Consider the following 55,057-nt stretch of genomic DNA (forward strand, 5'->3'; position numbering starts at 1 on the left):
CACCCAACGGGACGACGCCGTCGACGCCTTCGTCCTCAGCTGCCGTGCCGTGTGCCCGAACGCGATGCCTTCCCGTACCTGACGGCGATCAGAGGTTCGGGGAGGGCGTGCTTGTCCAGGGTCTCGTACGACATGGATGCGCCCGGCCGACGCTGCGACGCTGGCACAGCCGAGAAAGCTGTTGACCAGGGAGCCCGTAGTGATCGATGTGACCGTACCCGACCTGACCGGACGGCTCGCGGTGGTGACCGGCGCGAGCGACGGCATCGGCCTGGCGCTGGCCGGGAAGCTGGCCCGGGCGGGGGCCGAGGTGGTCCTAGCGGTACGGAATCCGGACAAGGGCGCCGCGTCCGCCGAGAAGATCCGGGCGGAAGTGCCGGGTGCCGCGGTCTCCGTCCGCGTCCTCGACCTCGCGTCGCTGGCGTCGGTCGCCGCCTTCGCGGCGCAGCTGAACGAAGTGGGGCGGCCGGTCGACATCCTGGTCAACAACGCCGGCGTGATGGCACCGGCCACGCGCCACACGACGGCGGACGGCTACGAGCTTCAGCTCGGTACGAACCACCTGGGTCACTTCGCGCTCACCGGCCGGATCCTCCCCCTGCTGCGCGCAGGCCGGGCCCGGATCACCACCATCACCAGCAGCGCCGCCCGCTCGGGCAGGATCAACTGGGACGATCTCCAGAGCGAGCGGAAGTATTCGCCGGTGGGCGCCTACGGCCAGTCCAAGCTCGCCAACCTGCTGTTCGCCCTCGAACTGGACCGGCGCGGCGAGGCCGGGGAGTGGGGCATCACCAGCAACGCCGCTCATCCCGGCACCACCGTGACGAACCTGTACGCGTCCGGCCCCAACCTGGGCCGCAGCCGTCCGTCGCCGTACGAGGCCATCATGACCCGGCTGGCCCGCCTCGGCGTCCTCGTCCACGGGGTCGAGCAGGGGGTGCTTCCGGCGGTGTACGCGGCGACCGGGCACGGCGCCCGGCGCGGACGTTTCTACGGCCCCGACGGCTTCGGGCAGTTCACAGGCCGCCCGACCGAGCTGAGCGTCTACAAGGCGGCCCGGTCCGAAGAAGCGGCTGCCCGGCTCTGGGACGTGTCGGAGCGGCTGACCCGGGTCACCTTCGACGCGACCTGACGTGCTCGGCGCCCGCGCGCCGTCGAGGATACTTGCACCATGGACAGGGCCCGACTCGCGACGTTCCTCCGCACCCGGCGCGACACACTGCAACCGGAGGACGTGGGACTGCCCCGGGGGCGGCGCCGGCGGACGGCCGGGCTGCGCCGCGAGGAGGTGGCCGCGCTGTGCGCCGTGTCGGCCGACTACTACAGCCGGCTGGAACAGGAACGAGGACCGCATCCGTCCGAACAGATGCTCACGTCGATCTCCCGAGGCCTGCACCTCTCCGCCGAGGAGCGGGACCATCTGTTCCGGCTCGGCGGCTACGCGACCCCGCGCCGGGCCGGTGGCGGCGACCGTATCGAACCGGGCACTCTGCGCATCCTCGACCGGCTGGCGGACACTCCCGCCCAGGTGGTGACCCTTCTCGGGGAAACGCTCCGGCAGACCGGCCCGGCGGTCGCCCTGCTGGGGGACGAGACGCGCCACACGGGGTTGGCCCGCAGCCTGCACTACCGCTGGTTCACCGACCCGGGGGCCCGGGCAATCCATCCCGAGGACGATCACCCGGCGCACAGCCGCGTCCTCGCGTCGCACCTGCACGCGACCTACGCCAGGGACGGCAAGGGCTCGCGCGCCGCGGTCATCGTCGACGCGCTGCTGCTCGCCAGCACGGAGTTCGCCTCGCTGTGGCGGGAGCATCCGGTGCTGGAGCCGTACTGCGCTCCCAAGCGCATCCTGCATCCGGAGCTCGGGCTGCTGGAACTCCACTGCCAGACCCTGGTGGACCCCGACCAGTCCCAGGCGCTCCAGGTCTATACCGCCGCACCCGGCTCGGAGAGCGACGAGAAGCTGCGCTCGCTGGGCCGATGAGCCGATGAGCCGTCGGGGGTGTCCAGAGCGTCCTGAGTGTCCTCGGCGTCCTCGCGCCCTTGGTGCCCCGAGGTGTACGGCATGACGGCGCCCGCGCCTCAGTCCGCGCGGCCCGTCGCCGCGACCGTCACACCCAGGCCGATCATCGCGAATCCGCCCGCGCCCCCCACCATCGAGAGCCTGCGGTCCGAGCGGGCGAACCAGTCGCGGGCCGCCGAGGCGCCCAGTCCCCAGAGGGTGTCCGTGATCAGGCCGATGGTGATCGGTACCAGCCCCAGCACCAGCATCTGCGCCGGCACCTGGCCGGCCGAGTGGTCCACGAACTGCGGCAGTACGGCCGCGAAGAACACCACGCCCTTCGGGTTGGTGATCCCGACGACAAACCCGTCCGCGACGGTACGCAGATCCCCGTGCGCGGGGCCGACAGGCGCGGACATGGCGGAGGCGCGCATCGACTTCCGGTGCCGGAAGGCCTGAACGCCCAGGATCACGAGGTACGCGGCACCGGCCAGCTTCACGACCAGGAACACCGTCACCGAGCGTTCCACGAGCGCGCCGATCCCCAGCGCGACCGCCACGACCAGGGCGTACGAGCCCATGACGTTACCGAGGACGCTCGCCAGCGCCGCCCGTCGGCCGAGGGCCAGCGCCCGTCCGATCACGAAGAGCACGCTCGGTCCCGGGATCACGATCACCAGCAGGGACATCGCGGCGAAGGCGAGAAAGCGGTCGGTCGACACCATGTCGGGCACCCCCTTGGGCCGACATTCAACCACCCCGCGACCGGGGCGGCCCGGCCCAGGTCAGGGCCCGGCGACCGTCTCGACGCGTCCCGTGGCGACGTCGTACACGAGGCCCGAGACGCGCGCGCTCCCGAGGCGTTCGTCGGCGCGCAGCACCGACACGTCCCGGGCGACCGCGCCGTACGGGTCGTCCACCAGCGTCGTGGCGAGATGGTCCTCGGCGACGTCGAAGTAGGGCGCGAGCAACTCGGGACGATCATCGATCTTCGTGATGCCGCACTGGGTGTGTTGCAGGACGATCAGGTCCCAGTCGCCGGTGATGTCGTCGCCGACCGCCTGTGCGACGTTGCGGAGCATGAACAGCTCATCGAGCGTACGAGGGGTCACGCGTCCGCCGACGTTGCGGATCGCCATGATCTCCCCCGGAGCCGCACCGAGCACCACGGCCGGGTCGACGCGGGCGTCGACGCAGCCGATGACGATGGTCGCGAGTGTGGGCCTCATGCGCAGGCTCGCGTCGTACCCGGATTCGGCGAACTTCTTGTTCCGGCTGGTAAGGGTCTCCACAGTGCCCACGAGGCGCTCCTCAGAGATCTTGAAAGATTCGGATTCCGGCTCCGCGCGCTTCACGCTAACTCCGGGACGGCGTCGTTGCCCGTCGTGGCCGCGCGAGCAGGGCGGGGCCGACTCTCCAGGTCCGCCCGGCGGGGCCGGCCGAGGTCCGGGTGCCGGTCCTGGGGAGGGGCTTACGGCTGTTTGCTCTCCGGTACTTCGGTTGCCCGGTGCGGTGAACGAGCTTACGTTCGCAAGGACGAGTTGATCCCGGTGAATAGTGTCCGGCCGAGCGGCGGCACGCATTCTGAGCTCACTGGAAGGCTTGAAACATGGTCCACGTGAATTCTTCGAAGAAGCTGGACGTCAACGTATTCAATTCACCGCGCAGGCCCGCCGTAGGCGACCGCCCCTTTGAAATGGGGCCGCCGTTCGGGTGGGATCCGACGACGGCGACGCTCATCTACGGTGAGCGTGACGCCGTGCTGGTGGACGCGCTCACGACGGAGGCGGAGGGTGAGGCCCTGGCGCACTGGATCGGTCTGCACGGCAAGAACCTCACGACGGTGTACGTCACTCACGGTCATCCCGATCACTTCTTCGGGCTGCCGCCCGTGCTCGCCCGTTTTCCGGAGGCCCGGGTGATCGCCACGCCGGGCACGATGGAGGTGATCGCGAAGACGCCGCCGGAGCTGATCGAGTTCGGGCGGAAGATGTGGCCCGGTCTGCCCGAGACCATCGTCCTGCCCGAGGTGTACGAGTCGGACACCTTCGCCCTGGAGGGTGAGGAGATCCGCATCATCGAGCAGGGGCGTACCGACGGACTGCACAGCACGTCGCTGCACGTGCCTTCCATCGGCCTGGTGGTAGGTGGTGATGTGCTCTACAACCAGTGCCACATGTTCGTCGGCGAGACGACGCCGGCGAGCCGGGAGAACTGGATCGCGGCGCTCGACCGGCTGGCGGCGCTCGATCCGAAGATCGCGATCGCCGGTCACAAGAAGACCGGTGCCCCCGACACCGCCGAGTGCATCGAGGACTCGAAGCGCTATCTGCGTGACTTCGGCCGTCTCCAGGAGTCCGGCATCTCCGAGCGGGAGCTGTTCGAGGAGATGGACAGGCTCTATCCGCACTGGGACAGCCACCAGTCCTGGCTGATGTTCGGCCTGCCCCTCAAGACCATCCCCGAGGGGGCCGAGTGATGCTCGCGGACCAGGTCCTCGGCGCGTGGCGGCTGGTGTCGTTCACCGCCGAATACACCGAACGCCCGGGGATCATCCATCCCCTCGGCCAGGATGCCGTCGGCATCATCATGTACACCACAGACGGCTACATGTCGGCCCAGATCATGCGGCCGGGCCGCCAGGACTACGACCTGCTCGACAGTGACGGCGGTGATCTCGAACAAGCGGCGGCCGCCGCGACCGGATACCTCGCCTACAGCGGCAGGTACACCGTGGACGAGTCGGCCCAGCAGCTCCATCACCATGTCGAGGTCTCGCTCCTGCCCGCCTGGCTCGACACCCTCCAGATCCGCGAGGCCACCCTCGACGACGATCGACTGACCCTGGCCGCCGACGACCCCTTCCCCGGCGGCGCGGTGCACTCCGTCCTGGTCTGGGAACGGCCCGCTTCCCACCGCCTCTGAGGCGGAGGGGGTGCCGGGGGCGGCGCGGGGGGGTCTGGATTGGTATATCCAAAGCAGAGGTGCTAGCTTGGATGTACCAATTCAGATAGCGAGGCAGGGATTCCCATGACAGCGATCGCCGATTCCGTGGTACTGGTGACGGGTGCGAACGGGGGGATGGGCGGGGAGTTCGTCCGCCAGGCCCTCGCCCGTGGAGCGCGCAAGGTCTACGCCACCGCCAGGAAGCCGAAGATCTGGGACGACGAGCGTGTGGTGCCGCTGGTCCTGGACGTCACCGACTCCGTGTCGGTCGCCGCCGCGGCCGAGGCCGCCGGCGACACCACCATCGTGGTGAACAACGCCGCGATCACGAACACCGACCCGCTGCTCAGCATCGGGTTCGACGACGTGCGGGCGCTGTACGAGACGAACGTGTTCGGTCCGCTCGCTGTCGCGCAGGCGTTCGCGCCGATCCTCAAGTCCCATGGCGGCGGCGCGCTCATCGACATCCACTCGGCCCTCAGCTGGCTGTCCACACCGTCGATCTACCCCTCGACCAAGTCCGCGTTCTGGTCGGTGACCAACGGTCTGCGCCTGGAGCTGGACTCGCAGAAGACCCAGGTGCTGGGCGCCTTCATGGCCTTCATGGACACCCCGCTCATCGCCGAGCTCGACGTACCGAAGTCGGCCCCCGCCGACATGGTCGCGGTCGTCCTTGACGCCCTTGAGGCCGGCGCGCTCGAAGTGATCGCGGACGACATCAGCCATGACGTCAAGCGCAAGCTCTCCGGCCCGCTCGAAGACCTCTATCCCCAACTCACCGCCGAGCACTGAACCACGCACCGGCCGGCCCCACGGCTGCGTCGGGCGCGGACGACTCGGCCTGAATCGCCGCGGAACGCGGTCCGAGGTCGCCGACCGGCTTTCAGTGCGTCAGGTTTAGAATGGGAATCATGAGCACCTTGGATCTCCCTCTGAACAGGTACTGCCCGATTGCTCACAGCCTCGAAGTACTGGGTCTGAAATGGAATCTGCTCATTCTCCGGGAGGCGTTGTACGGGCGCACGCGTTATGCGGAGTTCAAGGAGATCGGGGTGCCCACGGATATTCTCATCGCACGTCTCGCCTCGCTCGTCGAAGCGGGTCTCATGGAACGCCGGCCCTATCGCGAGCCCGGAAAGCGCACGCGTGACGAGTATCTTCTGACGGCCGCCGGCCGCGACGTACTTCCGATCCTGGCCGCGCTCGCGGGCTGGGGCAATGAGCACGAACGCGTGAGCAGCGAACCCGCGGTGCTGTTCGTGGACGAAGCCACGAAGGAGCCGGTGACCCTCGCGTTTGTCGACGCGAGCGGTGCCACCGTGGACCCCGAGCGGGTGCGGATGACCTACGGCCCCGGCGCCACGCCGCCGGAGGACTGAGAACTCCCCAAGAACGTTGGAGCATCCATGACTTCGAAGATTGTCCTGATCACCGGGGCGAGTAGCGGGATCGGTGCTGCCACGGCGCGCCGGCTGGCCGCTGACGGGCACCGTGTCGTGCTGGGCGCGCGTCGGGTGGACCGCCTCGAAGCCCTCGTCGGAGAGCTGGCGGAGGCGGGGTACGAGGCGGAACGGACCGCCCTGGACGTCACCCGTCCCGACAGTGTCAAAGCCTTTGTCGACGGTGCGTTCGAGCGGCACGGCCGGATCGACGTCCTGGTCAACAACGCCGGGATCATGCCGCTGTCCCCGCTGTCCGCCCTGCGGGTGGACGAGTGGAACCGGATGATCGACGTCAACGTGAAGGGCCTCCTCCACGGCGTCGCCGCGGCCCTGCCCCTCATGAAGGCCCAAGGGTCCGGGCACATCGTCAACCTGACGTCGGCTCTGGCCCACTACGTGGCCCCCGCCACGGCCGTCTACAGCGCGACCAAGTACGCGATGCGCGCGATCTCCGACGGCCTGCGCAAGGAGAACGACGACATCAGAGTGACCGAGATCAGCCCGGCCTTCGCCGACACCGAGCTGCTCCAGGGCGGAGACCCCGGCACCATGGCATGGGTCGAGTCGATGGCCGGCAACTTCAACCTCCCCCCGTCCATCACGGCGGACGCCATCGCCTACGCCATCGCCCAGCCCGACGACGTCGACGTCAGCGAAATCATCATCCGCGCCCGCAACCAGCTCGCCTGACCGGGATTTCCGGCGGGCCAGTTCCCCTGGGCGCGGCCGGGGTCCGTACCACTCGTCCGTACCACTCGTCCGGGCGAACGCGATCCGGGATCCGCCGAGGTCACCGCCGTGCCGGGCGTGATCACGTGTCAGGCCGGAGGTGGGTCTTGACCATACTGGGCCGCCGTAGAGCCGGTACGGGCCGGTGAGCCGGTGTAGGGGGAACGATGCCCGAGATGGAACTGGTCGCCCAGGCCTTGGCGGCGGGGGCGACGGCCGGAGTGACCCAGACGGTCCAGCGGGCCGCGGGGGACGCGTGGGACGGACTGGTCTCCCTGGTACGCCGCGAGCGGCGCGCCGGCGACGACGAGGAGCCGCCTGGTACGGACGCGGGCGAGCCCCCTCGCGACGACCGGGCGGGCAAGTACGTTCTTGTCGCGCACGAGGTCAAGGGCGCCGTGATGGGCGACCACGCCCGCCAGGACAACCACTTCCACTGAGCCGGTGACCATGAAGCCCTCCGGCGACGAACCCGAAGAGCGCGATGAGCGTGACGCCTGCGAAGAGCACAAAGACCGTGACGCCCGCGAAGACCGTGACGCCCGCGAAGACCGCGGCGCCCGCGATGAACTGGGCGCCCGCGCAAACCGTGACGCCCGGTACGCCGTTCACCTGAACGGCGCCAAGGGTGTCGTGATCGGGGACGGCGCCGTCCAGCGCAACGGCTTCTCGCGGAAGGTGACGGGCATCGTGCTGGCGGCGCTGGCAGCCGTACTTCTCAGCGGCAACGAGACCCCGGAGGGCTCGGCCGGTCCGGTACGGTCCGGCCCGACCGCGCTCCCGGGCGCTTCGGCCTCGCCGCCCACGACAAGTCCCGCGCCGGCCCCTTCGCCGAGCATCTCGCCGACCGTCCCACCGGCACCGGTGGTCCGGCCGCCCAGGCCCTCGCCACCGGTCCGCCTCCCGAGTCCACCCGCCCCGCCCACCCGGTCCGCGGCTCCCACGCCGAAGCCGTCACCGACGAGGACCTGCCCATCGCGGCGGCAGTACCGGGTGAACAACAAGGCCCAGATCTGGGACGCCGAGGGAACGCGCCTCGGCGATGTCGCGTCGGGGACCCTGTTCTTCCGGCAGGAGACCGCGAGCTATCCCTCGCCCGTCCACGACCGCTACTACGGCACCGTGGACGAGGTCATCTCCGGAAGCGACACCGGCTATGTCCTGAGAAAGAAACTCGACTACGTCGGCGTCGTCGAGATCTGCGACTGAGCAGTCGTTGCCGCCGGCACCCCAGTCGCGGATCTCGACGGCCGGCGCCATGCTCCGCGCCGGCTCACATGCCGGTGACGGCGCGGGCCGTGAGGCCGATTCCCACCAGGAGTACGAGAGCCGAGGTGGCGGCCGGACCGACGCGCGCGAGTGCCTTCAGCCGGGCGGAGGCCCGCCGGGCGGTACGGGTGGCGAGGCGGTCGCGCAGGTGTACGAGGAGGAGACCGGCCAGGGTGAGGGTGGCGGCCATGCCGAGGCCGTAGCCGACGACGAGGAGGACGCCGAAGGCGGTCCGGCCGAGCGCCACCGCGCCGAGGAGGACGACCAGGGCCGACGGGCTGGGGACGAGACCGCCCGCGATGCCCACGCCGACCAGGGTCCAGCGCCTTCCCCGGGCCGGAGCGGGGGAGTGAGGGGGGTGCGGGGGCGTGGTGGCGGGTGTGGCGGGTGTGGCGGGTTTGGTCAGGAGCACCGTGCCGCCGTCCGCCGCTGCCGTGGCGGGGGCGAGGTCCGTGTCGGGCGCGCGGCGCGCGTGCGGCACATCGGGCGGTGGGGTGTGGCTGTGGCCGTGCTCTCCATGGTGAGGGTGGTGATGGTGATGGCTTTCACCGTGGTGGTGCCCGTGGTGATGCCCCTGTCCTTCGCCCCGGACGGCTGCGCGCAGCAGTCGGCACCCGATGGCGGTGACGAGGAGCCCGCTCGCCAGGCCCAGCCACGCGAGGACCGCTTCCCCGGCGAGATGGGTGGCGAGCGGGAGGGCGAGGCCGAGGGCGAGGACGCCCGCGGTGTGGGTGAGGGTCACGGTGGCGCCGACCGTGACGGCGTCGCGACGGGTGCCGCGACGCCCGGCCAGATAGGCGGCCATGATCGTCTTCCCGTGGCCGGGCATCGCCGCGTGCGACGCGCCGAGGACCACGGCGAGGAGCAGGGCGAGCAGGCCGACGGGAAGGGTGAGTTCACGGCTGCCGAGGAGAGCGTCGAAGCGTTCGGAGAGCTTGTTGAGCAGACCGGTGACCACACCCGCTCCGGGTACGCCGGACGGCACGATCCGGTCGGCGGGCCCGGCCGCTGGCCCCTGCGCCCGCCCCGGGGCCGTCCGCAGTTCGGCGCCGCGCTGGTCGAGCGGCGCGGCGAGGGGATCCTGCGGATAGTGGCGGAGCCGGTCGGTGGACGACACCGCGGGGACGGTGGAGTCGGTGAGGGTGACGCCCTCCCCGTCGGCGGTGATCTCGCGCCAGCCGATGCGCCGGGTGTCGTAACGGGTGACCACGCGGACCTCGGCGGGCGAGGTGAGGGGCGCGTCGGCGTGGAGCCGGCAGGTGAGCCGGCTGGTCCCGAGCCCCGCCTCTCCCGTACGGAAGGTCAGCCCGCCGGCGCCCCGGTTCCACCGGACGCGCGCACCGCCGACGTCGGCGGCCAGTCGCCCGGCGAGCGCGGCGCACGCCTCGTCCGCGTACGCTCCCCGCTCGTCGGCGCCGAGGGACCCGTCGTGGTCCCGGTCGACCCGCGGGCGCTCCTGCGCGGTCGCGATCTCGGCGCGGTCGACCACGATCTCCGCGTCGACCGCGTGCGGGCGCAGGGTGAGGTGGGTGGCGTAGTTGACGGTGAAGTTGCCCAGGGGGTGCGCGGCCGCGGGTGGCGCGGCGCCGAGGAGGGCGAGCGGGGTGAGCAGAGCGGCGATGAGCGGGGCGGCGATGGGCGGGGCGGCGGCCCGAAGCCGGCGGATGCGGAAATGGATGCGGGGATTCATGGGGTGCCGCCGAGTCGCCGGACCGCGCTGCGCGCCTCGGGCGCGTACAGCGGATGGAAGGAGGGGTCGAGGGCCAGCGCCCGCCGCAGATCGCGCCGGGCGGCGGCCGCGTCACCGAGGGCCTGGTGGATGGCGCCGCGGTGGTACAGGAAGAGCGCGCTGCGGGTGCCCGGCGCGAGAGCCTTGTCGGCGTGTACGAGGGCCCGCTCGTCGCGCCCTGCGCGGTGCAGCGCCCAGGCGTACGCGTCGTGTACGGCGATGAACGGCCGCTCTCGTACGGCGGCTTCGGCCATGGTCACGGCCCGCCGGGGATCACCGTGGTCGGCTTCGAAGAGGATCGCGTCGGTGTCCGCGGGCGCCCCGCCCGCCCGGCGGAGTGTTTCCTGGGCGCGCAGGACCGCGTACTGCCCCTCGGCCTCCTCCCGGTGGCCGAGGGACTGCTGGAGTTCGCCGAATTCCAGGAGGTACTGCGGCAGCGGCGCCGCCGCGACGGCCGCGGTGTGGTCGGCGACCGCCCGCTCGAACTCCCCCCGGGCCGCGTGGGCCTTGGCGCGGGCCGCCAGCAGACCGGGGTCCCGGGGGACGTCGGCCAGCCCGGCGTCCGCCTGGCGCAGCGCGGTCGCGGGGTCGCCGCTCTCCTGGGCGAGGGAGGCCAGGTGGGTGTGGGCGAAGGCGCGTTCGCCCGGGGTGCCCGCCGCCCGCAGCGCGCGTTCCATGAGGGCCTTGGCCCGCCCGGTGTCGCCGCGCAGCTCGAACGTGTACGAGGCGCGGGCCAGCGAGGAGCTGTCCGGGCGCAGGTCGGCCATCTTCTGTACGGCCTCCTCCGCGTCCTCGTACCGGCCGAGTTGGGTGAGGGCGTCGGCCAGGACTCCGTAGGAGGCGGGGGTCGTGGGGCTGGTCGCGACCGCCTCGCGGGCCCAGGTCAGGGCGTCACGGAAGTGGTGGCGGGCCGCGGCGAGGGCGCCCATGCCGATCTCGGCGTGGAGGTTCTCGGCGGGCCGCAGGGTGAGCGAGCGGCGCAGGGCCGTCTCGGCCTGGGCGTACGCGGCCTGGTCGGCGGTGGTCCTGGCCTGCTGCACCAGCGCCATGCCGAGGTCCGCCCAGCTGACCGGATCCTTCGGCAGGCGCCGTACCCGCTCGCGCATCGCCTCGATGCCCCGCGCCTGGCCGGCGGCGGGCGAAGCGGTGGCTGGAGTGTCCGGTCTGCCGGAGCCCGCGGGGGAGAGGCCGACGGCGCCGACGGTGAACAGGACCGCGCCCAGGGCGAGGGTGACGGCGGTGTTGCGCAGGTGTCTGCGCCGGCGGAGCGCGGGGGCGGGTGGGTCTTTGGGCCGGTGCACAGGAGTCTCCCCGGTGAGAGGCGGATGGGGCCCCCGGCGGGCACGGAGGACCGACCTCCGTGCCCGCCGGGAGCGGTGGGTCAGCTGGACCGGCGGCCGAGGCCGGAGCCGCGTCGGCGGTCACGGCGGAGGCGGAGGCCGCCCGCACCGAGGAGCAGCGCGCCGAGGCCGCCGAAGGCCGCGGCGCCCTTCATCGAGGTCCTCTCGGGCGCGTCCGGCCCGCTGTTCACGGACTTGGTGTGCGGAAGGGCCAGGTACGGGAACGACGTGCCGAAGGGCACCTCGTTGGTGTCGACCTGGTCGCCGTCCGCGAGCGCCGGCACGAGCTGCCCGGTCTGCGCGGCGCCTTCGACGGCCTGGAGCGAGATGTCGATGGCGTCGTCGGTGAGGCGGCGGCCGTTGGGGAAGCCCGCCAGGTCACCGGCGAGGACGCCGTACCGCTGGGGGTCGGCGGTCGGCGGCACGGTCATGTTCAGGCGCAGCTCCTCCGCCGGGACGATCTGCTTCGGCGGCGCGTCCTTGTTCAGGCGGTGGGAGTTGAGGTCGGCCTTGATGGGCCCGCACGCCTTGCAGATACCCGTCAGGTAGATCTCGAACAGGTCCTTGCGCGGGGTGGCCGGGGCCGGGATGCCGTACACCTGCTGGATCAGCTTGGGCAGGATCGGGTCGAGGACCTTGTCGACGACCGGCTGGACGGTACGGTCCTGGTCCGGGTTGAGCGTGTTGAAGGCGTCCTTGTACTTGAGCGGTACGACCACCTCGTTGACCAGCGGGTTGCCCAGCCGCGAGACCTGCTTCCACGGGGCGGGGCGCGGGGTGCGCGAGTCGGAGACCTGCACGCCCTGGCGGTCGGTCGTCGACCACACGCCGACGACCGGGTTGCGGCCCGGGTTCCCCTTCAGCGCGAGCTGCGCCTTGGGGATCTGAAGGGCGACGGAGTTGACGTTGTAGCCGGCGAGGGTGTCCTGGCCGCGCTCGCTGAGGTTGCCGCCGTACAGGAGGTCGAAGACCCGCAGGTCGGCGAAGAACGAGTCGTCCGCCTGGCCGGCGAAGGTCTTGCCGCCGCCGGGTACGTTGCGGATCGCCTGGCGGCGCAGGGCGGCGTAGTCCGGCATGGAGGCGGGCCCCACGCGGGAGGGGGCGGCCGGTACGTCGGAGAGCAGGACCTTGCTCTTGCTCCCGTGGGAGACCACCAGGTCGTACACCTGACGGAAGTTGAGGTCCGGGTCGTTCAGCGAGGTGACCGGGCCGGTGTTGTAGAGGAACTGGCCGGCCGCGTCGCGGACCTTGTTGTGGAAGCGCCAGGTGTACGTGATGTCGGAGACGCCGTCACCGGTGTTGTCGATCTTGATGTTGTAGCGGAGGTCCTCGCCGAAGGCGTAGAAGTTCGGTCCGCCGTTGGGCTCCTCGAACGGGATCCAGTTCGCCAGGAGGGTGACCGAGTCGGGGCGGTCCTGGCTGGTGAACGCGTACACGTCGGTGTTGTCCGCGCGCGGGTCGCCCGCGATGAGCGGCGCCTCGCGGTGGCTGGAGGCGGCGCTGACGCCCGGCGCCAGGGTGAGGGCGCCGAGGCCGGTCGCGAGGGCGCCGGCGCCCAGGACGAGGAGGGACTGGTCGAGCACACGCCGTGAACGGGGGCGTGCCGATCTGGAGGTCAAGACGGTTCCTCTCGAATGCGGATTCCCGGCTCTTCGCGCACACCGCGCGATCGGGCAGGGAGGTCCGGGGAGTGGGCACGGGGCCGGACGCGCGTCCGGGGGCACCAGCGGTGGCCCCGGCCGTGGGGTCGGCCCACGCTTCCTCTTCGTCAGGTCCCGGGGGGCGGGTTGGTCTCCACCGGCACGTTCCCTCGAAGGGGTGGGCCTCTGTGCTGCATTCGGACGAGGGTTCCGGGTGACGCCAGGATTCCGCGTGCACAACGGCGCGGCCCGCACCGGGAGGTGAGTCCGGTGCGGGCCGCGGAGATCGGGGCGGGGGTGCGGGTGGGGAATTCCAGTCAGCGGGTCAGGAACTCCAGTGTGTCGATCACGCGGTTCGAGAAGCCCCACTCGTTGTCGTACCAGGCGACGACCTTGATGTGGCGGCCTTCGACGCGGGTCAGTGCCGAGTCGAAGATCGCGGAGGCCGGATTGCCCGTGATGTCGGACGACACCAGCGGGTCCTCCGAGTACTCCAGCAGGCCCGCGAGCGATCCGCGCGCGGCGGCGCGGTACGCCTCCAGTACCTCGTCGCGCGTCACGTCGCGGGCGACGGTCGTGTTGAGTTCGACGATCGAGCCGACCGGAACCGGTACGCGGATCGAGTCGCCCGACAGCTTGCCGTCCAGGTTGGGCAGGACGCGGCCGATCGCCTTCGCGGCGCCCGTGGTGGTCGGCACGATGTTGACGGCGGCGGCGCGGGCGCGGCGGGGATCGCGGTGCGGGCCGTCCTGGAGGTTCTGCTCCTGGGTGTACGCGTGCACCGTGGTCATGAAGCCGTGCTCGATGCCAGCCAGTTCGTCCAGTACGGCCGCCAGCGGCGCGAGCGCGTTGGTCGTGCACGAGGCGTTCGAGATGATCGTGTGCGCCGCCGGGTCGTACGCGTCGTTGTTGACCCCGTACGCGAGCGTCACGTCCGCGCCGTCCGACGGCGCGCTGACCAGCACCTTCTTCGCGCCCGCTTCGAGGTGCGCGCGGGCTGCCCTCGCGGAGGTGAAGCGGCCGGTCGATTCGAGGACGATCTCGACGCCCAGGTCGGCCCAGGGCAGCTGGGACGGGTCGCGCTCGGCGAGCACGGTGATGCGGTGGCTGCCGACGACAAGAGTGTTCCCCTCGACGGTCACCGGGCGGCCGAGTCGGCCGGACGTCGAGTCGAAGGCGAGCAACCGGGCCAGGGCGGCGGGCTCCGTGAGGTCGTTGACGGCGACGACCTCGAGGGCGGTGTCCCGTTCGAGCAGCGCGCGCAGCGCGTTGCGTCCGATGCGGCCGAATCCATTGATGGCGATACGAGTCATGAGTGGTGTCCCTTCGGTTCACCCGAAGTCTCGCGCGCGGGTCCGGCCGACGGCAGCGGCGCGAGTGCCATGGTTCAAAAGGATCACGCCACTGGGTCAGCGCCGCCGGGGGCAGTGCCGTTGCGGCGGTGACACTCGGTCATGACCCCCGGTCAGTGGCGGTCTGCTACTCGCCCTTGGTGAAGGTGCGACGGTATTCGCTCGGTGTGGTGTCGAGGATGCGCTGGAAGTGCAGCCGCAGATTGGCCCCTGTCCCGAGACCGACGTCGGCGGCGATCTGCTCGACGCCGCGCTCGGAGCGTTCGAGCAGCTCACGGGCCAGGTCGATGCGGGCGCGCATGACCCACTGCATGGGGGTGTACCCCGTGTCCTCGGCGAAGCGCCGCGAGAACGTGCGCGGGGACACCGCCGCGTGCCGGGCGAGCACGTCGAGGGTGAGCGGCTCGTCCAGCCGGTGCAGCGCCCATTCCCGGGTGGCGGCGAACCGCTCGCCGAGCGATTCGGGCACGGTGCGCCGTACGTACTGCGCCTGACCGCCGCTGCGGTACGGGGCCGCCACCAGACGCCGGGCGGCGTGGTTCGACGCGGACACCCCGAGGTCGCGGCGCAGGATGTGCAGGCACAGGTCGATGCCCGACGCGGCGCCCGCCGACGTCAGGACACTGCCCTCGTCCACGAAGAGGACGTTCTCGTCGACCCGGACCGAGGGGTGCCTCGCCGCGAGCGCCCGCGTGTAGTGCCAGTGCGTGGTGGCGCGCCGGCCGTCGAGCAGGCCCGTCGCGGCGAGGGCGAAGGCGCCCGTCGAGATGGCGGCGAGCCGGGCGCCGCGGTCGTGGGCGGCGATCAGCGCGTCGAGAACGGTCCGCGGGGGGTCGTCGCGGCCGGGGAAGCGGTAGCCGGGGATGAAGACGATGTCGGCCCAGGCCAGCGCCTCGGGCCCATGGTCGACCCAGTACGACAGCCCGTCCCCGCCGGCCACGAGCCCGGGCGCCGCGCCGCACACCCGTACCTCGTACGGCATGCTCGCGCGGGTCGTGAACACCTGCGCGGGAATGCCGACGTCGAGCGGCTTCGCGCCTTCGAGTACGAGGACGGCGACGCGTTGCGGGGAGGGGGCGGTCACGGGGGCAAGGGTACGACGGGGGTGCCGGCCGGCTCCGGGGTCGGGGAGTCGGCGGCCTCAGGACGTGAGGTCGGCGGTCCTCAGGACGTGAGGTCGGCTCTGATCCGCTCCGCCGCGTGGGCGGCGTCCGTGCCCATGCCGTACAGGATGCCGGACGCCCGGTGGGTCATCCACGGGAACCCCACCACGTGGACACCGGGGAGGGGGGTGACGCCCCGCCGGTGCTTCGGGACGCCGGTGGGGTCGAGCAGTTCGTCCGGGAGCCACGCCGTGTCCGGGCGCATGCCCGTGCACCACAGAATGGTCGAGACGCCCTCGTCCAACGGGTCGATCTCCGTGGGGGCGTCCGGAAGGGCGTCGAGGGGCAGCTCGGCGGGGTCGGCGTCCACGGGGCCCGCCTCCGCCGGGCGGCCCTGGAGGTACTGGTCGACCTGGGTGCGGAAGCGTTCCGCGAAGGCGTCCGCGCCCCGCATGTGGTCGGCGAGGTCGTCGGCGAAGCGGAGACGGCCGCCGTGGACGCCGGTGAGGCGGCCGAGCAGGACGACGCCGTCCCTGGCCAGCTGCTGGAGCGCCAGCGTGCGGCCGCCGTGCGCGCCGCTCAGGGCCGGCTGCGGTGCGCGCCGCGCCTCCGGCGGCGCGTGCTCGGTGGTCTGGTCGAGCATGCCGAGGTGGTGGAGCCAGGCGAAGACGTCCCGGTCGCGGTAGCGGCGGGGGACGCGGCCGACGGCGCTGGTGGAGAGGAGGACGCGGCGGCCCGCGCGGTGCAGCTCGTCGGCGATCTGGGTGCCGGACTGCCCGCTGCCGACCACCAGCACCGCGCCGGGCGGCAGCTGCTCCGGACGGCGGTAGTCGACGGCGTGCACCGCCGTGACGCCGGGGGGTACGTCCACGCCGGCCGGGACCTTCGCCAGACGCAGCGCGCCGCTCGCGACGACCACGGCGCGCGTGGACCATTCGCCCTCGGACGAGTCCAGGACGTACCCGCCCGCCTCCCCGCGAAGCCCGAGAACCTCCACTCCCGTACGGACGGGAAGTCCGGCGTCGCGGGCGTAGCGGTCGAGGAGATCCACGAACGTGTCGCGGGGCAGGAAGGCGTCCGGGTCGTCGCCCGGCGTCCGGAGGCCGGGCAGCCGCGCGGACCACGCCGGGGTGACCAGGGTGAAACTGTCCCACCGCGCCGAGCGCCAGGTGGCGCCGACGCCGTCGCGCTCCAGCACGACGTGCTCGACGCCGAGCCGGGCCAGGTGCCAACTGGTCGCCAGCCCGGCCGGCCCGGCCCCGACCACGACGGCGGGGACGCGGGACGCGGGGGAGCGGTGTGCGGAGGTGGTGGACATGGAGGAGGCTCACCTGCGACTTCTCGAAGCGGTGGTGATCTACCCTCGCCACCCTGCCATCCCGGACGGATCGCCGCGCTCTGTGGAGGCGGCGGCTGTCACGGCCGAAGGCGCCGCGCCGCAACAACCACTGAGTTCTTCGGTGTGGTCAGCACCTCCGTGGCGCACTCCGGTGCCGGTGCCGTCACGCCTCCCCGTCGTCCCCGCCGTGCCCTGCGTCACGCTTCGCATGGGAAGTCTGAGCAGGGGCAGGCGAACGCCATGACGAATGTGGACGAACTTTCCGACCGGTACGCCCCCGACGCCGCTACCTCTCTCATTCATACCTTCATCGAGGCGCTCAACACCGGGGACCTCGACCGGCTGTCGAGGTGCTTCGCCGAAGGCGCCATCGTCAACGACGCGGGGCGTGAGATACGGGGAAGGGAAGCGATCGGGGCCTGGGCCGAGCGTGAGTTCGTGGGGCAGGGCGGTCGCATCACCCCGACGCGGATGCACCCCGTGAGCGAACTCGGCGGTGACGTCGTCGTCGAGGCGGAGCTGACCGGGGCCCGTCGCCGTGGTCCCAGCACCCTCGTCGTCACCCTCACCGAAGGCGCGATCGCTCTTCTGCGTCTGAGGGCCTGACGGCCTGAGGGGCCGAGATGTGCGGGCCCGAGGTGCGCGGGCCCGAGGCGCCGCGGCTCCGGGCCCTCCGCAGGCGGGACGGGGCGTCACCTGCTTGTATGTCCGGTATCGCCGGACTGTGGCGCGCAGGTGTCAGTGCCGGGAAACCGGGCACTCGGTTCACCCACCCGTCGCTGCCCCAACCCGCAGGAGCGCACCCATGGCCGTTCGGCACCAGCTCATCGCCCGCAGTCCCGAGGCCGTCTGGGCCGTCCTGTCGGACGCGTCCCGTTACGCCGACTGGGTCGTCGGGACCTCCGAGACCGAACCGGCCGAGGGCCACTGGCCCGAGGTCGGTTCGTCGCTCGCCTACACCGTGCGGCTGGGGCCCCGGTCGTTCGAGGGACACACGACCGTCCGGCGCCTCGAACCGCCGCGGATCCTCGAACTCGAAGCCCACAGCGGCCCCCTCGGGACCGCGCGGATCGCCATGGACGTACGGCCCTGGGGCGAGCAGACCCTGGTGATCGTCGACGAACACCCGCTGCGGGGCTGGGGCGCCCTCGCCCACAACGTGGTCCTCGACGCCCTGATCCAGCTCCGCCACCGCAGCATGCTCGGACGGCTCGCGAAGGTGGTCGAGGAGACGTACGAAGCGGGCCGGGAGCCGTACGGAGCGGACCAGCGGCCGACAGCCTCCAGAAAGGGCTGACGATGACGGACGCCGTGGTCGTGGGAGCCGGTCCCAACGGGCTCGTCGCCGCCAACCTGCTCGCCGACGCCGGGTGGACCGTGGAGGTCCTGGAGGCCGAGGACGAGCCGGGAGGGGCGGTCAAGAGCGACCGCGGCGTCCATCCGGCCTATGTGAACGACCTGTTCAGCTCCTTCTACCCGCTCGCCGCCGCCTCCCCGGTCCTGGCCGCGCTCGAACTGGACCAGGAGGGCCTGCTGTGGACCCACGCGCCCCACGTCCTCGCCCATCCCCTCCTCGACGGGCGCTGCGCGGTGCTGGACCGCGACCGGCGGACCACCGAGGCCTCGCTGGATGCCTTCGCGCCCGGCGACGGCCGGGCCTGGGCGCGCCTCTGCGCCACCTACGACCGGCTGGGCGACGACCTGCTGGGAGCCCTCTTCACGCCATTCCCGCCGGTGCGGGCCGGGACCCGGCTGGCGGCCCGGCTGCGCGGCGCGGAGGGGCTGCGCTTCGCCCGGAGCATGCTGCTGCCGGTACGGCGGCTCGGTGAGGAGGAGTTCGACGGCGAGGGCGGCCGGCTCCTGCTCGCCGGCAACGCGCTGCACGCGGACCTCCCGCCGGAGGCCGCCGTCAGCGGCGGGTTCGGCTGGCTGATGTCGATGCTCGGGCAGAGGTTCGGCTTCCCCGTCCCGGTCGGCGGAGCCGCCTCCCTCACCACCGCGCTCATGGACCGCCTGGCCAAGCGCGGCGGCACGGTCCGCTGCGGGGAGCGGGTCACGGAGATCGTCGTCCGCGGGGGCCGGGCGGTGGGCGTCCGTACCGCACACGGCGAGGGCATTCCCGCGCGCCGCGCGGTCCTGGCCGACGTCACGGCACCCGTCCTGTACGGCGAGCTGGTCGCCCCCGGGTATCTGCCGGCCCGGGTCTTCGAGGACCTGCGCCGGTTCCAGTGGGACTTCGCCACCTTCAAGGTCGACTGGGCGCTCGGCGGGCCGGTGCCCTGGACCGCCCCGGAAGCCGCCTCGGCGGGCACCGTCCACCTGGCGGACGGCGTGGACGCGCTGACCCGTTTCGCCGCGCAGATCGCCATGGGCCTGGTCCCGGACCACCCCTTCGTGCTGTTCGGGCAGATGACCACCGCGGACGCCACCCGCTCACCGGCGGGTACGGAGTCGGCGTGGGCCTACACCCACGTCCCGCATCGCGTGAAGGGCGACGCCGGGCCGGACGGCCTGACCGGCCGCTGGGACCTCGCGGAACAGGAGCGCATGGCCGACCGCCTCGAAGAGGAGGTCGAGCGGTACGCGCCCGGCTTCCGCGCTCGGATCCTGGCGCGCCGCATCCTCGCGCCGCCCACGCTCCAGGCGGCGGACAGCAGTCTGCGCGGCGGCGCGCTCAACGGCGGTACCACGAGCCTGCACCAGCAGCTGGTCTTCCGTCCGCTGCCCGGGACCGGCCGCCCGGAGACGCCCGTACGCGGTCTGTTCCTCGCGTCGGCGTCCGCCCACCCGGGTGGCGGCGTGCACGGCGCCCCGGGCGCCAACGCGGCCAGGGCCGCCCTCCGCGCTCACGGTCCCGCCCGCTTCCTGACCGCCGCCCAGCGGGCCCTCACGGCACGCGGACACGACGGCACCCGGCACCCCTGATCCGTACGTTCCGATCAGTACGCCCGATCGGAACGGAAGGACGGGGCCCGGGTGCTCCGTACACCGAAACCGGCACCCACCGACGGTCAGCGCCGGGTCAGGGGCCGGTGTGCCGTCACTTGCTCCGCCCGCCGTTGCGGATCAGCAGGTACGCGGCGAGGACCAGGCCGGCCGCGATCAGCGGCGCGCGGTTGTTCCGCGCGGTCGTGGCGAACTGGCCGGCCTTGTCGCTGAGGGGCTGGGGCGTCTGGTCCGCCGCGAACCGCCCGACCCGCGAAGCGGTGTCGCGTACCCGCGCGGCGGCCCCCGCCGCCGTGTCGAGCACAGGCGCCGGCGTCTTGTCCTTGAGCAGCCGCGCCGCCTGATCGGTCCGGTCGCGGAGCTGGTCGCCGACCTGTACGGCCTTGTCCGCCACCTGGTCCTTGACCACCGCTGCCTTGTCGGTCACCTGGTCCTTCACGACCGCGGCCTTGTCCGCCACCTGGTCCTTGACCACCGCTGCCTTGTCGGTCACCTGGTCCTTCACGACCGCGGCCTTGTCCGCCACCTGGTCCTTCACCACCGCGGCCTTGTCCGCCACCTCGTCCTTGGCGGCGGAGGCCTTGTCGGCGACCTGGTCCTTCACGACCGCCGCCTGCTCCTTCACGGCGGCGGCCTGGTCCTGGACGCGGGCCTGGACGTCTGCCTTGGCCGCCAGCGACTCGATGGTCCGGCCGACCTCGTCCCGCGTGTGCTCCACCTGCGCGCGCAACTCCTCGGGAGTCGGGCCGGAATGGTTGCTGTCTCGCTGAGTCATCGGTGTGCCTTCTCCTTGATCTCGGCCACATCGGCCTTGACGCTGTCGATGGTCTGTTCCGGCGTGGGCGGGACGGCCTTCGTGACCTGCCTCTTCCCCGCCACCGCCAGGAGCGCGGCGACCGCGGCCAGCCCGGCGGTCACGACCAGGGCCGAGGCCCACACGGGAAGCACCAGCGCCAGGGCGGCGACCGCCGCCACCACCAGGGCCTGCGCGGCCAGGACGCCGACCAGGCCGGCGCCGCCGAGGAGGCCGCCACCCGCTCCGAGGCGCTTCCCCTTCTCGGTCATCTCCGCGCGGGCCAGCCGCATCTCCTCGCGTACCAGCTGGGAGAGCTGCTGGGTCGCCCGCGTCACCAGGGCGGATGTCGTGTCCTCCGCGCCGCCGGAGGGCGCGTGCCGTTCCGCTGTGGTCATGTCCCTCTCACCTCTCCTGGACTTCGCAGGGTCCGTGTCCTCGCGGCTACCCCGCAACCCGCCGTACAACCGGGCGGGCGAGTTCGCCGTCACTTCATGCGGTGGCGCTCCTCGTCGGTCCACGAGCGGGTGTCACGCGGCGCGACGTAGGGCTCCTCGTCCGGGGGACTGCCTCCGGCGATCGCGCGCTGGCGGGCGAGTTCGGAGTCGAACTCCAGCCCGAGAAGCACCGCGAGATTGGTGATCCACAGCCACACCAGAAAGATGATCACCCCGGCGAGCGTGCCGTACGTCTTGTTGTACGAGGCGAAATGGGCGACGTAGAACGCGAAGCCCGCCGACGCGATCATCCAGATCAGCAGCGCGAGGAAGCTCCCCGGGGTCACCCACCGGAACCCGCCGCCCTTGGCGTTGGGGGCGGCCCAGTAGAGCAGCCCGATCATGATCGCCACCAGCAGGAGCAGGACCGGCCACTTGGCGATCGACCACACCGTCAACGCGCCGTCGCCGATCCCCAGCGCGGTCCCCGCCTGGCGGGCCAGCCCGCCGGTGAAGACCACGATCAGCGCGCTGGCGCACGCCAGGACCATCAGGACGACGGTCAGGATCAGGCGCAGCGGCAGCACCTTCCACACCGGGCGGCCCTCCGGCATGTCGTAGACGGCGTTGGAGGCCCGTATGAAGGCGGCGATGTACCCGGACGCCGACCACACCGCCAGCGCCAGACCCACCACCGCGAGGAGCGAGCCCACACCGCTGCCGTTGCTCCGTACCTGCTCCACCGCGTCGGTGATCACGTCCCGGGCCGACCCGGGGGCGAGCTGCCGCAGGTTGTCCAGGATCTCCCGGGTCGCCGACTCACCGGCGATGCCCAGCAGGGACACCAGGACCAGCAGGGCGGGAAAGAGCGCGAGGACCCCGTAGTAGGTCAGCGCGGCCGCCCGGTCGGCCAGGTCGTCCTCCTTGAACTCCCGTACCGTGCCGCGCAGCGCCGCCCACCAGGACCGCGCGGGCAGCTCGGTCGGCCGGTCGGGCGCCGCCTTCTCCACCCGCGGTCCCGGGCCCACGCCCGCGTCCCGGCCGGCCTCCGCGCGCTCGTGCTCGCGCGGTCGCTCGCGTTCCTGTCCGTGACCCGGCTCCAGTGGTCCGGGGTCCGACGTCAGCGGCCCGGGATCCGACGTCAGCGGTTCGGTATCCGACGTCAGCGGTTCGGTATCCGACGTCCGCGGTCCGGGATCCGGCTTCGGTGAGAGAGCTGCCATACCCTGCGGCTTTCCGCCCTGGCCCCACTCATGCCTCGCGGCACGCGCCCGCGTCGCGGCCAGCACCGCCATCCCGCACGCGGCCGCCGCGGCGACCATGAAGCCGCCGTGTGCGTCGTGGGCGTCCACGACCCGTCCGGACAGCGCCGCCGCGGCGGCCGCCCCCGCGGCGCTCGCCGAGCCGAGCCAGGTGAACGCCTGGGTCAGAGCCGCCCGGTCCACCGCCGCGGTGGTGAGCACCGAGGAGAGCACCAGGATCGGGGCGACGGCGGGGCCGGTGACGGCGAGCGCGAGCCCCAGCCCGGGAACCGAGTCGGCGGCGAGCAGGGGCAGGCAGCTCAGGGCCAACCAGGCCGTCACGACAGCCAGTTGTACGCGCGGTGCGCCGCGCCACCGGCGCAGCCCGTAGAGCCAGCCGGCCAGCAGGCTCGCGCAGTTCGACACCGCGTAGAGCGGCGCCGCCGCGTCCGCCGCGCCGTGCTCCACCGCGAAGGCCGTCACCGAGACCTGCGTGGCGCCGAAGTACAGGCCCAGGCCGAGGTTGACGCCGACCTGCGCCGCGAAACCCGGCCGGAGCAGCGAGCGGCCCGCGCGCCCGCGCTCGGCGGCGCCGGGCGTCGCGGGTGCGGTACGCCGCCGCGCGGCGAAGGCCAGCCCGCCGCCCACGACCAGGGTCGTGGCCAGCGCCGTACCGAGGACCGGGCCGAAGCGCGCCCCGACGGTGGTGACCAGGGCGGGTCCGGCGAGGTAGCACAGCCCGTTGCCGAGCGATTCCAGGGCGAAGGCGGTGGGCAGCGCCCCGGCCCGCTCGCCGTGCAGCAGCGCCGTCCAGCGGGCGGCCGACAGCGCGCCGAGCTGCGGGACGGTGGCGCCCACGAGCCCTCCGGCCGCCGTCATCAGCCACAGGGGGCTCCGGTCGCCGACCAGGGCCAGGAGGGCGCCCACGGCGGTGGTGTGGGCGAGGAGGACCGGGGGCAGGACCCGCGTCTGGCCGAAGTGGTCGATCAGCCGGGCGAGTTGCGGGCCGGCCAGGGCCTCGCCGACGGCGAGGGCGCCGGTCACCAGGCCGGCCACGGCGTAGGAGCCGGTCCTGCCGTGCACCAGCCAGAGGACGCCCAGGCTGGTCATGGCGATGCCGACCCGGCCGACGGTGGCGCTGAGGAAGAAGGCCGCCGCACCGGGGGTGCGGAGCAGGGTGCGATAGGTCGCCGACAACACGGCGCGTCTCTTTCGCTGCCCGGCGGGGCGGACCACCCGGGGCCGTCGGCGTCCTGAGGTGCCGGCCCGTGGTCATCGCCTGGAACCGTCCAGTGCTGGCGTGGAGCGGGGACGCGCGCCCCACGCCGGCTCCGTCACCGGGCAGAGGTCTCTCCCGTGGTATCGGGTGAGGGTTTCGGGGATCTCGGCTGCTGTCCGAGTGGTCCGACCCTAGGCCCTGGGGAGGAGCCTCGTCCAGACGGCCCAACGCAACAAGCGGCGCGGCTTGAAACGAGCCCCGACCGGGCAGGCGCAGAGAAATCCGGATCGCTGAGGAGCGTGTCATGCCGGCAGGATCGAGCCGTAAGCGGGAACGCCAGTACGAGCACATCAAGGAGAGCGCCGAGAAGCGCGGCACCCCGGAGAAGCGGGCCGAGGAGATCGCGGCGCGGACCGTCAACAAGGAGCGCGCACGCTCGGGCGAGGCGAAGACCGCGAGCAGAACCTCTCTCCGGGACCCGAAATCCGCTTCCCAGCGGGGTGGCGAACGTTCCCACAGCGGAGCCCAGGGCCCGACGCGGGACCAGTTGTACGAAGAGGCCAGGAAGAAGAACATCGACGGGCGCTCGTCGATGAACAAGCAGCAGCTGCGCAAAGCGCTCGGCTACTGACGCGCCGACGTACCGACGTACCGACGCCGGAGCGGCTACCCCTCCTGGGGGCGGCCCTCCACCCGGGCCCGTACGGTCCGTTCGACGGCGGCCCGGTCGAGCGTCTCGCGCTTCGCGTACCGCGTGATCGCGTCCTTGATGTCCCGGTCGAGGTCGCGCCACGCCCGCCAGGCCGTCTCGTAGGTGGATCTCTGTCCCTCGGTCCACGGTTCGACCGCCGGTGGCCCGAACGCCGCGCGTAACTCTCCCGCGCGGTCGTGTGCCCTGTCGGCGGCCCGCTGCAATTCGACCAGTTCATCCAAGGTGTCTGCCACGCACGTAGCTTAGGGACTATTCGCCGGATCAGAGGGTGACATACACCTCTCGGTTCAGGCCGGTGAGCCGTTCGGCGTCAGTTGCCTGACACGGCTGTCGAGTTCGCTCCGGTAGAAGTCGATGAAGCCGTCCGGATCGGGGCCCGCGTTCTGCATGACCAGCCGGTCGAAGCCCGCGTCCACGTACGTCTGGGCCGCCTCCACGTACCGCGCCGGGTCGGAGCCGCAGGTGAACTTCTCCAGGATGTCGGCCTCGCGGACCGTGGCCGTCGCGGCCTCGAAATTGACCGGATTGGGCAGCTCGCTCATGACCTTCCAGCCGGTCACGGCCCAGCGGGACGTCTCCAGGGCCGCCTGCGCCGCGGTGTGCGTGTCAGGTGCCCAGGCCACCGGGACCTCCGCGTAACAGGGGCCGGTTCCGCCGGCGTCGCGGTAGTGCCGGACGATCTCCGGCCTGTCCTCGGTCGCGAAGAGACCGTCGCCCAGTTCGGCGGCGAGGACAGCCGACTCCCGGCCGCCGGCGGCGACCGCGATCAGGGGGAGCTTCTCCGGGAGGTCGAAGACACGGGCGTCCTCCAGGCGGAGGTGCTTGCCCTCGTACGAACGGTAACCTCCGCTCCACAGCAGCCGGATGATCTCCAGCGCCTCCCTGAGGCTGTCGTGCCGGGCGCCCACGCCGTCGGGGAAACCGCGGCCGACGACGTGTTCGTTGAGCCGCTCGCCCGAGCCGACGCCGAGGACGAAGCGGTCGTCCGACAGCAGGGCCAGGGTCGCGGCGGCCTGGGCGATGATCGCCGGGTGGTAGCGCACGGTCGGACAGGTCACGCCCGTCGCCAGCCCGATCCGTGACGTCCTGGCCGCGATGCCGCCCAGGACCGTCCAGGCGAAGGGCGAATGGCCTTGGTTGTCGAGCCATGGGTGGTAGTGGTCGCTGATCTCGACGAAGTCGAAGCCGGCCTGCTCGGCGAGGACCGCCTGCCGGACCAGTTCCGCCGGGCCGAACGCCTCGGCGGCCAGTTTGTAACCGACCTTCATGGGTTTCTCGTTTCTCCTGCGACGCGGGGTGATCCGTCCGGAGGAACTGGTACCCGACAATCTCGGGGCATAACGCCCGAATGCGACACGCCCCGACACGCCCCGGCGCGCCCCGGCACGGGGAGGCGGGTGATCCGGGGCGGCCAGGGCAGGCCGTGCCCCGACCCTATCGGCGGTTGGCATGTTCCGGAGGAAAATGCCGGAACTCCCCACGGGGCGCGGCACGTTACGTAATCTCTCGGTCACTGCCGTACGCACGTACGGCTGCACGCAAGGCTGGGGAGGAACTCCGCGTGCCCGGAATCGACGCATGCCTCCAGGAGGCCATGGACCTGCCGGGAGCGCGCGGGGCGGCCGTCGTCGACTGGACGAGCGGACTCGCGCTCGGTACGGCGGGGGAGTCACCCAACGGCGACCACGAGGCCACGGCGGCGGAGACCGCCGAACTGGCCAGGGCGGCGGCCGAGTACCCGGCGTTCGCCCCCGACGCGCCCGGCGGCGGCGTTCCAGCCCGGGCGGACGGCGGGCCCCCGGCGGACGGCCGGGCCGTCCCCGCTCCGTCCGAGAACCCCGGCGGGCCGCCCGTCGAGGACCTCATCCTCACCACCCGTACCGGCTACCACATCCTGTGTTTCGTCGAGACGACCTTCGACAGCAGTGTGTTCCTGCACCTGTGGCTCGACCGCGACACCGGCAACCTCGCGCTCGCCCGATTACGGCTCCGCCAGCTCGCCGCCCGGCTGGTGCTGGCATGACCGCCGCCGTGTCGCCCATGCTCGTCCGGCTCGCGGGCGAGCGGGCCACCGGCGCCCTCCTGCGCGACCAGGGCACGCTCTACCTCGCCGACGGCCGGGTCGTGCACGCCGAGAGCCCCGCCGCCCCCGGGGTCGAGGTCATGCTCACGGCGGGCGGCCGGCTGCCGTACGAGGCGTGGGAGAAGGCCATCGAACAGGCCGGCAGCCGGGGCGCCGTGGGCCGGTTCCTGGTGGAGAGCGGATATCTGGGCGACGGCGAGCTGGAGATCTGCCACCTCGGGGCGTTGTACGACGCGGCGTTCTTCGCCCTGGCCCCCGGCAGCGGCCCGACCCGCTTCCGCTACGGCGTCGCGCACTGGTTCGGTCCCGTACGGCCGGTCTCCGCCGACGCCGTCCAGCGGGAGACCCTCCGCCGCCGGCGCCTGCTGGACCACGTCTGGCCGTACGCGGCCGTCGACACCGCGCCGGTCGTCGCGCGCGCCCCGGCGGCCGGGCAGGCCGTCACCCGGCGGCAGGGCGCGCTGCTGGAGCTGGCCGACGGGGCCCGCACCCCGGTGGGCATCGCCTGGAGCCTCGGCCGCCCGGCGTACCACACCCTGCTCGACATCCGCAGGCTGGCCGCCGCCGGGCTGGTCGAGACCCCGCCGGACGGGGCGGAGACCGCCCCGCCGCCCGTCCCCTCCTGGGTCGCCACCGTCGCCGCGGTCAACACGGACACCGACGTCGCCCTGCTGCGCCGGCTCCGCGACGCCCTGGAGGCCTATCTGTGATGCCCCGCTCCGGCCCGCCGCCACCCCGTACCACCGCGTCCGGCGCCCTGCCGTCCCGTACCACCGCGTCCTGTGCCCCGCCGCCCCGTACCACCGCGCCCTGTGTCCCGTCGGACCGCACTTCCGACCTTCCGTCATGAGGCGCGCACTGCGCCAACGCGCCGAGAGGAGACAACTGATGACGGCGGAAGCCGAGGTGCTCGGCGAACTCAGACGGCTGCGCGCCGTACTGCCCCAACTCACCGGCGCGCTCGCCGCCACCACCGACGGCCTGGTGCTCGCCGAGGACGCCCCGGGCGTCGAGGCGGAGTCCATGGCCGCGCTCACCGCGGCGGCGCTGGGCGTCGCGCTCCGGCTGACCGAGTCCACCGAACAGGGCCCGTTCCGGGAGCAGTTGGTCCGTGGGGAGCGGGGGTACGTCGCGACGTACGCGGCCGGCTCCTCGGCGGTCCTCACCCTCCTGGCCGAGCCCAGGACCAACGTCGGCCGGCTCCATCTCGAGGCGCGCCGCTCCAGCGCCCGGATCGGCGAGCTGGTCGACGACGCGCTCGACCGGCGATCGAGGAGCTGAGGCGTCCCCATGACACCCCCCACACCCTCCACCCCCACCACGGAACCGGCCACCCCGGCCGGCCGCCCGCGAAGACGACGAAAAGGAAGTGTCCCCACCATGGTCACCACGGAAGCCGCTCTCAAGGAAGCCACCACCTCCATAGAAGGCGCCCTGGGCGCCGCCCTGGTCGACTACTCCAGCGGCATGGCCCTCGGCATGATCGGCGGCGGCAAGGACCTCGATCTGACGGTCGCCGCCGCGGGCAACACCGACGTGGTCCGCGCCAAGGTCCGCACGATGGAGATGCTGGGCATCAAGGACGAGATCGAGGACATCCTCATCACGCTCGGCACCCAGTACCACCTGATCCGGCTCCTCAAAGGACGCGGGAAGACCGGCCTCTTCCTCTATCTGGCGCTGGACAAGGGCCGGGCGAATCTGGCGATGGCCCGCCATCAGCTGATGCGGATCGAGGCCGACCTGGAGGTCTGACGGGTCCCCCCCGGCGTCCGGCCTCACCCCCCGCCGGGCGGTTCCTGTGGAGTCATGGGGACCGCCCGGAGCGAACGGCTTCGAGGGGGCTCGGGGTTGTTACGCCTGCGCTGCACAGGGAGCAGGTGGGACGTACCGGTCGGCCAAACCGGTCGGACGGTGACCCGGTCAAGCACCGCCTGCTGCACGACCTGCCAAGGATCTTCGACGAGGGGCGCGCCGCGTTCGCCGCCGATCCGGACATCACCGGCGCCCAGCTGTACGCCGCGGTGGAGCGCCTGGCCGCCGGCGCGGGCCGAGTCGTACATCACCCCGGCCCGGAGCGGATGATCCGCCTGTGCCGGTGCCGGGTCGTGCCGAAACCCCCTCGATCAGCTCACATCCGCACACCAATGATCGCTTCCCGGGTCGCGGATGAGAAGGCCGGCCCGTTGATCGGCGCCGTCGATGACGTGATCGACAAGAGGTCTTGGACGGATACCACGTCCGGACGGCACGATTCCGGGGCGTTCTCCGACGTCGCGGGCGACGAGCCGCCGTGGGCCGCGAGGGAGGGCGCTTCCGAGGAGCACTGTGCTGAATTTTCGCGCCCAGAAGGCATACGTCCCGGCCGACGGCCGCCCCGCGGAGGAGACCGGGGCCGGGGAGGAGCCCACGGCCCGGTGGTGGAGAGTCGCCGAGCCACGGCCGTCCGGGCGTACGGCCGCGTCGGCGGCGGTCACCACCTCCGTCGCGCTCGCCGTCCTGGTCGCCGTCGGGACGGCCCTGCACCAGACGGTGCTGATACCGCCCCTCGCCGCCACGACCGCGATCGTCACCGCGACCCCCGCCTCACCCCTCGCGCAGCCCCGTCATGTCCTCGGCGCGCACCTGCTGGCGAGTCTGGTCAGCTTCACGGTCCTCGCCCTCGGCTGGCACGGTCCCTGGGCCGCCGCCGTGGCGTGCGGGGTGGCGTGTGGTGTGGTGCTCCTGCTCAAGGTGGCCCACCCGCCGGCCATGGCGACCGTGGTCATGATCATGCTCACCGAACCGCGCGCCGATCATTTCGTTCCCCTGCTGGCGGCGGGCGCGTCGCTGCTCGTGCTGGTGCAGCTGGTCTCCTCCCGCGTACGGCACGAGGTGTATCCGACGTCCTGGTGGTGACCCCGTACCGGGGCATGCGCGGCCGGGAGTCCGTACGACCCGACCGTCCGTACGCGTCAGCCGCCGCCCCGCCCGGCGTGCAGACGGGCCGCCTGGCGGGTCAGGTGGTCCCGTTCCGCCAGGTTGGGGGCCTTCCGGGCCGCCTCGGCGTACAGCCGGGCCGCCGTCACCGGGTCACCGTCCCGCTCGTGGAGGTACGCGGCCACCGCGTCGCGGCGGGGGAGCGCGGTGTCCAGCTCCGCGAGCGCCGCCAGTCCGGCGCGCGGGCCGTCCGCCTCGCCGACCGCGACCGCGCGGTTGAGCCGGACGACCGGGTTGCCGGTCAGGCGCGCCAGCTCGTCGTACCACTCCACGATCTGCACCCAGTCCGTCTCCCCGGCGGTGGGCGCGTCGGCGTGGAGCGCCGCGACGGCGGCCTGCGCCTGGAACTCGCCCAGCCGGTCGCGGGCGAGCGCCGCCTGGAGGATCCCGACGCCCTCGGCGATCGCCACGGTGTCCCACCGGCCCCGGTCCTGCTCGGCGAGCGGCACCAGGCTGCCGTCCGGCGCGGTTCTCGCGGCGCGCCGGGCGTGGTGGAGCAGCATCAGGGCGAGCAGCCCCGCCACCTCCGGGTGGTCGATCGCGGCCGCGAGCCGCCGGGTGAGCCGGATCGCCTCGGCGGCGAGGTCGACATCGCCGGAGTAGCCCTCGTTGAAGACCAGGTAGAGGACGCGCAGCACGGTCGCGACGTCCCCGGGCCGGTCGAACCGTACGCCGGAGACGGTCCGCTTGGCCCGGCTGACGCGCTGCGCCATGGTCGCCTCGGGCACGAGGTAGGCCTGGGCGATCTGCCGGGTGGTCAGCCCGCCGACGGCGCGCAGCGTGAGCGCGACCGCGGACGACGGGGTCAGCGAGGGGTGCGCGCACAGGAAGTACAGCTGGAGCGTGTCGTCCGCCGCGGGCACGGGCCCGGGGACGGGCTCCCCGTCCACCAGGTCCTCCCGCCGGCGGCGGGCCGCCTCCGAGCGGGTCGCGTCGAGGAACCGGCGCCAGGCCGCGGTGACCAGCCAGCCCTTCGGGTCGCGCGGGGGGTCGGCGGGCCAGACGCGGACCGCGTCGACCAGCGCGTCCTGTACGGCGTCCTCGGCCGCCGCGAAGTCGGCTCCGCGGCGGACGAGGACCCCGAGCACGCTCGGGGTGAGACTCCGGAGCAGTGCCTCGTCCACTTCGGTGGTCACTCCGTGACGGTGGGGTGCGCGCCGAGGAACGGGCGCAGCTCCAGCCACTCGTGGATCGGCCTGCCGCCCGCCCCGGGGGCGGCCGACAGCTCACCGGCCAGCTCGACGGCCCGCTCGTGGCTGTCCACGTCGATCACCATCCAGCCGGCGATGACGTCCTTCGTCTCGGCGAACGGGCCGTCGGTGACGGGCGGGCGCCCCTCGCCGTCGTAGCGGACGAAGGTCCCCTCGGGCGAGAGCGCCTGGCTGTCGACGAACTCGCCGGTCGTCTCCAGCCGGGCCGCGAAGTCGTTCATGTACTGGACGTGGGCGGAGATCTCCTCCGGCGTCCACCGCTCCATCGGTACGTCGTTGACCGGTGCGGGGGCGCCTCGGTAGTGCTTGAGCAGCAGGTACTTCGCCATGATGGTTCTCCTCGGTGCCGGTGCGACTCCATTGTCGTCGCGTTCACCCCGGGGACGGAGCGGACCACGGGTTCTCGACACCGGACGCCGAGGTTTTCCGGCGCGGTACGAGGCGACGTGGCCGCGCAGGATCGTTTCTGGGGTCCTGTCGAGCGGTGGCCGCGTGTCGGGTGGCGGGTTCCGTCGTTGATGCGAGGGACGGCCGGTCAGGTCCGGCTTGAGGTCGACAGGACACCAGCGGGGACGTCGTCCCGGGCGAAGGAGGAGCACGATGGGCGTGGAGACACGTGGTTCTGGTCATGCGGTGGCGCGGGCCGCGGTGCTGGGCGCGGTCGCCGGGGTGGCGCTGCTTCCGGCCGGCGCCGCGCAGGCGAACGTCGTCGGGATCGGGAACGCGGTGTTCGGCAACACCTGCGTCAACCAGGGCGACGCGCGGGCAGCGGGTGCGACGGTGGGCGGGGCCGGCCTGGGCAGCGGCAACCACGTCGGTCTGCCGCTGGATCTCCCGCGCAACCACTGCGGCAACAGCGGCATCATCTGCACCGCCATTTTCATGTCCTCGGTGTGAGGGGGCCGGCGAGCGGCGGGGTGTCGGCTGTGCGGCGGGGACGGTGACGGCGGTGGGTCCGGTGACCGTGGGGGCAACCACGGGAACGACGGTCGGGGACCGGGCGGTGATCGCGCTGCTGGCCCTCAGCGGCCGGACGCTGCCCCTCCTGCGGGAGTGGGTGGGCGGGGACCCGGGCTGTGGTCTGGCGCGGGGGTTGCTGACCCTGGCGACGGGCGACCGCATGGACGACTCCGTACTGAAGGAACAGCTGTCGCTCGCCCACCGGGACGCCCGGACGGCCGGGGAGCGGGAGGCCAGCCTGGTGTACGGGGTGTTCCTCCACACGCACCGGCAGTACCGGCTGACGGCCGATCACCTGGTCACCCACTTCGAGCGGTGGCCGGCCGACGAACTGGCCGGGCTCATGATCGGCGCCTTCTCCGCCTGCGAGGACGCCGCCTACCGGGCCCTCGGGGACACGCTCGTGGAGCGGCAGGCGGCGCTGGCCGGTCCCGGCAACTGGCCGTGGACCGGCTGGCTGGCCTCGGCCAGGGCGGAGCAGGGCCGGGTGCGCGAGGCGCACCAGCTGGCCGAGCGGGCCCTGGACCTCTACCCCCGGTCGGGCGTCGCCGTGCACGCCCTCGCGCACGCCGAGCACGAACTGGGCACGGGCCCCGCGTCGACCGCGTTCCTGGACCGGTGGCTGACGGCGGACCCCGGGGCGGTGCAGGTACGGCACCTGAGCTGGCACGCCGCCTTGCAGTCGATCGCGTGCGGCGACTTCGAGGACGCCCGCCGGCGCGCGGACGCGGCGCTGCCCCGCCAGGACGTCGGCATGCGGGCGGCCACGAACTGGCGCCTCCTGCTGGTGGGGCAGGCGCCGGCCGGCCGCAGCGATCCGGAGCACGTACGGGAGCTGCTCACCGCGCCGGGCGGGACGGCGGAGGTCTTCCACACGTTCAACCTGGCCCTGGCCCTCGCGGTGGAGGCCGCCACCGACGACCTGGAGCACCTGGCCCGCAGGGCCGCCGCCGACCCGCGCCCCGACTACCGCGATGTCCTGGCCCCCGTGGTCCGGGCGCTGGCCGCCCTCACCGCGGGCCGTCCCCGGGCGGCGGCCGACGAGCTCGAAGCGCTGGGCGAGAAGGCCGAGCGGATCGGCGGGGTACGGGTGGAGCGCGAGATCGTCCAGGACACGCTCGCCCGGGCTCTCATGGACGCCGGGGAACACGCCCGGGCGGCGGAGCTGTTGCACCACCGCACCAGCACCCGCCGCCACCACGCGTACGAGGACCGCCTCCTCACGGCACGTACGCCGGCAGCCGCGGCCGGGCCGGGCTGACCCCGCCCGTACCGCCGTCACCCGTACCGCCGCCCGTACGTACCTCCGCAGCCCGTACCGCCGCCCGTACGCCGCCGCCCGTACCTCCGCAGTCCGCGCCCGCCGTCAACCGGCCGCGCCCGTCGTCACCCGCCCGCGTCATCGCCGTTCGTACCGCCGTCACTCACGCGGGTGACAACCAGCGTGGTGACCCGCCGACCCGGGCGCGGGACGGGCCGGGTGCGGCACGATGCCCGAAACCGACGGGCTCCCGAGCCGTGTCGGCCGAGCCGCTCATGTGCCGGAGGTAATGGCGTGTCCTTGATGAGTCCGCCCGAGTACGGGCCACCCGATCTGCCCGGTCTCGAGTTCGACCCGTTCCTGGCCCACGCGCTGGAGCAGGGGCCGGCGATGAAGATCCTGCTGCCGCAGGGCGGGGAACTGACGGAGTGCTGGCTCGTCACCCGGTACGACGAGGTCCGGTTCGTGACGTCCGACACCCGCTTCAGCCGCCGCATCACCGGCCGGCCCTTCCCCACCATGAACCGCCACCTCATCCCGATGGGCGCCAGCGTCAGCTTCATCGATCCGCCCGACCACACGCGGATCCGCTCCGTGGTCACCCCCGCCTTCACCGAGGCCCGCATGAAGGCGCTGCGCCCCCGCGTCGAGACGCTGGTGGGCGAGCTGCTGGACGGCCTGGAAACCGCCGGGCCGCCCACGGATCTCATCGAGGCCGTCGTCGCCCCGCTGCCGCTGACCCTCGTCGGGGAGATCTTCGGCTTCGCCCCGGCCGACCTGCCGCGGATCCGGAACTGGGCGCAGGGCATCCTCGTACGCCCCCGCGACGAGGCGGACGTGGCGCGGGTGCGGGAACTGCGCGACGAGGCGGCGGAGTTCTTCGGCGCCGTGATCGAGGAGCGCCGCGCCGCGCCGCGCGAGGACCTGATGACCGACGTGGCCCGCGCCGTGGACGAGGGACGGGTCAGCGCCGACGAGGCGCTCGCGATGGCCTCCCTCACCGCGCTGAACGGCTGGCACCCGGTGCGCAACAACCTCTCCAACATGGTCTTCGCGCTGCTGCGCCGGCCCCACCTGGCCGAGGCGCTGCGCGCCGGCGACCTCTCCGTACCCCTGCTGGTCGAGGAACTGCTGCGCTGGATCCCGCACAAGAACGGCATCGGGCAGCCCCGGGTGGCGGTCGAGGACGTGACGGTGGGCGAGGTCACCATCCGGGCGGGGGACTTCGTCTACGTCCAGTACTGGGCCGCCAACCGCGACCCCGACGTGTTCGCGTGCCCGGCCGAGATCGACGCCGACCGCCCCGGCCCGAACCACCTCGCCTTCGGCCACGGCCCCCACTACTGCGTGGCACCGCACCTGGCGCGCGTCCAGGCCCACGTCCTGCTGCCCGCCCTCTTCGCGCGTTTCCCAGGACTGCGCCTGGCGGTACCGGCCGAAGAGGTCGCGTTCCAGCAGGACGCCCTCATCAGAGGCCCGGTCACCCTCCCCGTCGCCTGGTAGGAGCACCCCGGGGCCCGCCCGCCACCACCGGCGAGCGGGCCCCCGGCGTTTCCCGGTGCGGGCGTTCCCGGTGCGCCGGTCAGCCGGACGCGGCCAGGTTCTTCTCGAACGCGGCCAGGTAGTTGGGCAGATGGTGGTCCTTGACGGCGTCGGTCTCGGGGGCGAAGAGGTCGGCGCTCACTCCTTTGGCACGGTCCAGCAGACGGGCCTTGAGCGGCATGGTGTCGCGGAGCCTCCCGTCGGCGTCGAAGTAGCGGAGTGTGTCGACGTGCGTGTACGCCGGTTCCGGCGGGAGGTGGGGGACGATGTCGTTGTTGTTGACGAAGCGGTAACACCGGTTCGTGAACGCCTTGTTGTGCACGCCGGCGAGGAGTCGTTCGCAGGTACGGGGCTGGCCGAACGTGTACACCCCGTCGGGCAGGAGCCGTGGCTCCTCCAGGTACCACCGGGTGCCCGCCAGCATCGCGAGGGCCCCGCCGAGGCTGTGGCCGGTGAACCAGACGCTCTGCCCGTTCGTGCGCAACTCCTCGATGGTGTCCCGGATCCGGGGGTAGACGGACTGGAGCGCCTGGTGGAAGCCGTAGTGGACGAAGCCCTTGTTCCCGGGGCCGGGAACCGGTGGGGTGGTGACGTCGGTCAGCCAGTCGTAGATCTTGAGGACCTCGGTGCCGCGGAAACCGGCGACGATCATGCGGTCGCCCGCCATGACGTACGCCTGGGTGTCCTCGACCGGGAACGGCATCCGGTGGCTCGATTCAAAGTGCCGTACCTCGTCGAAGCCCCACGCGGTCGCCTGGGCCTCGACGGCGGCCGGGTCCAGCGTGGCCAGCCCGGCCGCCCGCGCCATCCAGTAGGCGTGCGCGAGGGAGTAGCGGGTGGTCGAGTGGTCCAGGGCGGGGATCGCCATCAGTGTGTCCTCCGGGGAGTGGCGGCTGGTCGCCCAGCACCGTAGTTCCGGAGGAGCCGGGGGGAGGGGGATCGCGCCCACGACCACCCGTACGGACGCAGGGCGATACCCCCCACGGCGCTACGGAGTGTCGGTGAACGTCCACACCGCCGTGCTGCCCGGGCCGACGGTCAGGGTCGACCTGCCGATCCGTTCCACGTGGCGGTTCTTCACGGCCCGGTTGAGGGACAGTTCGACCTGTCGGAGGCCCGCCTCGTCGCGTGGGGTGGCGGCCAGGTGGATCGTGGTGCCGCCGCGCCGGGCGACCGCCCCGCCGGTCGTCGTGGTCGTGACGTCGAAGCCGCCGGCCCTCAGCAGCGGGACGGTGTCGGCGAGGTCGCCCGCCGTGACGGCGAGGCGGATCGACGTGACGTCGCGCATCAGACGGGTGCGGTAGTCGTCGGACAGGTAGCGCTCCCGGCCGACGTCACCGGGGTGGTCGGCCGGCTCGGTATTGCCGCGCGGATCGGCGAAGTACTCCGGCAGGTACTCCATCGCCCAGGCGCCGAACGCGTCGTACTGGAGCGTGGTGAAGACGGCGTCGAACCACGGCACCGGGACGCCGTCGCCGAAGTCGCGCGTCTGGCGGAACTCGACGGGCTCAGCGATCCCCTGGTCCTTCAACCGCTGGACCACCGTCGCCAGGTCGCCGGCGCGCTCGGTCGAGATCCCCATCCCGCCGGCCCCGAGGACGCCGTCCTGGCCCGGCAGGTCGCCGACCCCGAAGAGTTCGAGGTAGGTCTCCCGGCCCATCAGATAGCGGCCGGTCCAGGTCTGTCCGTCGGCCCCGGTGGTGGTGCGGATCTGGAAGTGGGCGAAGTCCCGCAGATAGCTTGAGTGTTCGATGGCGTCGGCGGTCTCCCGGTCGAGCACTCCGTAGGCGTGGTTGAAGTAGAGCAACTGACGGTCCGTCAGCGGGCGGCTGGTCTCCTCGGTGGCCCGCGCCGTGCCCGTGTCCCCCGCGGCCACCCCGGTGAGGGACAGCGTGAGGGTCGCGGCGAGGACCATGGTCATCCGTAATGTCCGGCGAAGCAGCATGCCGGAAAGCCTAGGCGGGGCGGTCGTCGCTCGCCGTTGATTTGTTCGGCAACCCCCGGGGGTTGTACGTAGGGACGGAATGACGCCACATCGCGTTGTATGTCGGACAAGGACCGGCTCGGGACGACAAGTCGCCCGTACGGCAACGGCGTTGCTCCCCGTGCGAGCCCGGAGCGTCCGGGGCGGGGGGTCACCCGTGACCTCAGCCCTTAGGGTGACCCCCATGTCTGCCACGTTGAGTTCCACAAAAACCGCCGCGGCGCTCCGGAGATCGGCGCGCGTCTCCGTCGAGTTGCTGGCGGTCCTTGTCATGGTCGCGGTGGCTCTGTGGCTCCTGGGCAAGATGTGGCCGGTCGTCTGGCCGCTGGTGGTGGGCCTGTTCCTCACCACGATGACCTGGCCCCTGACCAGTTTCCTGCGCCGGCGCGGGTGGGCCCCCGCGCTCGCCGCGTCGGCGGTGACCGTCCTCTTCCTCCTGGTCTCGCTGGGCATCGTGGCGCTGATCGCGGTGCCGGTGGCGTCCCAGTCCGGCGAGTTGACCGACGGGGTGGTCGACGGCATCCAGAAGTTGCGCGCGTGGGCGTCCGGGCCGCCGCTGAACATCGGCGACGACCAGATCGCGGGGGCCTTCGACGCCGCCGTCGCCCGGATCCAGGGCAGTATCGGCAGCACGGTGGGCGCCGTCGTCACCGGCGTGGGGACCGTGTTCAACGGCGTGGTCACCGCCGTCCTGGCGCTCTTCCTGATGTTCTTCTTCCTCAAGGACGGCCCGCGCTTCCTGCCGTGGCTCGCCCGTCAGCTCCCCGGCCGGCTCGCCACCGACGTCCCGGTCGTGGCCGTGCGCGGATGGGACACCCTGGGCGCGTTCGTACGGTCCCAGGCCCTCATCGGCCTCCTCGACGCGGTGTTCATCGGGCTCGGCCTGTGGGTCCTCGACGTGCCGCTGGTGCTCCCGCTGGCGGTGCTGACCTTCGTCTCCGCGTTCGTGCCGATCGTGGGCGCCCTGTTCGCCGGGCTGGTCGCGGTGCTCATCGCGCTGGTGTCGAACGGCCTCATGGACGCGCTGATCGTGCTGGCGATCATCGTCGTGGTCCAGCAGGTGGAGGGCAACGTGCTCCAGCCCATGATCCAGAGCCGCGGGCTCGGCCTGCACGCGGCGGTGGTCCTGCTGGCGGTGACCCTGGGCGGCAGCCTCGCCGGTGTGGTGGGCAGCCTCCTCGCGGTGCCGGCGGCCGCGCTGGTGGCGGTGGTCTGGAACTACCTGCGCGAGCAACTCGCCGACCCGCCCGGGGAGCCGGACACCGACGACGCGGACGATGCCACCGTCGTGACGACTTAGGGCGTGTCCGCGAAGTGGGGTCGTCCGCCCGGAGGGCGCCGCGAGCCAGACCCCACTTCGCGGACACGCCCTGGGCATTCCGGTGGCCGCCCGGACGGCACACAATCGTACGCATGACGATCACGGAGACCGTACGGCCCACCCACCCCCGTCCGGTGGCCCTCGTGAGGGGGTTCCTGACCGGGGGAGTGACCGGAGCGTCACTGGCCGCGCTGGTCGTCGGTGGCGTCATCGAGAACGTACCCCTGTTGGTCGGGGGTCTGGTCCTGCCCGTCGTGTACGGCCTGCTGCTCTTCGCCGCCGGGCTGCCGCGGCGCCTCCGCGAGGCGGCCGGGGGGTCCCGTACGGCTCTCGCGCTGATCGAGAGCGCGCACGCCGTCGGCGGGGAAACGGGCGACGTACCGGTGCGGTTCGTCCTGTCGGTCGCGCCGGACGACGGGCCCGCGTACCGCGTCGAGACGACCGCGAACATCAACCTGGTCGACCTCCCCGACCACCGGCCGGGCGCCCTAGTGGTGGTGGCGTACCGGCCGGACCGGCCCTGGAAGGTACGGCTGGTCGAGCGGCCCGCCCCGGAGTGGAAGCAGCGCGCCGCCGAGGCCCGTATCGACTCCGCGCCCGCGTCCACCCTGGCGAAGGAGCCGCCGGAGGGCTGCGCGTTCGGCTTCCTCCTCCTCGTCGGCCTGTCGCTCGGGGCCGCCGCCGTGGTCCTGTCGTTCCGCGCGGACCTCTTCGGTGACGAGGCTTCCGTACCGCCGCCGTCCTCCTCGGCGCCCTCCGTCTCCACGACGTCGTCGTCGACCACGGTCACGTCGTCGTCGGGGCTGGGCACGGTCTCCGTCGGCCCCGGCCAGTCGCTGCTCGACCGGGGCGAACTGTGCCGGGCCGTCGACGTGTTGACCAAGGGCAAGGAGAAGGACGCCCGCCAGGCGCTCACTGTCAGCATCCAGGAGCAGCTGATGTCGGTGGTGTTCGCGCCCACGGACACTCCCGTCGTCCAGTTCGACGTGCGCTCCCTGCCGTGTGCCCGCGTCCCCGCCCTGGTCGAGGAGGCCAGGACCACGCTCGGTGTCCGCGCCCCGCGCGGCTGGCAGGTCACCGTCGACCGCCTCACGGGCGCCCTCACGGTACGGATCACCGTGACCGGTCCCCACGGCGCGGCCTCGCTCGACGCCGACGCGCAGGGCAAGGTGACCCGGCGCAGTCCGGCGCGCTGACCGTGGCGGACCGCCGTTCGCCCCTTCTGTGTGCTGAAATCCGGCTATGGCAGGATTGGCGCGCTCGCGGGTCCGGGAGCGGGGAACAGGAAAAGGTGCGGCATGAGGGTGAACCAGCTCGGGCGGAGCGCGGTACGTGTCACGGAACTGGGCTTCGGCGGCGGCCCGTTGGGCGGACTCTTCGCACCGGTGGACGACGCGACCGCGGCGGGCGCGCTGGAGGCGGCCTGGGAGGGCGGCATCCGCTACTTCGACACGTCTCCGCACTACGGCGTCGGGCAGTCCGAGCGCTTCGTCGGTGAGGCCCTCCGGCCCCGGCCCCGGGGGGAGTTCACCCTGTCGACCAAGGTCGGCAGAGTGCTCGTGCCCCAGGACGCGGCGGGGCGCACGGACGAGTCGTTCATGGTGCCGGCGACCCACCGCCGGGTCTGGGACTTCTCCCGCGACGGCATCCTGCGCAGCGTCGAGGACTCCCTCGCCCGCCTCGGCACCGACCGTGTCGACACGCTGTTCCTGCACGACGCGGAGCCGCACTTCGAGGCCGCGCTGCGCGAGGGCTGGCCCGCGCTGGCCGAACTGCGCGCCCAGGGCGTGGTCGGCGCCGTCGGCGCGGGGATGTACGACACCTCCCTGCTGACGCGGCTGGTCCGGGAGGCGGACGTGGACGCCGTGATGCTGTCGGGTCACTACACCCTGCTGGCGCACGGGGCGCTGGACGACCTGTTCCCGGCGTGCGCCGACCGGGGGGTGTCCGTCCTCGCGGCCTCCGTCTTCAACTCCGGTCTCCTCGCCACCAACCGGCCGGTCGAGGGGGCACGCTTCGACTACGCGCCGGCCTCACCGTTGCTGCTGCGCCGCACCCACCGGATCGCCGACGTCTGCGAGGCGAACGGGGTGACACTCCCCCAGGTCGCCATGGCGTTCCCGCTGCGGCATCCGGTGGTGGCGGGCATCGTGGTCGGGATGCGCTCCGCCGACGAGGTACGGAGCAACCTGGCGGTGTTCGGCGCGGAGATCCCCGAACGGGTCTGGTCCGATCTGCGCGCCGAGGGGCTGCTCGACGAGCGCGCGCCCGTCATGGCCTGAACCGGCCTGCGAACAAGGGGGGTTGGCCGGACCCGGACCGTTGACCGCCGTCCGTCGAGCGGCCATGCTCGATGCCGCATGCGACTGAACGCGATTCACCCACATGAATACGCGGTCGGTGAGAGCGGTTCTCAGCCCCACCGTTCACTCCTGAACCCCCACATCAGGAAAGCAGGTACGGCTCATGAGGTTAAGGAAACCCCGCGGGAAACAGAGCGCCCGCGCGGCGCTCGCCGCCCTCGCGGCCACGATGCTGCTCGGCCCACTCGTCCTGTCGAGCCCGGCGGGCGCCACGACCGTCCGCCAGGAGGCCCGGACCGCTGACCCGGCGGCCTCCGCCGACACACCGCCCACGGCCCCCGGCACCCCGGCCGTCAGCGGCGTCACCTCCACCTCCGCGAACCTCCGGTGGACCGCGTCCACGGACGACCTGGGGGTGGTGGCGTACGAGATCCGCGGCGGCGGCACCGTACTGAAAACCCTGACGGGCACCCCGCCCGCCCCCTCGACCACGCTGACCGGACTGGCCTGCAACGCGCCCTTCAGCCTGTCCGTCGTCGCGAAGGACGCGGCGGGCAACACGTCGCCCGCCGGCGGATCCGTGTCCTTCTCGACCGCCGCCTGCCAGGCCGACGGCGGGGTCCCCGGCACCCCCACCGCGCTCTCCAGCGGCTGGTCGGTCCCCTGGGGCACGGACTGGCTGCCGGACGGCACCTCCGCGCTGGTCACCGAGCGGGACACCTTCAAGGTCTTCAAGGTCACCCCGGCCGGCGCCAGGACCGAGGTCGGCACCGTGCCCAACACGGTGACCACCGGCGGCGAAGGCGGGCTGCTCGGCGTCGCCGTCGACCCGAACTGGGCCGCCAACCGGTACGTCTACTTCATGCACACCGCCTCCGAGGGCAACCGCGTCGCGCGCATGACGTACAACGGCACCACCCTCAGCGGCTACACCGTCCTGCTCCGGGGCATCCAGAAGAACCGCTACCACAACGGCGGACGGCTGCTGTTCGGCCCCGACGGCTTCCTGTACGCGTCCACCGGCGACGCCCAGCAGCCCGCCCTCGCGCAGGACAGGAACTCCCTCAACGGCAAGATCCTGCGCCTCACCACCACCGGCGCGGCGGCTCCCGGCAACCCGTTCGGCTCGTACGTCTACAGCTACGGCCACCGCAACCCGCAGGGCATGGCCTTCGACCGCAACGGACGCCTCTGGGCCTCCGAGTTCGGCGAGTCCACCACCGACGAACTCAACCTGGTCAAGTCCGGCAACAACTACGGGTGGCCGACCTGCGAGGGCACCTGCAACGTCGCCGGCATGACCAACCCGAAGAAGACCTGGAGCACCGCCGAGGCGTCGCCCAGCGGCATCACGATCGTCCGCAACGTCCTCTACATGGCGTCGCTGCGCGGCGAGCGCCTGTGGCGGATCCCGATCACGGGCGACACGGAGAACGTCGGCACCGCGACGGCGTACTACATCGGTACGTACGGACGGCTGCGTACCGTCCTGAAGGTCCCGGGCGCCGACCAGGTGTGGCTCGCCACCACCAACGCCGACGCGAACGGGGGAGAGGGGCCCGGCTCCGACAGGATCTTCCGCGTCACGATCGGCTGACCGGTCGACCGGCCGGCCCGTACAGCACGAAGGCGGTACCGGACGAATCCGGTACCGCCTTCTGGTGTGATGTCGGTCAGGCCGCTGTGATGTTCAGCCGGACGACGCGGTTCGCGTCAGGCGACGACGTTGCCCTCGCGCAGCTTGGCGATGGCGTCCTCGTCGTACCCGAGGCTCGCGAGCACCTCGTCCGTGTGCTCACCGAGCAGCGGCGCCCCCTGGATGTCGGGCTTGAAGCCGGAGAACTTGACCGGGCTGCCCACGGTCAGGTACTTGCCGCGCAGCTTCTGGTCGACCTCGACGATGGTGCCGCTCTTGCGCATGTCGGGGTCCTCCGCCAGCTCCTTCATGCTGAGCACGGGAGCGGTGGGCACCTCCCACTTGCGCAGGATGTCGACGGCCTCGTACTTGGTCTTGTCGGACAGCCACTTCTCGATCTCCTCGAAGATCTCGAAGATGTGCGGCTGGCGCGCCTTGGCCGTGTTGTACTCCGGGTCCTCGACCCACTCGGGCCGGCCGATGGCCTCGGCGGTCCGCTTCCAGTTCTGCTCCTGGATCGTGAAGTAGATGTAGGCGTTGGGGTCGGTCTCCCAGCCCTTGCACTTCAGGATCCAGCCCGGCTGGCCGCCGCCGCCCGCGTTGCCGCCGCGCGGCACCGTGTCGCCGAACTCCGTCGCCGGGTACTGGGGGTACTCCTCCAGGTAACCGACCTTCTCCAGACGCTGCTGGTCACGGAGCTTGACGCGGGTCAGGTTCAGTACGGCGTCCTGCATGGACACCGAGACCTTCTGGCCGACACCGGTCTGGTCGCGCTGGATGATCGCGGTGAGCAGACCGATCAGCAGGTGCATGCCGGTGTTGCTGTCACCGAGGGCCGAACCGCTGATGGTCGGCGGGCCGTCCCAGAAACCGGTCGTGGAGGCGGCGCCACCGGCGGCCTGCGCGACGTTCTCGTACACCTTCAGGTCGGACCACGACGAGTCGTCGTTGAAGCCCTTGACCGAACCGAAGATCAGGCGGGGGTTGAGCTCGTGGATGTAGTCCCAGCCGAGACCCATGCGGTCCAGGGCGCCCGGGGCGAAGTTCTCGACGAGGATGTCCGACTCGCGGATGAGCTTCTCCATGACCTCCTTGCCCTCGGCGGTCTTGGTGTTGATCGCCAGCGAACGCTTGTTGCTGTTCAGCATGGTGAAGTAGAGCGCGTCGAGTTCCGGGATGTCGCGCAGCTGACCGCGGGTCACGTCGCCGCCCTGGGGGCGCTCGACCTTGATGACGTCAGCTCCGAACCAGGCGAGCATCTGGGTACACGCGGGCCCGGCCTGGACTCCGGTGAAGTCGATCACCTTGATTCCGGCGAGCGGCTTTTCACTCATGTTTGCTTCCTTCTGTGTCATGAACTCGGTGCGGTGGGCAGTGCGGTGCGGTGGCTGTGGTGTTCTCGCCGGCTACTTCTTCGCCGGCGTGATGTTGCCGACGGTGATGCCCTTGGGGTTGAGGTGCGCGATGTGGCCGCTCTCGGTGCCGGCCGAGGGGTCGATCTCGCAGTCGATGAGCGCCGGGCCGCCGGAGGCGATCGCCTCGGTGAGCGCGGCGGCGACCTCGGCGGGCGTGGTGGCCCGGTAGCCCTTGCCGCCGAACGCCTCGATCATCTTGTCGTGGCGCGCCCCGAGCATCAGGGTCGTCGGCGAGGGGTCGGTCTCCAGCGGGTTGACGTCGTCACCGCGGTAGACACCACCGTTGTTCATGATGACGGTGACGATGGGCAGCTGGTAGCGGCAGATCGTCTCCAGCTCCATCCCGCTGAACCCGAAGGCGCTGTCGCCCTCCACGGCCACGACCGGCTGGCCGCTCTCCACGGCCGCGGCGATCGCGTACCCCATGCCGATGCCCATGACGCCCCACGTACCGCTGTCGAGGCGGTGGCGCGGTACGTGCATGTCGATCACGTTGCGCGCGATGTCCAGCGCGTTGGCACCCTCGTTGACGAGGTACGCCTCGGGGTTGGCGTGCAGGACGTCCCGTACTGCCTTCAGGGCGCCCATGAACTGCATCGGCGACGGGTCGGCCTTCAGGCGCTCGGCCATCTTTGCCACGTTCGTCGCCGAACGGGCCGCCAGCTCGTCGCGCCAGGCGGCGGGGGCCGCGATCTGGCCCGGCTTGGTGCGCTCGGCGATCGCGTCGAGCACCGACTCGATGTCACCGACCAGCGGGGCGGCGATGGGCTGGTTGCTGTCCAGCTCCTTGGGCTCGATGTCCACCTGGATGAACTTCGCGTCCGGGTTCCACTGCGGCGCCTCGCCGTGGTTCAGCAGCCAGTTGAGGCGCGCGCCGACGAGCACCACGACGTCGGCCTTCTTCAGCGCCAGCGAACGGGCGGTGGCGGCGGACTGCGCGTGGTTGTCGGGCAGCAGGCCCTTCGCCATCGACATCGGTACGTACGGGATGCCCGTCGACTCGATGAAGGAGCGGATCTTGTCGTCCGCCTGCGCGTACGCGGCGCCCTTGCCGAGGACCACCAGCGGCCGCTCCGCGTTCGCCAGCAGCTCGATCGCGCGGTCCACCGCCTCGGGCGCGGGCAGCTGGCGCGGCGCGGGGTCGACGAGACGGCTCAGCGTCTTGTCGCCGGCTTCCTTGTCCATGATGGACCCGAGCACCGCGGCGGGGATGTCGAGGTAAACACCGCCGGGGCGCCCGGAGATCGCGGTGCGCAGGGCGCGGGCGATACCGCGCCCGATGTCCTCCACGCGGCTCACGCGGTACGCGGCCTTGACGAACGGCTGCGCGGCGGCGAGCTGGTCCATCTCCTCGTAGTCGCCCTGCTTGAGGTCGACGAGGTGGCGCTCGCTGGAACCCGATATCTGCACCATCGGGAAACAGTTGGTGGTCGCGTTGGCCAGCGCGACGAGCCCGTTGAGGAAGCCCGGCGCGGACACCGTGAGGGCCACACCGGGCTTCTTCGTGAGGTAACCGGCCGCGGCCGCCGCGTGTCCGGCGTTGCTCTCGTGGCGGAAGCCGATGTAGCGGATGCCGCGCGCCTGCGCGAGCCGGGCCAGGTCGGTGATCGGGATGCCGACGACCCCGTAGATCGTGTCGATGTCGTTCAGCTTGAGCGCGTCGACGACCAAGTGGTACCCGTCGGTGAGCTCGTCCCGAGCGTCGGCGGTCGCCGCTGTCTCCGGTGCGGAAGGGGCGGTCATGGTCCGGGGTCCTCCTTGGGCAGGCATGCCTGTTCGGCTTCTCATCACACCTTCGGCAGCCGGGGACGTCCCGTCCAACACCTATCGGCGACCAGCCGATAAACAGCATTTATCGATGCCCCGTACAGGCGGGCCGGCCCGCCCTCCGCCTGGGTTGATAGACCTGCGCTATCGGCTGTTCGCCATCGCGTATTGGACGGGCACCCCGCGCCCGCGCAGGCTCGCTACCTGACGTCTTCAAACAGGCCTGGTGCGAGGAGGAGGTGGTCATGGCGGTTCCGACCGCAGCATCCGTGCGCGACGAGAACCGGTATCGGCCCCCAACGATCACAGGACTCACAGATCTCCTCGACCGGCAGGTACGCGACCGACCCCGGGCCCGGGCGCTCGTCGCCGGCCCGGACCGGGTGCCCCTGTCGTACGGCGCCCTCGCGTCCCTCGCCGGTGACGTCGCCGCGGGCCTGGGCGCCACCGGGCTGCGCCGGGGGGACGCGGTCGCCCTCGTCTGCGCCAACACCGCCGAGTTCGTCGTCGCGCTGCTCGGCGCCGCGCGGGCCGGGCTGGTGGCCGCTCCGGTCGACCCGGCCCTGCCCGTCGCCGACCTGTCCGCGCGGCTCCGCGCGCTGGGCGCGCAGGCCGTCCTGGCGGGCCCCGCCGCCGGCTCCGTACCCGTCGCGGCGCCCGGCGTACCGGCGTGGACCCTGCGCGTGGACGTGCCCCCCGCCGGGACGGCGTCCGCGCGCCTCGACACCGGTGCGCCGCTGGTACGGCGGGTGCGGGGCGCGGCCGCGGAGCTGACGGACCACGACACCCTCGTCCTGTTCACCGCGGGCACGACCGACCAGGCCAAGATGGTCCCGCTGACCCACGCCAACGTGGCCGCGTCCGTGCGGGACATCTGCGCCACCTACGAGCTGGGCCCGGGGGACGCGACCGTCGCGGTGATGCCGTTCTTCCACGGACACGGTCTCTTCGCGGGGCTCCTGGCCACCCTGGCCAGCGGCGGGTGTGTCCTGCTGCCCGAGCGCGGCGGCTTCTCGGCGCCGACCTTCTGGGACGACGTACGGGCCGTGTCCGCGTCCTGGTTCACCGCGGCGCCCACCGTCCACGAGATCCTTCTGGAGCGGTCGGCGACGGAGTACCCGGGCCCGAGCCTCGCGCCGCTCAAGTTCGTCCGCAGTTGCAGCGCGCCGCTCAACACCGCCACCCAGCGGGCGCTGGAGCGCACCCTCGGCGCGCCGCTCCTCTCCGCGTACGGCATGACCGAGTCCACGCACCAGGCGACCAGCGAACCGCTGCCGCAGCAGGGGTTCCTCAAGCACGGCTCCGTCGGCCGGTCGACCGGCGTGGACCTGCGGGTCTTCGACCGGAACGGGCGGCCCTGCCCCGTCGGCACCCAGGGCGAGGTGTGGGTGCACGGACCGACCGTCGCGCGCGGCTACCTGGGCGACCCGGCGGAGACGGCGCGCGGCTTCCGCGACGGCTGGTTCCGCACCGGTGACCTGGGGTCACTGGACGAGGACGGGTACCTGTTCCTCACCGGGCACATCAAGAACCTGATCAGCCGCGGCGGTACGGTCATCTCGCCCGAGCACGTCGAGGACATCCTCGCGGGGTGCCCCGGCGTCACCGAGGCGGCCGTCTTCGCCCTGCCCGACGAGGGGAACGGGCCGCGGATGGGCGCCGTCGTGGTCGTGAGCGACGGCGAGTCCACCGGGCCCGAGATCCTCCAGTACTGCCGCAACCGGCTGCCCGCCGCCGAGGTGCCCGACCGGCTCGACGTCGTCGGCTCGCTGCCGCACACGGCCAAGGGCGGCCTGGACCGGCCGGCGGTGGAGAGCCTGTACGGGCACTGACGGCCTGTACGGGCACTAGTAACCCGGTACGGGCACTGGAGGGCACTGGACAAGCCCGTACGAGCGCCGAAGGCGGTACGGGCACGGCCGCGAGGCCCAGTCGGCCCGGGCCCCAGCCGGCCCGAGGCTCAGCGCATGCGGTGCTCGCCCGGCATCGACTGGTCGAAGAACTCGTCCAGCGACAACTCCGTTGCCGCGTTCACGAACGCCCGCGCCGCGATCGAGCCCGGCGTCGCCGCGTGGATCGCCACCGAGATCTGCGCCCGCGCGTCCGGCGCCACCAGCCGCACGGCCCGCGGCCTGCCGATCACCGGCATGGCACGCAGCCACGTGTGGGGCACGATGCTCGCCCACTCGCCGACGCCCACGTGCGCGTAGAGCGACGCGACCGAGTCCGTCTCCACCTGCGGGGTCACCACGACCCCGTTCTCCGCGAAGACCCGGTCGATCAACTGGCGGATCCGCATGTCGGGCGTCAGCAGGGCGAGCGGCAGCTGCGCCGCGTCCGCCCACGCCATGGTGTCGCTCTGGGGCATCAACTGGTCGCCGGACGCGAGCAGCACGTACCGCTCCTGGTACAGCGGCACCACCTGGAGGCTCTCGCGGTCGTCCGGCGCGAAGTGCGCGATCGCCGCGTCCAGCTCGAACTCGCGGAGCTGGCGGTGCAGCTCCTTGGCCGACTGCCGGGACTGGACCTGCACCTTCGCCAGCGGGTGCGCCCCGCAGAACGCCGCCACGGGGAGCGCCAGGGTCGTCGACGCCGTCGGTTCCGTCCCCAGCCGCAGCGTCCCGGTGATGCCCGACTGGACGGCCGCCACCTCGGCCTTGAAGGCGTCCTGTTCGGCGAGGATCCGCTTGGCCCAGACGACGAGCCGCTCGCCCTCCGGGGTGAGGCCCTCGTAGTTGTGGCCCCGGTTGATGAGGGTGACGTTCAGTTCCCGTTCCAGCTTGGCGATCGCCGCGGAGAGGGCGGGTTGCGAGACGTAGCAGGATTCCGCCGCCCGGGCGAAGTGCTTCTCCCTGGCCACCGCCACGAAATACTCCAGCTGACGGAACAGCATCGGCGACTCCTCCCTGCCTGGGCCCCGCCGGCCACCGCGGTGGAGCCGGATCCCGGACCCGGGTCGGTCCGGCGGCACCACCGGCCCGCTGACCAGCGGTCACGAACTCTACCCGGCCCCGAACGGACGTCACCCTTCCGCGTCCGCCCGGGCAGAGTCCGTGGCCGGTATCAGCGCTGTGGTACGGGGAAGCTCACCGGCCCCCGCCGGCCGGCCCGGTTCACCGCCCGGACGCCGAAGAAGACGTTGTCCTTCGACAGGTCGACGGTGTGACTCGTCGCCGTACCGACCGTGATCACGGAGGTCCACTCCGGCGCGGTCGTCTCGCGCCACACCACCTCGTACCCCGCCAGGTCGGGCTCCGTGCCCGCGTCCCAGACCAGCTGGGTGGCGTTGGTGAGCACGCTGGTGACGATCTTCACCCCGCGCGGGGCCGCGGGGGCCTGGGCGAGGGTCCACAGCACCGCGCCGTTGACCCGGGCGACGCGCGCGATGTAGCTGAAGTCGCAGAATTCGGGCAGGTCACCGTACTGTTTGCCGTCCTCGACCCGCACGTCCTGGTGCTGGTGCGCGAAGTCCTCCGCCGGCTCGGTGAAGCGCGCCGCCGCGTACCCGCGCTCCAGGAACGGGATGTGGTCGCCGCCCCGCAGATAGCGGTCGCGGCGGTAGACCACCCGGACGTTCATGCCCGTCGCGTCGTTGTCCGCGACGTCGCGGACGAACCGGGCGAGCTGGCGGCTCGGCGAGTCGTTCTCGCCGCCGACCGAGCGCCGGGTGTCGGCCTGCTGCGGGGTCTCGGACGTGGGCACGCCCTCCGCGAAGAGCCGCACGCTGTACGGCTCGCGGGTGCCGTCGTCCGCCCGGGAGCTGCCGACGATGTCGTTGGTGAACATGGCCTGGACGTTCGTACCGGCGGCCTTGAAGCTCTCCGCCAGGTACGCCGATCCGTACAGGCCCTGCTCCTCGCCCGCGACGGCCGCGAAGACGATCGTCGCGGCGGGACGGCGCCTCGCCATCACCCGCGCCAGCTCCAGGACCACCGCGACCCCGGAGGCGTCGTCGTCGGCGCCCGGCGCGTCACTCGTCGCGTCCATGACGTCGGTGGCGCGCGAGTCGTAGTGCCCGGAGACGACATGGACCCGCCCGGGGTCGACGGCGCCGCGGAGCGTCGCGACCACGTTGGTGATGCGGGTGGCCACCGGGATCCGGGAGGCGGGTTCCTGGACGTACGACTGGAGCTCCACGGTCATCCGGCCGCCCGAGGCCGCCGCGTACCGCTTCAGCTCGGCGAAGAGCCAGTCGCGGGCGGCGCCGATGCCCCGCTCGGGGTCGTCCTGCGTGGACAGGGTGTGACGGGTCCCGAAGGCGGCGAGGCGCCGCACGGTCGCCTCGATCCGGTCGCGGTCGATCTCCTTGAGCAGCTCCCGCAGCTCCCGGTCGGGGTGCTGGACGGTCGCGGCGGGTCTGCCGCCCGCCTCCCGGCCACCGGATCCGGTCGCGCTCGCCGACGGGGCGGAGGCGACGACGGCGGCTCCGGCCGCGACGGCGGCGGCGGACGACAGTACGGTCCTGCGGGGCGTCCCTGTGGGGTGCTGGGGCATGACGGTCCCTTCCACGGATGCGGGTGTTTCTGCCGGTACGCGAGAGGCGTAGCGCTCCATGGTCATGGACAGGACAACGGATCACAAGGCCGCACCGGAGGGGCCGGGGCCGGTCCTCCTGCGGACCCGCTCCGGCCGTCCCGCCGCCGTCGCCCGTGCGTCAGGCCTTCGTCACCCCCGGCCGCCCCGACTCCACCCGCAGCCGGGCCAGCGCCACCGACGGCGACTGCGGCCGCAGGACCGTGCCGACCGTCCGTACCTGCGCGTCGATGCCCTTCGTCCCGATGTCGAAGAGGTGGTAGCCGCGGTGGCAGTCGATGAACTTCCAGTGCGGGTTGTCGGCGCGCAGCGGATCCCACTGCGCGTCGAACGCGGCCACGCTCTGGTCGCCGTTGGAGCTGATGGACGTCCCCACGAACTCCGCCCCGACGACGGCCGACCTCGGATCCGCGTAGTCCCGCTTGAGGTCGCTGATCATCGTCAGATGGCGGTCGCCGCTGAGCACCACCGGGTTCTGCACGCTCCGGAAGCGGGCCAGCAGGTCGTTGCGCTCCACCTGGTAGCCGTCCCAGGCGTCGTAGTACCACTCCTTGCCGGGACCCGCGAGGATGTCGGTCTCCGCCATCATGATCTGCGAGGCGAGCACGTTCCAGCGGGCCCGCGAGGTGGTGAGACCCGACCGCAGCCACCGCTTCTGCGCCGCGCCCAGCATGGTCAGCGAGGGGTCCAGGGCGCCCGCGTGCGTGACCGCCTGGTCGCTGCGGAACTGCCGGGTGTCCAGCACGTTGAGCCGTACCAGCTGTCCGAAGTCGAAGCGCCGGTACATCTGGATGTGCGGGCCGTTCGGCACGGCCGACGCCCTGACCGGCATGTGCTCGTAGAACGCCTGGTAGGCGGCGGTCAGCCGGGCCACGAAGGCGTCGTGCGGCTGCTTGCCCGGGTCCTGCGGGACCTCCCCGGCGAAGTCGTTGTCGACCTCGTGGTCGTCGAAGGTCACGATCCACGGGGCGGCCGCGTGCATGGCCCGCAGGTCGGGGTCCGTCTTGTACTGCGCGTAGCGGTTGCGGTAGCCCACCAGGTCCACCGGCTCCCCGGTGCCCTCGTGGCGGCGTACGGCCGAGGCGGCGGGGGCGCTCTCGTAGATGTAGTCGCCGACGAAGACCACGACGTCCGGATCCTGCCGCCGCATGTCCGCGTACGGCGTGAAGTAGCCGTTCTGCCAGTTCTGGCAGGAGGCCAGGGCGACGCGCAGCCGGGAGGGGTTCGCGGCGGCCGTGCGGGTGTGCCCCACGGGGGAGAGCTGCGAGCCGGCGCGGAAGCGGTACCAGTAGTCCCGGCCGGCGCTCAGGCCCGGCACGTCCACGTGCACGCTGTGCCCCAGCGACGGCGAGGCGGTGGCGGTGCCCTGCCGGACGACGGTACGGAACCGCTCGTCCAGGGCCACCTGCCAGCGGACCGGCACCGTTCTGTTCGGCATGCCCCCGCCGTGGAGCGGGTCCGGGGCGAGCCGGGTCCACAGGACGACGGAGGTCGTCAGCGGGTCTCCGGAGGCGACACCGAGGGTGAACAGGCCGTCCGGCAGGGGGGCGTAGGCGGGGCGGGAGAGTCCGCTCGCGCGGGCGGCGGGGGCGGTCAGCAACTGTCCTGTGGCGACGGCGCCGGCGGTGGCGGCGCCGGCCATCAGCAGGCGGCGGCGGGCGAGTTCGGGCATGGGGGTTCCCTTCTCATTGCGGCATAGCCGCGGAGAAGGTGTCAGGTCCACAGACACAGGCACCCAATTTCACCCGGCCGGACCGTGACACAAGAGTGTCCACTGACGTCGTATCAGCTCAATCCGGACGGAATGAATACCCCGGGAGTACCAAAGGATTCACCTGAGTGCCACGGATCGGGCCGCCGGGCGCCTCCGGACGGTTGCCGCGCGGGGCGCGTCCGGGCGCGGTCCGCACCCGGTCCGCACGAGGCGTTCCACGACCGGATCCGGCCAACGCGCCTCCCGAGGGGTGCCGATCCGCCCTGTTCGAGCTGCTCTGAGCGAAATCACTCCCACCGGGGCCCCCGGCTCCCTACGCTCGGGAGTCAGCCGACCTCAGGGAGCCCGTGATGGAGATGCCAGGCACGCCGCCCCCGTACGCCGACGTCGCCCAACTCGCCTGGGCGGTGCTCCTGCTCGAACAGGCGCGCCATCTGTTCAAGGAGGCCGAGACCTCCTGCCGTACGCTCACCGCCCCCGGGACGGCCGTCGAACACGAGGCGGGGCTCGCCCTCCTCACCGCGGGAGCCTCGGAGGCGGCCGTCACGATGGCCTCCGCCCTCGGCTTCGCCACCGCCGGCCTCGACGCGAAGGCGGGCTGGAAGCTCCGCAGCGCCCGTAACCTCGGCAACCTGCCCGCCGGGATCAGCCGCACGGACCGTCCGCTCGAACCGGCCGTGACGGAGGCACTGCTGTTGGTACGTCAGGTGGCGGAGGTCTACAACCACGACACGGTCAGGGAGATAGACGACGCGCTCGCCGCGGGCGCCCCCACCTGGCCGCCGCCCGAGCGGGACGCGTACGGGCGGGAGCACGGGCACCGGATCTGAGAGGGCGGGCGTGACCGGGGCGGACGCCGTCCCGGCGCCGCCGGACCCACTTGACGACCCACGGGGCTCCGACCTGACGGCCCATCGGATTCAGACGGCCGCACACCCCCCGCGGGTTCCACGCGGACCCTGTGAGATGCCCGCCATTATCGGCGGCGCGGGGACGGTTGACGGTCTCTCTCCGGCCGGAAGATCATGCTGGTCGGGCCGCTGACCGGGCCGGGACCGACCGCCCGGCACCGCGCGCCCGTGGTTACGGGGGAGCGTCATGACGTGGGACCGGGCGGGCTGCCGCTCGGCTCCGTCCTGCGCGTTCCTATCTCGACGGAACGAACCGGAAAGAGACTCATGCGCTATCGCACCCGGGTGACGGCCCCGGCGGCCGCACTCCTCGGCACCGCCGCACTCACCCTCTCCTCTCCCACCGCCCAGGCGGCCCCGCTCACGCGTGGCCACGGCTCCCACGGCGGGGGCACCCCCGGCGGGGACAGCCTCGGCGACCCCGTCTACCCGGTGCTGGGGAACACCGGGTACCGCGTCTCCGCCTACCTGCTGGACTTCACCTACCTCGCCGACACCCGGCTGGTCGAGGCGCGCGTGACGATCGTCGCCCGCGCCACCCAGGACCTCTCCCGCTTCTCCCTCGACCTGCTCGGCCCCGTGGTCCACGAGGTGCGGGTGGGCGGCCGGCGGGCGGCCTTCGAGCAGCAGGCCGAGAAGCTCGTCGTGACCCCGCCGTCCCCCGTGCGGGAGCACGGGGAGCTGGTCGTACGGGTCGACTACACCGCCGACCCGCGCAAGATCGCGCCGCCGTACAACGGCTGGGTGCCCACCCCCGACGGCTTCGCCGTCGCCGGGCAGCCGGACCTGGCGCGGACCGTCTTCCCCTGCAACGACCACCCCACGGACAAGGCGCACTTCACCTTCCGGGTCACCGCCCCGGCCGGCCTGACCGCCGTCGCGAGCGGGTCGCTCGTCTCCACCCGGACGAACGCCGACGGCACCACCACCGCCGTCTACCACTCGCGCGACCCGATCGCCACCGAGGTCGTCCAGGTCACCGTCGGCGACTACCGGATCGTGGAGCGTCCGGGACCGAGCGGGATGCGGCTGCGCGATGTCGTACCGACCGCGCGGGCCGAGGCCCTCGAACCGGCTCTCGCCCTGACGCCCGGTCAACTCGCCTGGCTGGAGCGGCGGCTGGGGCGCTTCCCGTTCGAGGCGTACGGCATCCTGCCGGCCAACACGGACGCGCCCGACGCCTTCGACTTCACCGGCCTGGAGACCCAGACCCTCACGATCTACAAGCCGAACTACCTGCTCCAGCAGGAGAGCGCGATCGGCTCGCACATGATGCACGAGCTGGTCCACAGCTGGTTCGGCAACCTGGTCTCCCCGGCGACCTGGGCCGACCTGTGGCTCAACGAGGGCCACGCGGACTACTACGGTCTGCTCTACCGGTACGAGCGCGGCTGGCCCGACTCGATCGGACTGACCACCATGGAAGCCCGGATGAAGGACGTCTACTCCCGGGGCGACCAGTGGCGGCAGGACTCCGGCCCGGTCGCCTCCCCGACGGCCGCCAACCTCTTCGACAGCCAGCGCTACACCGGCGGGGTCCTGGTCCTGTACGCGCTGTGGACGCTGGTCGGCGAGGACGTCTTCTCCCGTATCGAGCACACCTTCCTCGACCGGTACCGCAACTCCAGCGCCTCCACGAAGGACTACATCGCGGTCGCCACCGAGGTCGCGGGCCAGGACCTGACCGGATTCCTCACGGAGTGGCTGTACGGCACGACCACGCCCCGCATGCCCGGTCATCCGGACTGGACCGTCACGCCTCCCAGGGCGTCCGCGGCCCGCCGGGACGACCGGCCGACGCCGAAGGACGGGGCGAGCGCGACGCTGTGAGGTGGTAGGGGGTCTCCGTGAGGTGACGGGCGGCCACGGACTCCAGCACCGGCCGCCAGTCCTCCATCACCCCCGCGTCCAGGCCGACGGCCTTTCCCTCGTCGTCGGCCTGACGCAGGGTCACGGCGTCCTCCGCCAGGGGGTCCCGGGCGAACGCGGCCGCCTCCGCCGGGGTCATCGGGCCGCCCTGGAGCCGCAGGGTGGCCGCGCTCTGCCCGGACAGCGGACGTCCGGGCTCGACGAACGCCAGGTAGCGCTTGGCGGGGACGTGCAGCTGGACGAGACGGGCGACCCGGAGGCCCAGGAGCGGGCGTACCGCGTCCGCCGCGAGGTCCGCGTGGCGCGCGTCGTCGCCGGGCAGCAGCAGATGACCCAGGTCGTGGACGAGCCCGGCGATCTGGAGCTCCTTGTCGGCGGGGCGGCGCCGGCGCAGCAGCGCGGCCGTCTGCAGGGCGTGGTCATGGAGGTCGACGGGGTCGCCGGTGCGGTCCGGGGTGTCCCAGGCGCCCCGGCTCGCGTGGAGGAGATCCATCAGTTCGTCGACCGAGTTCGCAGCCATGGTGGCCCTTTCCCGTCCTGTTCCCGTCCTGGAATGCCTGCCGTCGCCCTGCCGAGCAGATCACGACGTGGTGAACGGGTCGACGCCCGGCCTTCTGAACAGGCGGCGAACAAAAACCGACCGTATTTTGTTCGCCATTTCCCCTGTTGTGGGCGCCCCCCGTACGGCACGCTGGACGCATGAACGCTGCCAGACATGCCGGCGAACGTCTGATGACCTGGCCGGGTCTCAGCCGGGGCCGGGCCTACTGCGGCACAGACCTGTGCGTGCGCACCGAGTCCCAGGAGATCGTGCACTTCCACGGCGAGAATGAGGCCGACGTGCACCTCACCAACTCCATGATCGCCAAGTTGCGGCCCGCGCTCAAGCGGTCCACCGCGCTGCGGCTGCGGGCCGGCTCCGGCTGGGTCACGGTCCGGCTCGACACCGGCGCGGACATCGATCTCCTCGCCACACTGGTCAGCGCGGCCCTCCAGGCCGTCGCGGGGCTGCCGGAGGAGGGGCGCACGGGGATCGTGACGGACCCCTGCACACGGCACAACAGGGCGTACTCCCGCTGAGGGCACACCACGCCACCGGACCCGATCGGGTCCGGTGGCCGGCGCACGTCTCGCGGGGCGGGGTCAGGGCTGCGGAGGGCGGTCGTCCGACGGCGGCTCCTGCGTCCCCATCTGCTCGTTCATCCGCTTCTGGGCACTGTCCGTCTGGCCGCTGTACTTGTTGTCGGTCTTGGCGTCGAACGCGTCGCCCCCCCTTTCCACGCCCTGGCGGCTCGCGTCGTCATGGCCCTTCATGAGGTTCTTCAG

At 72.3% G+C, this 55,057-nt stretch carries 57 protein-coding genes (2 of these 57 cut by a window edge); 31 read left to right on the forward strand and 26 right to left on the reverse strand.

Translation table 11 applies throughout. From position 1 onward, the window contains the following. From ACIODU_RS04960 to ACIODU_RS04970, 3 genes are all read left to right on the forward strand, one after another. Positions 1-82, forward strand: partial view of a LysR family transcriptional regulator gene (locus ACIODU_RS04960; protein WP_401763992.1) — the 3' end only. 827 nt of this gene lie to the left of the window's left edge; the window shows 82 of its 909 coding nt (coding positions 828-909); its start codon lies off the left edge, out of view; the stop codon is at positions 80-82. Positions 83-181: 99 nt separating this feature from the next. After that, a complete protein-coding gene (locus ACIODU_RS04965; protein ID WP_401763995.1) occupies positions 182-1,132 on the forward strand; it encodes an SDR family oxidoreductase in 951 nt (316 codons plus the stop codon). Between the two features lie 39 nt (positions 1,133-1,171). Beyond that, a complete protein-coding gene (locus ACIODU_RS04970) occupies positions 1,172-1,987 on the forward strand; it encodes a helix-turn-helix transcriptional regulator (RefSeq protein WP_401763998.1) in 816 nt (271 codons plus the stop codon). A 98-nt stretch (positions 1,988-2,085) separates the two neighbouring features. Here the strand turns inward: ACIODU_RS04970 and ACIODU_RS04975 are convergent, their stop codons facing one another. Both ACIODU_RS04975 and ACIODU_RS04980 read right to left on the reverse strand, forming a co-directional pair. Further along, positions 2,086-2,730, reverse strand: a complete 645-nt coding sequence (locus ACIODU_RS04975; RefSeq protein ID WP_401764001.1) for a LysE family translocator — start codon at positions 2,728-2,730, stop codon at positions 2,086-2,088. Between the two features lie 60 nt (positions 2,731-2,790). Continuing rightward, positions 2,791-3,306: a carbonic anhydrase gene (locus ACIODU_RS04980; protein WP_356419169.1), complete on the reverse strand. Its 516-nt coding sequence runs from the start codon at positions 3,304-3,306 to the stop codon at positions 2,791-2,793. 317 nt (positions 3,307-3,623) lie between these two features. On the opposite strand from ACIODU_RS04980, the gene ACIODU_RS04985 reads away from it, so the two are divergent. From ACIODU_RS04985 to ACIODU_RS05015, 7 genes are all read left to right on the forward strand, one after another. After that, entirely contained in the window at positions 3,624-4,484 is an 861-nt protein-coding gene (locus ACIODU_RS04985) for an MBL fold metallo-hydrolase (RefSeq protein ID WP_356419166.1), read from the forward strand. Beyond that, a complete protein-coding gene (locus ACIODU_RS04990) occupies positions 4,484-4,930 on the forward strand; it encodes a lipocalin-like domain-containing protein (RefSeq protein WP_401764004.1) in 447 nt (148 codons plus the stop codon). Before ACIODU_RS04985 ends, ACIODU_RS04990 begins: the two co-directional genes overlap by 1 nt. 105 nt (positions 4,931-5,035) lie before the next feature. Further along, positions 5,036-5,743 (forward strand): SDR family oxidoreductase, encoded by a 708-nt coding sequence (locus tag ACIODU_RS04995; RefSeq protein WP_401764007.1) that lies wholly within the window; start codon positions 5,036-5,038, stop codon positions 5,741-5,743. 119 nt (positions 5,744-5,862) lie between these two features. Further along, positions 5,863-6,330 carry a winged helix-turn-helix transcriptional regulator gene (locus ACIODU_RS05000; RefSeq protein WP_401764010.1) on the forward strand — a complete coding sequence of 156 codons (468 nt, stop codon included), beginning with the start codon at positions 5,863-5,865 and terminating at the stop codon, positions 6,328-6,330. 27 nt (positions 6,331-6,357) lie between these two features. Beyond that, a complete protein-coding gene (locus ACIODU_RS05005; RefSeq protein ID WP_401764013.1) occupies positions 6,358-7,083 on the forward strand; it encodes an SDR family oxidoreductase in 726 nt (241 codons plus the stop codon). A 206-nt stretch (positions 7,084-7,289) separates the two neighbouring features. Continuing rightward, a complete protein-coding gene (locus ACIODU_RS05010; protein ID WP_356419153.1) occupies positions 7,290-7,562 on the forward strand; it encodes a hypothetical protein in 273 nt (90 codons plus the stop codon). 44 nt (positions 7,563-7,606) lie between these two features. Continuing rightward, positions 7,607-7,738 (forward strand): hypothetical protein, encoded by a 132-nt coding sequence (locus ACIODU_RS05015; protein WP_401764016.1) that lies wholly within the window; start codon positions 7,607-7,609, stop codon positions 7,736-7,738. Here the strand turns inward: ACIODU_RS05015 and ACIODU_RS05020 are convergent. After that, positions 7,731-8,126: a hypothetical protein gene (locus ACIODU_RS05020; RefSeq protein WP_401764019.1), complete on the reverse strand. Its 396-nt coding sequence runs from the start codon at positions 8,124-8,126 to the stop codon at positions 7,731-7,733. The two genes, ACIODU_RS05015 and ACIODU_RS05020, sit on opposite strands and share 8 nt — an antisense overlap. On the opposite strand from ACIODU_RS05020, the gene ACIODU_RS05025 reads away from it, so the two are divergent. Next, positions 8,116-8,331 carry a hypothetical protein gene (locus tag ACIODU_RS05025; protein WP_401764022.1) on the forward strand — a complete coding sequence of 72 codons (216 nt, stop codon included), beginning with the start codon at positions 8,116-8,118 and terminating at the stop codon, positions 8,329-8,331. The two genes, ACIODU_RS05020 and ACIODU_RS05025, sit on opposite strands and share 11 nt — an antisense overlap. A 64-nt stretch (positions 8,332-8,395) precedes the next feature. On the opposite strand, the gene ACIODU_RS05030 is transcribed toward ACIODU_RS05025, so the two are convergent. From ACIODU_RS05030 to ACIODU_RS05055, 6 genes are all read right to left on the reverse strand, one after another. After that, positions 8,396-10,081 carry a nickel transporter gene (locus ACIODU_RS05030; RefSeq protein ID WP_401764025.1) on the reverse strand — a complete coding sequence of 562 codons (1,686 nt, stop codon included), beginning with the start codon at positions 10,079-10,081 and terminating at the stop codon, positions 8,396-8,398. Further along, positions 10,078-11,421 (reverse strand): tetratricopeptide repeat protein, encoded by a 1,344-nt coding sequence (locus ACIODU_RS05035; RefSeq protein WP_401764028.1) that lies wholly within the window; start codon positions 11,419-11,421, stop codon positions 10,078-10,080. The genes ACIODU_RS05030 and ACIODU_RS05035 overlap by 4 nt, the downstream gene beginning before the upstream one ends. Before the next feature lie 80 nt (positions 11,422-11,501). Next, positions 11,502-13,079 carry a DUF4331 domain-containing protein gene (locus ACIODU_RS05040; RefSeq protein WP_401764031.1) on the reverse strand — a complete coding sequence of 526 codons (1,578 nt, stop codon included), beginning with the start codon at positions 13,077-13,079 and terminating at the stop codon, positions 11,502-11,504. A 338-nt stretch (positions 13,080-13,417) separates the two neighbouring features. Further along, positions 13,418-14,413 carry a type I glyceraldehyde-3-phosphate dehydrogenase gene (gene gap, locus ACIODU_RS05045; RefSeq protein ID WP_356419136.1) on the reverse strand — a complete coding sequence of 332 codons (996 nt, stop codon included), beginning with the start codon at positions 14,411-14,413 and terminating at the stop codon, positions 13,418-13,420. Positions 14,414-14,579: 166 nt separating this feature from the next. Next, positions 14,580-15,536: a helix-turn-helix domain-containing protein gene (locus ACIODU_RS05050; RefSeq protein WP_356419134.1), complete on the reverse strand. Its 957-nt coding sequence runs from the start codon at positions 15,534-15,536 to the stop codon at positions 14,580-14,582. Positions 15,537-15,616: 80 nt separating this feature from the next. After that, a complete protein-coding gene (locus ACIODU_RS05055; RefSeq protein WP_401764035.1) occupies positions 15,617-16,873 on the reverse strand; it encodes a flavin-containing monooxygenase in 1,257 nt (418 codons plus the stop codon). A gap of 261 nt (positions 16,874-17,134) precedes the next feature. Between ACIODU_RS05055 and ACIODU_RS05060 the strand changes: the two genes are divergently transcribed. The 3 genes from ACIODU_RS05060 (at position 17,135) to ACIODU_RS05070 (ending at position 19,819) form a co-directional block, all read left to right on the forward strand. Beyond that, complete coding sequence (locus ACIODU_RS05060; protein WP_401764038.1) at positions 17,135-17,500, forward strand: nuclear transport factor 2 family protein; 366 nt, start codon at positions 17,135-17,137, stop codon at positions 17,498-17,500. Positions 17,501-17,699: 199 nt separating this feature from the next. Then, positions 17,700-18,191, forward strand: coding sequence for an SRPBCC family protein (locus ACIODU_RS05065; RefSeq protein ID WP_401764041.1), 492 nt, complete (start codon positions 17,700-17,702; stop codon positions 18,189-18,191). Positions 18,192-18,193: 2 nt separating this feature from the next. Further along, a complete protein-coding gene (locus ACIODU_RS05070) occupies positions 18,194-19,819 on the forward strand; it encodes a phytoene desaturase family protein (RefSeq protein WP_401764044.1) in 1,626 nt (541 codons plus the stop codon). Between the two features lie 115 nt (positions 19,820-19,934). Here the strand turns inward: ACIODU_RS05070 and ACIODU_RS05075 are convergent, their stop codons facing one another. The 3 genes from ACIODU_RS05075 to ACIODU_RS05085 all read right to left on the reverse strand — a co-directional run bounded on the left by ACIODU_RS05075 (position 19,935) and on the right by ACIODU_RS05085 (position 22,194). After that, the gene (locus tag ACIODU_RS05075; RefSeq protein WP_401764047.1) at positions 19,935-20,615 is read right to left on the reverse strand and encodes a DUF3618 domain-containing protein; all 681 of its coding nucleotides are present in this window, start codon (positions 20,613-20,615) and stop codon (positions 19,935-19,937) included. After that, positions 20,612-21,031, reverse strand: a complete 420-nt coding sequence (locus ACIODU_RS05080; RefSeq protein WP_356419118.1) for a phage holin family protein — start codon at positions 21,029-21,031, stop codon at positions 20,612-20,614. The genes ACIODU_RS05075 and ACIODU_RS05080 overlap by 4 nt, the downstream gene beginning before the upstream one ends. 89 nt (positions 21,032-21,120) lie before the next feature. After that, positions 21,121-22,194 (reverse strand): YihY/virulence factor BrkB family protein, encoded by a 1,074-nt coding sequence (locus ACIODU_RS05085; RefSeq protein ID WP_401764911.1) that lies wholly within the window; start codon positions 22,192-22,194, stop codon positions 21,121-21,123. Positions 22,195-23,834: 1,640 nt separating this feature from the next. Here ACIODU_RS05085 and ACIODU_RS05090 point away from each other — a divergent pair. After that, the gene (locus tag ACIODU_RS05090) at positions 23,835-24,161 is read left to right on the forward strand and encodes a plasmid stabilization protein (RefSeq protein WP_401764050.1); all 327 of its coding nucleotides are present in this window, start codon (positions 23,835-23,837) and stop codon (positions 24,159-24,161) included. A gap of 35 nt (positions 24,162-24,196) precedes the next feature. On the opposite strand, the gene ACIODU_RS05095 is transcribed toward ACIODU_RS05090, so the two are convergent. Together ACIODU_RS05095 and ACIODU_RS05100 are read right to left on the reverse strand one after the other, a co-directional pair. Continuing rightward, positions 24,197-24,475: a hypothetical protein gene (locus ACIODU_RS05095; RefSeq protein ID WP_356419112.1), complete on the reverse strand. Its 279-nt coding sequence runs from the start codon at positions 24,473-24,475 to the stop codon at positions 24,197-24,199. Positions 24,476-24,529: 54 nt separating this feature from the next. Continuing rightward, on the reverse strand, positions 24,530-25,510 hold the full coding sequence (locus ACIODU_RS05100) for a TIGR03557 family F420-dependent LLM class oxidoreductase (protein ID WP_356419109.1): 981 nt from the start codon (positions 25,508-25,510) through the stop codon (positions 24,530-24,532). A 293-nt stretch (positions 25,511-25,803) separates the two neighbouring features. Here ACIODU_RS05100 and ACIODU_RS05105 point away from each other — a divergent pair, with 293 nt between their 5' ends. The 5 genes from ACIODU_RS05105 (at position 25,804) to ACIODU_RS05125 (ending at position 29,223) form a co-directional block, all read left to right on the forward strand. Beyond that, on the forward strand, positions 25,804-26,265 hold the full coding sequence (locus ACIODU_RS05105) for a hypothetical protein (protein ID WP_401764054.1): 462 nt from the start codon (positions 25,804-25,806) through the stop codon (positions 26,263-26,265). Further along, complete coding sequence (locus ACIODU_RS05110) at positions 26,262-27,035, forward strand: transcriptional regulator (RefSeq protein ID WP_356419104.1); 774 nt, start codon at positions 26,262-26,264, stop codon at positions 27,033-27,035. The genes ACIODU_RS05105 and ACIODU_RS05110 overlap by 4 nt, the downstream gene beginning before the upstream one ends. Positions 27,036-27,171: 136 nt before the next feature. Continuing rightward, on the forward strand, positions 27,172-27,606 hold the full coding sequence (locus tag ACIODU_RS05115; RefSeq protein ID WP_327233226.1) for a roadblock/LC7 domain-containing protein: 435 nt from the start codon (positions 27,172-27,174) through the stop codon (positions 27,604-27,606). Between the two features lie 99 nt (positions 27,607-27,705). Beyond that, complete coding sequence (locus tag ACIODU_RS05120) at positions 27,706-28,080, forward strand: hypothetical protein (RefSeq protein WP_356419098.1); 375 nt, start codon at positions 27,706-27,708, stop codon at positions 28,078-28,080. A 573-nt stretch (positions 28,081-28,653) separates the two neighbouring features. Then, positions 28,654-29,223: an HPP family protein gene (locus ACIODU_RS05125; RefSeq protein ID WP_356419095.1), complete on the forward strand. Its 570-nt coding sequence runs from the start codon at positions 28,654-28,656 to the stop codon at positions 29,221-29,223. A gap of 56 nt (positions 29,224-29,279) precedes the next feature. Here the strand turns inward: ACIODU_RS05125 and ACIODU_RS05130 are convergent, their stop codons facing one another. Next, complete coding sequence (locus ACIODU_RS05130) at positions 29,280-30,428, reverse strand: RNA polymerase sigma factor (protein WP_401764914.1); 1,149 nt, start codon at positions 30,426-30,428, stop codon at positions 29,280-29,282. A gap of 8 nt (positions 30,429-30,436) precedes the next feature. Continuing rightward, on the reverse strand, positions 30,437-30,844 hold the full coding sequence (locus ACIODU_RS05135; protein WP_401764059.1) for a YciI family protein: 408 nt from the start codon (positions 30,842-30,844) through the stop codon (positions 30,437-30,439). Between the two features lie 271 nt (positions 30,845-31,115). Here ACIODU_RS05135 and ACIODU_RS05140 point away from each other — a divergent pair, with 271 nt between their 5' ends. After that, a complete protein-coding gene (locus tag ACIODU_RS05140) occupies positions 31,116-31,412 on the forward strand; it encodes a chaplin family protein (RefSeq protein WP_356419093.1) in 297 nt (98 codons plus the stop codon). Between the two features lie 61 nt (positions 31,413-31,473). Then, positions 31,474-32,736, forward strand: coding sequence for a hypothetical protein (locus ACIODU_RS05145; RefSeq protein WP_401764062.1), 1,263 nt, complete (start codon positions 31,474-31,476; stop codon positions 32,734-32,736). Here ACIODU_RS05145 and ACIODU_RS05150 read toward each other — a convergent pair. Beyond that, positions 32,696-32,878 (reverse strand): hypothetical protein, encoded by a 183-nt coding sequence (locus tag ACIODU_RS05150; RefSeq protein WP_401764065.1) that lies wholly within the window; start codon positions 32,876-32,878, stop codon positions 32,696-32,698. The two genes, ACIODU_RS05145 and ACIODU_RS05150, sit on opposite strands and share 41 nt — an antisense overlap. 161 nt (positions 32,879-33,039) lie before the next feature. On the opposite strand from ACIODU_RS05150, the gene ACIODU_RS05155 reads away from it, so the two are divergent. Further along, positions 33,040-34,239: a cytochrome P450 gene (locus ACIODU_RS05155; protein WP_401764917.1), complete on the forward strand. Its 1,200-nt coding sequence runs from the start codon at positions 33,040-33,042 to the stop codon at positions 34,237-34,239. Between the two features lie 79 nt (positions 34,240-34,318). Here the strand turns inward: ACIODU_RS05155 and ACIODU_RS05160 are convergent, their stop codons facing one another. Together ACIODU_RS05160 and ACIODU_RS05165 are read right to left on the reverse strand one after the other, a co-directional pair. Continuing rightward, a complete protein-coding gene (locus tag ACIODU_RS05160) occupies positions 34,319-35,146 on the reverse strand; it encodes a lipase family protein (RefSeq protein WP_401764068.1) in 828 nt (275 codons plus the stop codon). A 120-nt stretch (positions 35,147-35,266) separates the two neighbouring features. Beyond that, complete coding sequence (locus tag ACIODU_RS05165; protein WP_401764071.1) at positions 35,267-36,199, reverse strand: DUF5829 family protein; 933 nt, start codon at positions 36,197-36,199, stop codon at positions 35,267-35,269. Positions 36,200-36,446: 247 nt separating this feature from the next. On the opposite strand from ACIODU_RS05165, the gene ACIODU_RS05170 reads away from it, so the two are divergent. From ACIODU_RS05170 to ACIODU_RS05185, 4 genes are all read left to right on the forward strand, one after another. Continuing rightward, positions 36,447-37,562 carry an AI-2E family transporter gene (locus tag ACIODU_RS05170; protein WP_401764074.1) on the forward strand — a complete coding sequence of 372 codons (1,116 nt, stop codon included), beginning with the start codon at positions 36,447-36,449 and terminating at the stop codon, positions 37,560-37,562. Positions 37,563-37,675: 113 nt separating this feature from the next. Further along, entirely contained in the window at positions 37,676-38,779 is a 1,104-nt protein-coding gene (locus ACIODU_RS05175; protein WP_401764077.1) for a hypothetical protein, read from the forward strand. Positions 38,780-38,881: 102 nt separating this feature from the next. Beyond that, a complete protein-coding gene (locus ACIODU_RS05180; protein WP_401764079.1) occupies positions 38,882-39,865 on the forward strand; it encodes an aldo/keto reductase in 984 nt (327 codons plus the stop codon). A gap of 184 nt (positions 39,866-40,049) precedes the next feature. Next, positions 40,050-41,483, forward strand: a complete 1,434-nt coding sequence (locus tag ACIODU_RS05185; RefSeq protein ID WP_401764082.1) for a PQQ-dependent sugar dehydrogenase — start codon at positions 40,050-40,052, stop codon at positions 41,481-41,483. Between the two features lie 116 nt (positions 41,484-41,599). On the opposite strand, the gene frc is transcribed toward ACIODU_RS05185, so the two are convergent. Together frc and oxc are read right to left on the reverse strand one after the other, a co-directional pair. Then, entirely contained in the window at positions 41,600-42,856 is a 1,257-nt protein-coding gene (gene frc / locus ACIODU_RS05190; RefSeq protein WP_356419069.1) for a formyl-CoA transferase, read from the reverse strand. A gap of 72 nt (positions 42,857-42,928) precedes the next feature. Continuing rightward, positions 42,929-44,680: an oxalyl-CoA decarboxylase gene (gene oxc / locus ACIODU_RS05195; protein WP_356419066.1), complete on the reverse strand. Its 1,752-nt coding sequence runs from the start codon at positions 44,678-44,680 to the stop codon at positions 42,929-42,931. 269 nt (positions 44,681-44,949) lie between these two features. On the opposite strand from oxc, the gene ACIODU_RS05200 reads away from it, so the two are divergent. Next, positions 44,950-46,536 carry a FadD7 family fatty acid--CoA ligase gene (locus tag ACIODU_RS05200; protein ID WP_401764086.1) on the forward strand — a complete coding sequence of 529 codons (1,587 nt, stop codon included), beginning with the start codon at positions 44,950-44,952 and terminating at the stop codon, positions 46,534-46,536. 128 nt (positions 46,537-46,664) lie between these two features. Here ACIODU_RS05200 and ACIODU_RS05205 read toward each other — a convergent pair whose 3' ends face one another. From ACIODU_RS05205 to ACIODU_RS05215, 3 genes are all read right to left on the reverse strand, one after another. Next, positions 46,665-47,597, reverse strand: a complete 933-nt coding sequence (locus ACIODU_RS05205; RefSeq protein WP_356419061.1) for a LysR family transcriptional regulator — start codon at positions 47,595-47,597, stop codon at positions 46,665-46,667. Between the two features lie 170 nt (positions 47,598-47,767). After that, positions 47,768-49,198 (reverse strand): M20/M25/M40 family metallo-hydrolase, encoded by a 1,431-nt coding sequence (locus ACIODU_RS05210; protein WP_401764089.1) that lies wholly within the window; start codon positions 49,196-49,198, stop codon positions 47,768-47,770. A 160-nt stretch (positions 49,199-49,358) separates the two neighbouring features. Further along, positions 49,359-50,909: an alkaline phosphatase D family protein gene (locus ACIODU_RS05215; protein WP_401764092.1), complete on the reverse strand. Its 1,551-nt coding sequence runs from the start codon at positions 50,907-50,909 to the stop codon at positions 49,359-49,361. A gap of 392 nt (positions 50,910-51,301) precedes the next feature. Here ACIODU_RS05215 and ACIODU_RS05220 point away from each other — a divergent pair, with 392 nt between their 5' ends. Continuing rightward, a complete protein-coding gene (locus ACIODU_RS05220; protein WP_356419053.1) occupies positions 51,302-51,781 on the forward strand; it encodes a hypothetical protein in 480 nt (159 codons plus the stop codon). Between the two features lie 348 nt (positions 51,782-52,129). Beyond that, positions 52,130-53,692: a M1 family metallopeptidase gene (locus tag ACIODU_RS05225; protein ID WP_401764095.1), complete on the forward strand. Its 1,563-nt coding sequence runs from the start codon at positions 52,130-52,132 to the stop codon at positions 53,690-53,692. On the opposite strand, the gene ACIODU_RS05230 is transcribed toward ACIODU_RS05225, so the two are convergent. Further along, a complete protein-coding gene (locus tag ACIODU_RS05230; protein ID WP_356419047.1) occupies positions 53,616-54,251 on the reverse strand; it encodes a metal-dependent phosphohydrolase in 636 nt (211 codons plus the stop codon). The genes ACIODU_RS05225 and ACIODU_RS05230 overlap by 77 nt on opposite strands. Positions 54,252-54,430: 179 nt before the next feature. Here ACIODU_RS05230 and ACIODU_RS05235 point away from each other — a divergent pair, with 179 nt between their 5' ends. Beyond that, positions 54,431-54,811: a luciferase family protein gene (locus ACIODU_RS05235; protein ID WP_401764099.1), complete on the forward strand. Its 381-nt coding sequence runs from the start codon at positions 54,431-54,433 to the stop codon at positions 54,809-54,811. 63 nt (positions 54,812-54,874) lie between these two features. Here the strand turns inward: ACIODU_RS05235 and ACIODU_RS05240 are convergent, their stop codons facing one another. Beyond that, positions 54,875-55,057, reverse strand: the 3' portion of a protein-coding gene (locus ACIODU_RS05240; protein WP_356419044.1) for an antitoxin. Its footprint extends 18 nt past the window's final position; only the last 183 of its 201 coding nucleotides appear in the window; the start codon falls outside the window, past its right edge; it ends in the stop codon at positions 54,875-54,877.

Origin of the sequence: Streptomyces sp. NPDC088261, assembly GCF_044740805.1 — a bacterium.
Lineage (GTDB): Bacteria > Actinomycetota > Actinomycetes > Streptomycetales > Streptomycetaceae > Streptomyces.

Coding starts and splice junctions, on each gene's coding strand:
- ACIODU_RS05070 (WP_401764044.1), top strand. CDS start 18,194: ATGACGGACGCCGTGGTCGTGGGAGCCGGTCCCAACGGGCTCGTCGCC.
- oxc (WP_356419066.1), bottom strand. CDS start 44,680: ATGACCGCCCCTTCCGCACCGGAGACAGCGGCGACCGCCGACGCTCGG.
- ACIODU_RS05100 (WP_356419109.1), bottom strand. CDS start 25,510: ATGAAGGTCGGTTACAAACTGGCCGCCGAGGCGTTCGGCCCGGCGGAA.
- ACIODU_RS05015 (WP_401764016.1), top strand. CDS start 7,607: ATGAGCGTGACGCCTGCGAAGAGCACAAAGACCGTGACGCCCGCGAAG.
- ACIODU_RS05235 (WP_401764099.1), top strand. CDS start 54,431: ATGAACGCTGCCAGACATGCCGGCGAACGTCTGATGACCTGGCCGGGT.
- ACIODU_RS04970 (WP_401763998.1), top strand. CDS start 1,172: ATGGACAGGGCCCGACTCGCGACGTTCCTCCGCACCCGGCGCGACACA.
- ACIODU_RS05200 (WP_401764086.1), top strand. CDS start 44,950: ATGGCGGTTCCGACCGCAGCATCCGTGCGCGACGAGAACCGGTATCGG.
- ACIODU_RS05230 (WP_356419047.1), bottom strand. CDS start 54,251: ATGGCTGCGAACTCGGTCGACGAACTGATGGATCTCCTCCACGCGAGC.
- ACIODU_RS05030 (WP_401764025.1), bottom strand. CDS start 10,081: ATGAATCCCCGCATCCATTTCCGCATCCGCCGGCTTCGGGCCGCCGCC.
- ACIODU_RS05205 (WP_356419061.1), bottom strand. CDS start 47,597: ATGCTGTTCCGTCAGCTGGAGTATTTCGTGGCGGTGGCCAGGGAGAAG.
- ACIODU_RS05160 (WP_401764068.1), bottom strand. CDS start 35,146: ATGGCGATCCCCGCCCTGGACCACTCGACCACCCGCTACTCCCTCGCG.
- ACIODU_RS05150 (WP_401764065.1), bottom strand. CDS start 32,878: ATGACGCGGGCGGGTGACGACGGGCGCGGCCGGTTGACGGCGGGCGCG.
- frc (WP_356419069.1), bottom strand. CDS start 42,856: ATGAGTGAAAAGCCGCTCGCCGGAATCAAGGTGATCGACTTCACCGGA.
- ACIODU_RS05185 (WP_401764082.1), top strand. CDS start 40,050: ATGAGGTTAAGGAAACCCCGCGGGAAACAGAGCGCCCGCGCGGCGCTC.
- gap (WP_356419136.1), bottom strand. CDS start 14,413: ATGACTCGTATCGCCATCAATGGATTCGGCCGCATCGGACGCAACGCG.
- ACIODU_RS04990 (WP_401764004.1), top strand. CDS start 4,484: ATGCTCGCGGACCAGGTCCTCGGCGCGTGGCGGCTGGTGTCGTTCACC.
- ACIODU_RS04975 (WP_401764001.1), bottom strand. CDS start 2,730: ATGGTGTCGACCGACCGCTTTCTCGCCTTCGCCGCGATGTCCCTGCTG.
- ACIODU_RS05140 (WP_356419093.1), top strand. CDS start 31,116: ATGGGCGTGGAGACACGTGGTTCTGGTCATGCGGTGGCGCGGGCCGCG.
- ACIODU_RS05060 (WP_401764038.1), top strand. CDS start 17,135: ATGACGAATGTGGACGAACTTTCCGACCGGTACGCCCCCGACGCCGCT.
- ACIODU_RS05135 (WP_401764059.1), bottom strand. CDS start 30,844: ATGGCGAAGTACCTGCTGCTCAAGCACTACCGAGGCGCCCCCGCACCG.
- ACIODU_RS05080 (WP_356419118.1), bottom strand. CDS start 21,031: ATGACCACAGCGGAACGGCACGCGCCCTCCGGCGGCGCGGAGGACACG.
- ACIODU_RS05075 (WP_401764047.1), bottom strand. CDS start 20,615: ATGACTCAGCGAGACAGCAACCATTCCGGCCCGACTCCCGAGGAGTTG.
- ACIODU_RS05055 (WP_401764035.1), bottom strand. CDS start 16,873: ATGTCCACCACCTCCGCACACCGCTCCCCCGCGTCCCGCGTCCCCGCC.
- ACIODU_RS05215 (WP_401764092.1), bottom strand. CDS start 50,909: ATGCCCGAACTCGCCCGCCGCCGCCTGCTGATGGCCGGCGCCGCCACC.
- ACIODU_RS05225 (WP_401764095.1), top strand. CDS start 52,130: ATGCGCTATCGCACCCGGGTGACGGCCCCGGCGGCCGCACTCCTCGGC.
- ACIODU_RS05220 (WP_356419053.1), top strand. CDS start 51,302: ATGGAGATGCCAGGCACGCCGCCCCCGTACGCCGACGTCGCCCAACTC.
- ACIODU_RS05005 (WP_401764013.1), top strand. CDS start 6,358: ATGACTTCGAAGATTGTCCTGATCACCGGGGCGAGTAGCGGGATCGGT.
- ACIODU_RS04995 (WP_401764007.1), top strand. CDS start 5,036: ATGACAGCGATCGCCGATTCCGTGGTACTGGTGACGGGTGCGAACGGG.
- ACIODU_RS05155 (WP_401764917.1), top strand. CDS start 33,040: ATGAGTCCGCCCGAGTACGGGCCACCCGATCTGCCCGGTCTCGAGTTC.
- ACIODU_RS05010 (WP_356419153.1), top strand. CDS start 7,290: ATGCCCGAGATGGAACTGGTCGCCCAGGCCTTGGCGGCGGGGGCGACG.
- ACIODU_RS05180 (WP_401764079.1), top strand. CDS start 38,882: ATGAGGGTGAACCAGCTCGGGCGGAGCGCGGTACGTGTCACGGAACTG.
- ACIODU_RS05210 (WP_401764089.1), bottom strand. CDS start 49,198: ATGCCCCAGCACCCCACAGGGACGCCCCGCAGGACCGTACTGTCGTCC.
- ACIODU_RS05175 (WP_401764077.1), top strand. CDS start 37,676: ATGACGATCACGGAGACCGTACGGCCCACCCACCCCCGTCCGGTGGCC.
- ACIODU_RS05090 (WP_401764050.1), top strand. CDS start 23,835: ATGCCGGCAGGATCGAGCCGTAAGCGGGAACGCCAGTACGAGCACATC.
- ACIODU_RS05000 (WP_401764010.1), top strand. CDS start 5,863: ATGAGCACCTTGGATCTCCCTCTGAACAGGTACTGCCCGATTGCTCAC.
- ACIODU_RS05110 (WP_356419104.1), top strand. CDS start 26,262: ATGACCGCCGCCGTGTCGCCCATGCTCGTCCGGCTCGCGGGCGAGCGG.
- ACIODU_RS05115 (WP_327233226.1), top strand. CDS start 27,172: ATGAGGCGCGCACTGCGCCAACGCGCCGAGAGGAGACAACTGATGACG.
- ACIODU_RS05165 (WP_401764071.1), bottom strand. CDS start 36,199: ATGACCATGGTCCTCGCCGCGACCCTCACGCTGTCCCTCACCGGGGTG.
- ACIODU_RS05170 (WP_401764074.1), top strand. CDS start 36,447: ATGTCTGCCACGTTGAGTTCCACAAAAACCGCCGCGGCGCTCCGGAGA.
- ACIODU_RS05120 (WP_356419098.1), top strand. CDS start 27,706: ATGGTCACCACGGAAGCCGCTCTCAAGGAAGCCACCACCTCCATAGAA.
- ACIODU_RS05065 (WP_401764041.1), top strand. CDS start 17,700: ATGGCCGTTCGGCACCAGCTCATCGCCCGCAGTCCCGAGGCCGTCTGG.